Source organism: Siculibacillus lacustris (genome assembly GCF_004328075.1).
Classification (GTDB): Bacteria; Pseudomonadota; Alphaproteobacteria; order Rhizobiales; family Ancalomicrobiaceae; genus Siculibacillus; species Siculibacillus lacustris.
The window spans coordinates 1-55505 of the sequence record NZ_SJFN01000010.1; the positions used below are offsets into that span (position 1 = coordinate 1).

Here is a 55505-nt window from a genome sequence, read left to right on the forward strand (position 1 = left end):
GAACCGAGGTCGTCGGCATCTTCCCCAACGAAGATGCCATCGTCCGGTTGGTCGGGGCGATCCTGCTCGAACAGAACGACGAATGGGCCGTCCAACGCTCCCGCTACATGACGCTGGAAACGATCGCCGCCATCGACGATGATCCTGCCGTCCTCGGCCTGCCGAACATGGCGGCCTGAGGACGCCGCCCATATCGGCGCGCCCGCTGGCCACCGGTCAGCTACACCACCTCTCGGGACACGATCGCCGGCGCCTCACAGCGCCGCCGCCGAACTCAGTTCGGCGAAGAAGTCGATGAACATGCGGATCCCGGTGAGTGACGGCGACGCCAGCATCGACGGGATCACCGCTATGGCTAGTCATATGCGTGAAAATTCCTAGAATAAAATACGATCATATGCGGTTTTTCTCACGACTTGAGAGATATATGTTTGCCAGCCAGAAGAAATTCCTCGATTTTTGACTTTGACCGGCAGAGAAAATCTTCGATCTGTGCAGCAGTCAATCTACGTATCGGCGAGGGAAACACGGAGGGATCTACCACCTTCCCCCGAATACCGAGGAGACGGGCACCTTCCTTCGCGCCACAGTGAAGATAGACGAATTTCGGTTCAAACCCGTGATGGCGAGAAATCCGAGTCGCAGTATCATAGGTTAGAAGCGGCTTCGGCCCACCCATGGCCAAATTTTCGTTCTCTATAACTTTGTATAGTTCCTCAAATGAATTTACATCTTCAATAATTTTGACCATATTGAGCAAGCGCTGTTCAAGCTCAATGAGATCGATTTTCTTTATCCTAAACTGATGGGAATGCTTTGTTCCGTTGACGCAGATTGATCTGACGGCGAAGGAGATGCCTTCCGAGAGACATGTTCCCATCGGAATTTCACCGTCACACCAACAATTGGCGCAGGGATCGATGGTGCCTCCCGCGCCATACTGCGAAAGATAATCACTTACGAAACAATCGAGGGCGTCTTCCAACTCCTTAGGCATGTCTCCACCTCCTCCGCCGTCACCAACCGACAAAAATCCGCGGCCAGCGTCGCCATGTGCACGCGGTGGACCTCCTTGGCCGGGATGATCCCGTCGCCGAACGGATCGGGCAGGTCCGAACAGTCGCAGGCGTCGGCCACGCAGACCATGTCCCAGCCCATGTTGGCGCCGACCCGGATGGTCGTCGACACGCACATGTCGCTGGCCCAGCCGCAACAGACCACGGTCGTCGCGCCCAGCCGACGCAGGCGCAGGTCGAGGTCGGTGCCGATGAAGGCGGCGTTGACCGACTTGACCACCAGCCCCTCCCCCGGTCCGGGCGCGAAGCCGGGACGGAAGGCGTTGCCGGGATGGTCGGGCCGGAACCACGACTCGGCGTCGACCGAATCGTGGCGGACGTGAATGATCGGCCGGCCGGCGGCGCGGAAGGCGGCGATCACCCGCAGGGCGTTGGCGTCGAGGTCGGGGTTGCCACGGGCCGGCCGCCCCGGCAGATCGATCGCCCGCTGCATGTCGATCACCACCAACACCGGCATCGCGCCCAGATCCGTCGTCATCGCTTCGTCTCCTCTCGGCGCCACGCGCCCGATCTCCGCCGGCGGGGAAGCCGCGTGCGCCCCGCCTTTATCGCGCCGACGATCCGACGCACAGTAGCCCATGTCGCGAGCCGGCTGAATCGGCCCGATCGCCGAAACCTTGCGACATCGAGTTCCCCCAACGCCCGCGAGAGCCCATGCGCCGTCCGATCCGCCGCCTTCCCGCCGTCGCCCTCCTCGGCCTCCTCGCCGCGACTGCGCCCGCCTCTGCGGCGACCCGCCCGGCGGTCGAAGCCGAACACGGCATGGTGGTCTCGGCCAATGCCCTGGCGAGCGCGGTCGGCGCCGAGATCCTGCGGGCCGGCGGCAATGCCGTCGATGCCGCGGTGGCGGTCGGCTATGCCCTGGCCGTGGTCGATCCGTGCTGCGGCAACATCGGCGGCGGCGGCTTCCTGACCCTGCGGCTCGCCGACGGCACCGCCCGCTTCGTCGACTTCCGCGAGACCGCGCCTGCCGCCAGCGTCCGCGACATGTATCTCGACGCCGCCGGCCGGCCGAACACCGACGCCAGCCTCACCGGCTGGCGCGCCTCGGGCGTGCCCGGCACCGTCGCCGGCCTCGATCTGGCGCTCGCCCGCTGGGGCAGCAAGCCGCGCGCCGAGGTGATGGCCCCGGCGATCCGGCTGGCCCGCGACGGCTTCGTCCTCGCCCGCCCCGATACCGACATCCTCGCCCGCGGCACCGCCCGCCTCGCCGCCGATCCGGAAGCCGCGCGCCTGTTCCTCGCCCCCGGCGGCGGCACGCGGGCGCCCGGCGACCGGCTGATCCAGAGCGATCTCGCCGCCACCCTGGAGGCGATCGCCGCCGGCGGGGCGGAGGCCTTCTACCGCGGCCCGATCGCCGCCAAGGTCGCCGCGGCGATGCGCGCCCACGGCGGCACGCTGACCGAAGACGACTTCGCCGCCTATCGCGCCGTCGAGCGCGATCCGATCCGCTGCAGCTATCGGGGCCATCGGCTGATCACCGCGCCGCCGCCGTCGTCGGGCGGGGTGACGCTGTGCCTGATCCTCGGCGTGCTCGAGGGCTGGGACATGACCGCCGCCGGTTGGCACTCCGCCGCCGCCGTCCACCGCACGGTCGAGGCGATGCGCCACGCCTTCTATCTGCGCAACACCCTGCTCGGCGATCCCGACTTCGTCACCGTACCGGTCGAGCGCCTGCTGGCGCCCGCCCATCTCGCCGCCTTGCGCGCCCGCATCGAGCGCGACGGCGTGCTGCCCTCGGCCGCCCTGCCGGCGATGCCCTCGACCCTGGAAAAACCCGAGACCACCCACTATTCGGTGGTCGATGCGAGCGGCTCGGCAGTCGCCGTGACCTTCACCGTCAACGGCGCCTTCGGCGCGGCGGTGGTGGCGCCGGGCACCGGCTTCCTGCTCAACGACGAGATGGACGACTTCACCGTCAAACCGGGTACGCCCAATCTGTTCGGTCTGGTCCAGGGCGAGGCCAACGCCATCCAGCCGGCCAAGCGGCCGCTGTCGTCGATGACCCCGACCATCGTCGAAAAGGACGGGCGTCTGGAGATGGTGCTCGGCAGCCCCGGCGGCTCGCGCATCGTCTCGATCGTCGCCGAGACCCTGACCAACGTGATCGATCACGGCATGCGACCACAGGACGCGGTCGACGCGCCGCGCTTCCATCATCAATGGCTGCCCGACGAGATCGCCCACGAGCCCTTCGCCCTGTCGCCCGACACCGTCGCGCTGCTCAAGGCGATGGGCTATCGCCTGGTCGAACAGACCCCGTGGGGGGCCGCCGAACTGGTGCAGACCGGGCCGGCGGAGGCGAAATCGGCCGATCCCGCCTCCTCCGGCAACGATTCCGCGGCCTCCGGCCGGCTGCTGCCGGGTCGGCTCTACGGCGCCTCCGACGATCGCCGGCCGGCCGGCGCCGCGGTCGGGAACTGACGTTGCGGCAGGCGCTCGGGCGCCGCGCACGACGCGCCCGCTCCTCGCACCCTCTCCCGAGGGCAGCGAACCGGGTCTGACGCTTTGACAGGCGCTTTCCGCCCGTGCTTCATTCATCGCCACGAGCGCCGCGCCCGCCGGTGGCTCGCCCAGGGAGACCCCCATGAACACGAAGACCGTCACCCGTCTGGCCGCCGCCGCCGTCGGCGCCGCCACCCTTCTCGGAGCCACGTTCGCCGTCGGCCAGCAGATGGCCTTCTTCCGGATCGGCACAGGTGGCACCGCCGGCACCTATTTCCCGATCGGCGGCCTGCTCTCCAACGCCGTGTCGAACCCGCCGGGCAGCCGTGCCTGCGCCGACGGCGGCGCCTGCGGCGTGCCCGGCCTGATCGCCACCGCGGTCGCCACCAACGGCTCGGTCGCCAACATCAACGGCATCGAATCGGGTGCGCTGGAATCCGGCCTGACCCAGTCCGACGTGGCCTATTGGGCCTATTCCGGCACCGGCGTGTTCGAGGGCAAGGCCAAGATCGAGAACCTGCGCGGCATCGCCAATCTCTATCCCGAGACCATCCATCTGGTCGCCCGCAAGGGCGCCGGCATCAAGTCGCCGGCCGACCTCAAGGGCAAGCGCGTCTCCCTCGACGAGCCCGGCTCCGGCACCCTGATCGACGCCCGCATCGTTCTCTCCGCCTACGGCCTGACCGAGAAGGACGTCAAGGCCGAGTACCTCAAGCCCAACGCCTCGGGTGACCGGCTGCGCGACGGCGCGCTCGACGCCTTCTTCTTCGTCGGCGGCTATCCGACCGGCGCGATCTCCGAGCTCGCCACCTCCTCGGGCATCGAACTGGTGCCGATCGCCGGGCCGGAAGCCAAGAAGATCCTCGCCGACTTCAAGTTCTTCGGTCCCGACAAGGTCCCGGCCGGCACCTACAAGGACGTCGAGGGAGTCGAGACGGTCTCGGTCAACGCCCTGTGGGTGACCAGCGCCAAGCAGCCCGAGGACCTCGTCTACGGCGTCACCAAGGCGCTGTGGAACGACAACAGCCGCAAACTGATGGACGCCGGCCACGCCAAGGGCAAGCAGATCCGCAAGGAGACCGCGCTCGACGGCATCGGCATCCCGCTGCATCCCGGCGCCGAGAAGTTCTACCGCGAGGTCGGCCTGCTGAAGTGATCGTCGCTCCGGGGCGGCGTGCCCGGCGCGCCGCCCCTCCGTCGTCGCCCGTCCGCCGCTCCCGATCGACGCCCACGCCGCCGCCGATGGGCGCGGCCGCGCACGGGCGATCGCCGCCTCTCGAAAGCGTGGAATCCTCATGTCCCAATTCGAACTCGACGAGAGCAAAGCCCGTGAACTCGAGGAGAAGTTCGATCCGGAGATTCGATTCCGTCCGCTCGCGCCGCTCGGCGCCTGGGCGGTCGGGGCGGCGCTGGTCTGCCTGTCGCTGTTCCACTATTACACCGCCGGTTTCGGCCTGCTGCCGGAGCTGATGCACCGCGGCGTCCATCTGTCCTTCGTGCTCGGCCTGATCTTCCTGGTGTTTCCGCTGATCGGCTATCCGGACCACGCCGAATCCCGCTGGTATCGGCCGCTCGGCATCCCGCTCTACGACTGGCTGCTGTTCGTCCTGGCGCTGGTCAGCGTGATGCACGTGCCGCTGATCCCGCTCGACGACCTCGCCTTCCGTATCGGCAATCCCTCGACCACCGACGTGATTCTCGGCGCCACGCTGATCGTGCTGCTGCTCGAGGCGACGCGCCGCACCATCGGCTGGCCGCTGCCGGTGATCGCCATCGCCTTCATGGCCTATGCGATCTTCGGCCGCTCGATCCCCGGCATCCTGGTCCATCCCGGCGCCACCCCGGCGCAATTGGTCAACCACCTCTACCTGACCACCCAGGGCATCTACGGCGTCGCCATCGGCGTGGTCGCGACCTACGTCTTTCACTTCGTGCTGTTCGGCGTCTTCGCCACCCGCATCGGCCTCGGGCAATTGTTCCTCGACTGCGCAGCCTGGGTCGCCGGGCGCTACGCCGGCGGGCCGGCCAAGGTGTCGATCTTCGGCTCGGCGCTGTTCGGCATGATCTCGGGCTCGTCGGTGGCCAATGCGGTGACCGTCGGCTCGCTGACCATCCCGATGATGGTCCGCCTCGGCTACAAGAAGCACTTCGCGGCCGCCGTGGAATCGACCGCCTCGACCGGTGGCCAGATCACCCCGCCGATCATGGGCGCCGCCGCCTTCCTGATGATCGAATTCCTCAACCTGCCCTATACGACGATCATCATCGCGGCGATCGTCCCGGCCTTCATGCATTTCCTCGGGGTGTTCTGTCAGGTCCACTTCGAGGCCAAGCGCGACGGCATGCGCGGCCTGACCCCGGAGGAAATGCCGGACATCAAGGCCGCCTTCGCCCGTGACTGGCCGACGGTGATCCCGCTCCTCGGCCTGCTCTACATGCTGTTCGCCGGCTTCACGCCCTACCTCGCCGCCTTCACCGGCATCACCCTGTGCATCCTGGTCGGGCTCTTGAACCCCAAGCGGCGGATGAAGCCGCTCGAGATCTTCGAGGGCCTGCGCGACGGTGCGAAATACGCGCTGGCCGTCGGCGTCGCCTCGGCCACCGTCGGCATCGTCGTCGGCGTGGTGACCCTGACCGGCGTCGGGTTCAAGATCTCGTTCATCGTCACCTCCGCGGCGCTCGACTACGCCCAGATGGTCGCCTCATGGCTGCCGGCGGCGATCATGACCACCCAGACCCTGACGCTGATGTTCACCCTGATCCTCACCGCGATCGTCTGCGTCATCATGGGCTGCGGCATCCCGACCACCGCCACCTACATCATCATGGTCACCGTCGCCGCCCCTGCTCTGGGCCTGCTCGGGGTCGAACCGATCGTCGCCCATTTCTTCGTGTTCTATTACGGCGTGCTCGCCGACATCACGCCACCGGTGGCGATCGCCGCCTATGCCGCCGCGGCGATGGCCGGCGCCGACCCGTTCCGCACCGGCAACACCGCCTTCCGGCTGGCGCTCGGCAAGGCGCTGGTGCCCTTCGTCTTCGTGTTCTCGCCGTCGATGCTGCTGGTCGCCAAGGGCTTCACCTGGAGCGAGTTCGTGCTGGCCACCGGCGGCTGCATCCTCGGCATCGTGCTCCTGTCGGCGGCCTTCTCCGGCTACCTGCTGACCCGCACGCGGGTCTGGGAGCGCACCCTGCTCGCCGTCTCGTCGATCCTGCTGATCGCTCCGGAGATCTGGTCGTCGGTGATCGGTCTGGTCCTGGTCGCCCCGGTGATCGCCACCCAGTGGATCCGCCGCGACGGCCTCGCCGCCGCCCCCGCCTGACCCGCGACACCTCACACGATACGAAAAGGGCCGGCGATCCCGCGGATCTCCGGCCCTCGTCTGTTTCGGACGGCGGCGACGGCGTCAGTGGACGCCGAGCTTCTTCTGCAGCGCCGTCGACGAGGTGGTGTACTGGAACACGATGCGCTTGCCGGGATCGACGAGGCGCTTGGCCGCCTGGGCCATCAGCGCGCCCTCGTGGAAGCCGGAGAGGATCAGCTTGAGCTTGCCCGGATAGGTGTTGATGTCGCCGATGGCGAAGATCCCCGGTTCCGAGGTCTCGAACTTCTCGGTGTCGACCGGGATCAGGTTCTCGTGCAGATGCAGGCCCCAGCCGGCGATCGGCCCGAGCTTCATGGTCAGGCCGAAGAACGGCAGCATCCGCGTCGCCGCCACCGCGACCGTCGACCCGTCGCTCTTCTTGACGGTGAGGCTCGCGAGCGTGCCGTCCGTGCCCGCCAACTCGGTGACCTGACCGATCACCAGATCGATCGCCCCTTCGCCGACCAGCCGGCGCATCTGCTCGACCGAATGGGGCGCGCCGCGGAAGTCGTCGCGGCGATGGACCAGCGTCAGCCGGCGGGCGACCGGCTGCAGATTGAGCGTCCAGTCGAGCGCCGAATCGCCGCCGCCGACGATCACCACGTCGTGGCCGGCGAAGGATTCCATCTTGCGCACCGAATAGAACACCGAGGTCGCCTCGAAGGCTTCGATGCCCGGCACCGGCGGACGCTTCGGCTGGAACGAGCCGCCGCCGGCGGCGATCACCACCACCTTGGCGAAGAACTCCGTGCCCGCGTCGGTCACCAGCCGGAAGCCGCCCTCGGCGAGCCGCTCCAACTGTTCGACCTGCTGGGCGAAATGGAAGGTCGGCCCGAACGGCCGGATCTGCTCCATCAGCTTGTCGATCAGCTCCTGGGCGCCGACCACCGGATGGCCGGGAATGTCGTAGATCGGCTTTTCCGGATAGAGCTCGGTGCACTGCCCGCCGGGCCGATCGAGAATGTCGACGACATGGCACTTGAGGTCGAGCAGACCCAGCTCGAACACCGCGAACAGGCCGACCGGCCCGGCTCCGATGATGACGACGTCGGTGGTGATGGCTTCGGACATGACGGATCCCGATCGACGGATGGGGCGCAGGCGCGCAGGCGGGACGCGACACGGGGTCGCGCGATCTCGCGCTTCTCTACAAGCAAGACTTCTCGGACGAAAGCGGAGAATTGGGCGGACGCCGGAGGCGCCGGTCGGCGCGGCGCGCGCTCACGCCTGACGTTCGGGGATCTCCACCACCAGACCGTCGAGGGCCTCGGTGACCTTCATCTGGCACGACAGGCGCGAGGTCGCGCGCACGTCCCAGGCGAAGTCGAGCATGTCCTCTTCCATCGGCTGCGGCGCGCCGACCTTCTCGTACCAGGCCGGATCGACCCACACGTGACAGGTGGCGCAGGCGCAGGCACCGCCGCATTCGGCCTCGATGCCGGGCACGCCGTTGCGCACCGCCGTCTCCATCACCGTCGCGCCGATCTCGGCCTCGACGACGATTTCTTCCTGACGATAGGGAACGAAGGTGATCTTGGGCATCGGGCACTCGGACGGACGGGGGGGACGGGACGGACGACGCGATCTCGCGACCGCCACGGCGCCGCATCGCTCTGCCGCGCTGCACATGGGGCCGAACACCGTCCTCGTCAAGCGCGATTGCGCAGCCGACCCTCGTCCGCCGCCTTGGGGGCGAACAGGCGATCGACGAAACGCGCCACCTCCTCGACCGCCGCGGCGAGGTCGCCGATCAGAGCCGCGGCGTCCGGGGTCTCCGGCGCGGTCGCCTCCAGGAGCTCGACCAGAGCCGCCACGCGCCGCGCTCCGATGCCGCTCGCCGAGCCCTTGAGCCGATGGAGCGCCGCATCGCGCCGGGCGAGCGTCTCCGGCCGGGTCGCCTCGGCGACCAGCCCCGCCCCGTGCTCGACGAACAGCCGCAGCACTTCGCGCTCGAGCTCGATCGATCCGAAGGTCTGGCGCGCCAGATGGACCAGATCGATCGGCGCCCGCCGCTCCGGCCCCTCGTAGGCGACGGCTGCCGCCGTCGCGATCCGTCGTTCGCTGGTCTCCCCGATCATGGTCGTCACGCGCTCCCTCGCATCCCCGTTCGGCCGAGTTTGCGGCGGTGAAGCTGAGGAAGCGTTGCGGTTCGCCGCGCGCCCGCGCCTGCCGCTGCGTCGTTCGATCGGCATGGTGAGCGAAGGATGAACGGTGCAGGCTCGCGGCGGCGCAACCGGGCTCGCCCTGCCGGCCCGCGCGTCGCCCCGGAAACGTTGGGAATTCGCCTCCGCGGAGCGGCCGCCGTCCACAGTCGTTAACGATGATCGGCGAAAGGCGGGTCGCCCTGTTTCATCTTCGTTAATGTGCCGTTACCATTCGGCTGCGGCAATCTGTGGGGAGACGACCGTCCGGTTGCGTCCGGACGTCCCGTTTCCTCGAGCCCGGCCTTCGGGACTTCGTGTGAGCGAGCGGACGCTCCCACGCGGTCCGAGCCCCGGCACGGACCCGAGGTCTAGCCTGCTCGCGCGTTGCGGGCCGGCTCGCCCGGGCGGACCGGTTAGTACGGTGTACGGACGCGAGGCGACTACGACCATGGCGACCCATCCCACGAAGACTCTCGACCCCGTCGAAGCGGCCCTGACCGCGGTCGAAGAGGCCCTCAAGCTCGATCTCGAAAGCACGCCCGGACCGCTTCCCGATCCGGTCCCCGGCGTCAAGAGCGAGCCGCGGTTGGAGACGCCCTCCGAACGCATCGGTCGATCGATGGAGGCCGCCCTCGCCGAGCCGGCCGCGCCCCCCGCTCCGGTCCCGGGCGCGACCCCGCGCCCGCCGGCGCGCAGCGAAAGCCGCCGCCGCGCCGAACCGGCCGAAGCCGACCCGATCACCCAGCCGCGCGCCCCCGCCAACGACGATCGCCGCTCGACCGGTGGGCTCGCCCATTCGCTCGCCCAGGCCCGCTCCGGCGGCCCCTATTGGCTCGCCACCTTCGTTTCGCTGATCTGGATCGCCGGCGGCGGCTGGCTCGCCTGGACCGCCTTCGGGCGTGACCTCGGCCCGGCGCCGTCGCTGTCCACCCTCGTTCACGAGCCCCGCCTGGTCTGGGCGGCGCTGGCGATCCTGTTGCCGGTGGCGATGATCTACGCCTTCGCGGTGCTGCTGCGCCGGGCGCGCGAACTGCGCCTGACCGCCCGCACCATGACCGAGATCGCCCTGCGTCTCGCCGAACCCGAGAGCAACGCGCAGGAAGCCGTGGTCTCGGTCGGCCAGGCGATCCGCCGCGAGATGGCGGCGGTCGGCGACGGTCTCGAGCGGGTCGTCGCCCGCGCCGGCGAGATCGAGGTGATGGTCCACAACGAAGTGTCGTCGCTGGAACGCGCCTATGGCGAGAACGAGCTGCGCATCCGCTCGCTGATCGAGGAACTGGTCAACCAGCGCGAAGCCATCGTCAACAATTCCGAGCGCGTCCGTGCCTCGATCACCGGCGCCCACGAAGCCTTCGCCGGCGATCTGATGACCACCCGCGACCGCATCGCCGAGGCCACCGATCAGGCCACCCGGACGCTGGTGTCCTCGCTCTCCGACAAGGGCGAAGAGATCAACTCCCGCCTGACCAACACCGTCGAAGGCGTGGTGTCGCTGCTCGACACCCGCGCCGGCGACGTCGTCGAGAAGCTCGCCGACACCGGCCGCTCGGTCACCGACGGCCTCACCGCCGCCAGCCAGATCGCCGCCGAGACCCTGTCGATGAAGGGCTTCGAGCTCACCGACACGCTGAACCGCACCGGCGACCAGATCATCGTCAACCTGACGAGCCGCACCGAGTCCCTGACCGACACCGTCCGCACCCTCGGCGACAGCCTGTCGGTGACCTTGGCCGAGCGCACCGACACTCTGTTCTCGACCCTCTCCGAGCGCACCGACACGCTGTCGACCCGCCTCTCCGACGGCACCCGACTGCTGGTCGGCACCCTCGGCGACCGCACCGACGAGGTCACCCGCACCCTGTCGGAGACCGGCGAGCGCATCGTCGGCGACCTGACCCGCCACACCGGCGCCCTCACCGAGACCGTGCGCACCATGGGCGACACGCTCACCGAGCGCGCCGAGACCGTCACCCGGACGCTGGCCGAGACCGGCAACACCCTGATCGGCACCCTGTCGGAGACCGGCCATTCGCTGACCGACAGCCTGTCGACCACCGGCCAGCTGATCGCCGACACCATCCAGGACCGCGGTCGCGAGGTGAACACCGAGCTCAAGACCCGCGCCTCCGAGATCGACGCGACGCTGTCGCGCACCGGCACCGAGGTGGTCGAGATGATCTCCTCGCGCGGCCACGAGGTCGCCACCACCCTGGCCACCGCCGGGCGCGAGATCAATCAGGTGTTCGGCGACCGCTCCCGCGAAGTCACCGAGACCCTCACCCGCACCGGCGGCGAAGTCGTCGACGCCATCGCCGAACGCGCCAACGAGGTCGCCGAAGCGCTCAAGGGCACCGGCCAGTCGCTGGTCGTCGACCTGTCGCTGCGCGGCGCCGAGATCACCGAACGCCTCGACGAGACCGGCACCAAGATCGCCGAGACCATCTCCTCGCGCGGCGGCGAGTTGGCCGACCGCCTCGGCTCGACCGGCGAGAAGATCTACCAGTCGATCGTCGTCCACGGCGCCGAACTGGAGAAGCGCCTCGGCGAGACCGGCCGCAGCCTCGACGACCTGCTCGAGAACCGCGCCGTCGGCTTCCGCGCCAGCCTCGACCAGTCGCTCGCCGGCGTCGGCGACGAACTCCTGCGCCGCACCACCGACCTCGCCGAGCGGCTCGGCCGCGCCGGCTCCGAGGTCGCCCGTCTGGTCGCCACCCAGGGCGAATCGGTCACCGAACGCATGACCGAGACCGGCGCCCGCATCGCCGACACCCTCACCGAGCGTGGCGCCGGCGTCACCGCCGCCCTGTCGGGCCACCTCGACACCCTCCACCAGATCGTCGACGTCCGCGCCGCCGGCCTCGTTTCCGAACTCGACGGCCGCACCGCAGCGATGCGCGACCTGCTCGACCATCGCTTCGTCGCCGTCACCGACACTCTGGCGGCGCGCACCGCCGCCCTCGCCGACAGCCTCGACGACCGCACCGCCACCCTCGGCCGGGTCATCGACGAGCGCACCGGCGTCATGTCGACCGCCCTCGAAGAGAAGCTGTCCGGCTTCGGCCGCTCGCTGGAAGGCAAGGTCGAAGAGATCGGCGGCGCCCTGGACGCCCGCGCCGTGACCTTCGCCGACACCGTGGTCCGCCGCGCCGGCGAACTCACCGAGAACCTCGACGCCCGCACCGCCGCCTTCGCCGAGACCGTCGACGTGCGCGTCCGCAAGATCGACGAGGTCCTCGACCTGCGCGGTCGGGTGATCTCCGAGACTCTGATGGAGCGCACCCGCGACATCGCCGCGACCCTGGCCAACGGCCGGACCCAGGTCACCGATGCCTTCGACGCCCGCATGGACGAGGTCGGCCGCGTGCTCACCGCCCGCACCGACGAGGTCAGCGAACACCTCGCCGACCGCGTCGCCGAGATCAACGGCACCCTCGGCGCCCGCATGATGGAGGTCGCCGACACCCTCGATCAGCGCACCGCCGCCCTCGACCGGATGGTCGGCGACCGCACCACCTCGATGGTCGACACCCTCGCCCGCACCGTCGCCGAGGCCACCGGCTCGCTCGATCAGCGCACCGCCATCCTCGACCGGATCCTCGACGAGCGCCTCGGCGCGATCACCGAGACCCTCGGCTCGCGGCTCAACGCCGCTACCGGTGCCCTCGACGAGCGTACCGGCACCCTCGACCGGGTCCTCGCCGAACGCCTCGGCGCCATCACCGAAACCCTCGGCACCCGCCTCGACGCCGCCACCGGCGCCATCGACGAGCGCACCGGCACCCTCGACCGCCTGCTCGGCGAGCGCCTCGGCGCGATCAACGAGACGCTCGGCGCCCGTCTCGAGGAGGCCTCCGGCACCCTCGAGGCCCGCACCGCCGCCTTCGACCGCGTCCTCCAGGAACGCACCGCGGCGATCACCACCACCATCGGCCGCACCGCCGCCGCCGCCGCCGGCACCCTCGACGAGCGCACCGCCACCCTCGACCGGGTGATGGGCGACCGTGTCGCGGCGATCGCCACGACCCTCGGCGCCGAGGCCGAACGCGCCGCCCAGATGGTCTCCGGTTCGCTGGAGACCGCCGCCCAGCGCATCGGCACCACCACCGAAGCCCTGGAGCGCACCATCACCGGCCACACCGGCGCGGTGGTCGACGAACTCGACCGGCGCACCCGCGAACTCGACGAGATCCTCGGCGGCCGCGGCGCCGCCCTGGTCGCCGCCCTCGCCGCCCGCTCCGACGAATTCGCCGCCCGCGCCGGCGAGGTCTCGCGCTCGCTCACCGAGACCGTCGACGGCCGCGTGCTGGAGATCACCGACAAGATCGGCACCGCTCGCGACATCCTGGTCGAGAGCCTCGACCGCAAGGGCCGCGACCTCACCGAGGCCGTCGCCCGCCAGGGCCTCGACGCCACCCGCATGGTCACCGAGGCGCGCGAGCGTCTGGTGTCGGCGATCGACGAGAAGAGCCGCGACGCCGTCGGCGCCGTGGCCGACGCCAGCGATCGCCTGCGCGACGACATGGGCACGCTGCTCGAACGCCTGACCAACGCCAACCTGACCCTGCATGCGGTGCTCAACCGCGCCGGCGAGAACCTCGACCTGATCGAGAAGAACCTCGGCGGCCGCACGGAAGAGGTCCGCGGCGTGGTCGAAGGCGCCCTCGCCGAGACCCGCGGCGTCACCGAGGCGGTCTCCGCCCAGGTCGCCTCGCTCAAGGACACCTCGCGCACCGTCCTGCGCGAAGTCGCCGACCTCACCGAACGCTTCGACGGTCAGGCCCGCACCCTCACCGCCGCCGCCTCCCTGGTCGGCGACGCCAACCGCGTGCTCGAGACCACGGTGGAAGAACGCCGCCGCAGCCTCGAAGATCTCGCCGCCGGGCTGGTCGACAAGACCCAGTCGGTCGAGACCATGATGCACGCCTTCGCCGGCCTGATCGGCGACACGCTGAACACCGCCGAGACCCGCGCCCGCGACGTCGGCGCGGCGCTGACCACCGGGGCCGAACAGGCGATGCGCGCCGTGCTCGGCCAGCTCGACACCCTGCGCTCGACCGCCGGCGTCGAGGGCCAGCGCTCGGCCGAAGCCCTGCGCGCCGCCCAGAACGCGATGATCGCCGAGATGACCCGCGCGGTCGGCGAGACCACCGCGCGCTTCGGCGAAGCCACCGAGAAGATGCGCGAGGCCGCCCGGATGATGCAGGGCGAGCTCGCCGCGACCCGCGACGAGCTGCGCCGCGGCGTCCTCGAGCTCCCCAAGGAGACCGAGGAATCGACCGCCCAGCTGCGCCGCGTCGTCTCCGACCAGTTGAAGGCGCTGGCCGAACTGTCGAGCCTGGTCGGCCGTCAGTCGGCGACCTTCGACGTGGCACGCAGCGCCGGCTCCGGCCGGGCCGCCGCGGTCGCCGCGCCGGTCGCCGAGAGCCCGCGCTGGGAGGCCCCGCGCCGCCCGGTCGCCCCGCCGGCGCCCGTCGCCCTCGACGTCGCGCCGCCCGCCCCCGAGCCGCGTCGCCCGGCGCCGATCGCCCCCTTCGCGAGCCTCGCGCGCGAACCGGTGGCGCCGCCGCCGCCCGCCCGTGACGACGGTGGCCGCGGCGGCTGGGTCTCCGACCTGCTGCGTCGCGCCTCGCGGGACGAGGAGCCGGTGCCCCCGCCCCCGGTGCTGCGCCCGACGGCGATCGTCGACAGCCTCAATTCGCTCTCCGGCGACATCGCCCGGGCGATCGACGACGAGGCCTTCGTCGACCTGTGGGACCGCTACCGCCAGGGCGAGCGCAACGTCTTCACCCGTCGCCTCTACACCCTGAACGGCCAGCAGACCTTCGAGGAGATCCGTCGCAAGTATCAGCGCGACGGCGAGTTCCGCAGCGCCGTCGACCGTTACGTCGCCGACTTCGAGACCCTGCTCGGCGAGGCCACCCGCTCGACCCGCGATCCGGAAGCTGCCCGCTCGTACCTCGGCTCCGACACCGGCAAGGTCTATACCCTGCTCGCCCATGCCAGCGGCCGCCTCGACTGAGGCGCCCGCGGCAAGGCCCGAAAACCGAACGGCCGCCCCGAGGGGCGGCCGTCGTCGTATCGAGAGGTGAGGATCGGGCGCGCAGGAAGCGGATCAGCGCGTGATGGTCGGCACCGCTTCGGCGAGCAGGCGCGCCAGCAGCCGGTCGAAGGCGGCGGTGACCGCGACCGCGGTGTCGGCGCCCACCGGCTCCGTACCGCGCAGATCGGCAGCGGCGAGGATGCGGCCGCTGCGGTCGTCCATGACCTTCAGCGCCAGCGCCGCCACCACCACCTTCTCGGCCGAGCGGTATTCGAAGCTGCGGATTTCCAGCAGCGCCTGCCGGTCGGAGGCGACCCCGAGGCCCGGCCGCATCGCCGCCCGCACCCGCCCGGAGGCGTCGAGCGTCGCCACCAGCCGCGACTGGATCAACCGCGGCAGCCGGTCGGCCCACTGGGCGCCGGCGTAGTTGGCGATCTCGTTGTCCGCCGAGCGCACCACGATGCGGTCGCCGTCGAGCGCCTTGTCGGCGATCGGATCGGGCACCAGCACCTGCAGTTGGCGACCCGCGGCGGCCCGCGCGCTCGCCGCCGGCGGCGAGAAGTCGAAGGTTTCGAGCGGCGTCGAACCGCCCAGCATCGAACAGGCCGAGAGCCCGGTCGCGAGGCCGATCACCGCCACCCCGCGTAGCATCGCCGATCGGCCGATCATCGCCGTCCTCCCTGATATTCCGGCGTCGATCCGCCCTGGCCGCCGAAGATCACCCGATTCGGGGCGCGATCGAAATTGCCGACCGCCCGATCGATGGTACCGAGCGTGCGCCGCCCTTCGGTCACGAAGTCCTTGAGATCGCGCATGCCCGATCCCGACAGCCGGGTCACGCCCGCGGTGATCTCGCCGAACTGAACCTGGAGCGAATTCGCCGTTTCCTTGATGCTCTTCGCCGCCGCGGTCGCCTCGTCGAGGAAGCCCCCGGCCTTGAGGATCACGCCGCGGCCCTCGTCGGAGCCGGCGATGCCGTCGATCTTGGCGAGGATGCCGTCGACCCGCTTCGAGGCCTCGTCGAGGCGCGCCACCATCGCGTCGGCATGATCGACGATCGAAGTGATCTTGGTCCGGTCGACCGACCGCACCAACTCGTCGACGTCCGCCGTGAGCGTCTCGATCCGGCCGCCGACCTTGGTCAGGGCGTCGCCGGTCGAGCTCATCGAGGCGAGGAAGCGATCGACGCCGTCGGAATTGCGGGCCAGCGCATCGGAGAAGGTCTTGACGTTGCGCACCGTGTCGCCGACCGCCGCCGAATTGTCCTTGATCAGCTGTTCGACGTTGCCGACCGCCCCGTCGACCTTGCCCAGCACCCGCTGGGCACTCTCGATGATGTCCTGGACCGAGGAGCGCTCCGCCCACATCAGCCGGTCCTTGTCGTCGAGGGTCAGGATCCGCTCGGCCCCTTGCGAGCCGCCCCAGATCTGCACCGTGGCCAGCCCCGTCAGGCCCTGGTAGCCGAGCGAGACGTGGGCGTCGCGCTTGATCGGCGTCTCACCGTCGACCATCACCTGGGCGATCACCTGGCTCGGATCGTCGGGCGCGAAGGACAGCTTGGTCACTTGGCCCACCTTGATGCCGTTGAAGGTGACGCTGGCGCCGGTCACCAGACCGGACACCGAGCCGGGGAAGAGCACCGTGAGGTGGGCCTGCCGGTCGCTCTCGTTGCCGCGCAGGAGCCAGAACGCCGCGACGAACCCGGCGGCGATCACCAGGAGCACGAACAGTCCGACCGTGACGAGATTGGCGCGCGTTTCCATCAATTTCCCCGTGCAGTCGCGCCGCGGGCCCGGGCGCCGCGGAAATAGGCCTTCACCCAGGGGTGGTCGAAGGTGAGCATGGTCGACATCGGGCCGATCACCAGGACCTTTCGATCACCCAGCACGGCGATGCGGTCGCACACCGACCGCAGGCTGTCGAGGTCGTGGGTCACCATGAACACCGTCAGGCCGAGGGTGTCACGCAGTTTGGCGATGAGATCGTCGAATTCGCCGGCGCCGATCGGATCGAGGCCGGACGTCGGCTCGTCGAGGAAGACGATCGCCGGATCGAGCGCCAGCGCGCGGGCGAGACTGGCCCGTTTGATCATGCCGCCGGAGAGTTCGGACGGGAACTTCGCCCCGGCATCGGGCGGCAGACCGACCAGCGCCAGTTTGATTCGGGCGAGATCGTCCATCAGCCCCTGCGACAGCTTCATGTGCTCGCGCATCGGCACCTGGATGTTCTGCAACACGGTCAGCGACGAGAACAGCGCGCCGTGCTGGAACAGCACTCCCCACGACCGTTCGATGCCGGTACGGGTGGCCGCGTCGATGGCGTCGAGGTCGTGGCCGAACACTTCCACGGTGCCGCCGCGGCGCGGGTTGAGCCCGAGGATGGTGCGCATCAGCACCGACTTGCCGGTGCCCGAACCGCCGACGAAGCCGAGGATCTCGCCGCGCTTCACGTCGAGGTCGAGCCCTTCGAGGATCAGTTTGTCGCCGAAGCCGACGGTGATGTCGCGCACCCGCAGGATCGGTTCGTCGGCGGCGAGATCGCCGGCCGGATCGTCGGTGGTCATGTCACACCCCCACCGCGGCGTAGAAGATCGCGAAGATGCCGTCGACGACGATCACCATGAAGATCGACTTGACCACCGAGACGGTGGTGCGGGCGCCGAGCGACTCGGCGCTGCCGGCCACCTGCAGCCCTTCCGAACAGGCGACCAGACCGATGATCATCGCCATGAACGGCGCCTTGGCGATGCCGACCAGGAAGGTCCGCAGTTCCACCGCCGCGGCGAGGCGCTGCAGGAAGGTCTCGGTCGGGATGCCGCCGTAGACTTGGCACACCACCGCCGCCCCGAAGATCGAGGCGAGATCGGCGAGGAAGGTCAGGATCGGCAACGCCACCATCAGGGCGATCAACCGCGGCACCACCAGCACCTCGACCGGATCGAGGCCGATCACCTGCAGGGCGTCGACTTCCTCGCGCATCTTCATCGATCCGAGCTCGGCGGTGAAGGAACTGCCCGAGCGGCCGGCGACCATCACTGCGGTGAGCAGCACCGCGATCTCGCGCAGGGTCAGCACCCCGACCATGTCGACGACATAGAGATCGGCGCCGAAGCGGCGGAAATAGAACGCTCCCTGCTGGGCGATGATCGCCCCGATCAGGAACGACATCAGCAGCACGATCGGTGCGGCGTTGACGCAGGTCCGCTCCAACTGATGGATGAAGGGAATGAAGCGGACCCGCGAGGGATGACGGATCGCCGTCACCAGCACCAGCGCGACGCCGCCGAGCAGTTGCACCACCAGCGCCGATTCCGCGGCGAGCGACACACCGTAACGGCCGAGCGCTGTGAGGAAGCCGACGATCGGCGACAGCTTCGGGGGCAACACCTCGGGCGCCTGCACCGCGGCCCGGATCTCGTCGAGCAACACCCGCTGCGGCTCGGCGAGGCCGATCCGGCCGATCCGCTCCTCCGGCACCGTCGCGGTCAGGCGGTCGAGCAGCAGCGCTCCGGCGGTGTCGATCTGGCCGACGTCGGTGAAGTCGAAGTCGATGCGCGCCAGAGCGGTCGCGGCCGGCGCCTCGAGCGTGGTCACCATCTCGGCGACCCGCTGTTCGAGCCGGCCGGCGGTCCGGATCGTCCAGTCGCCACCGAGCACCAGCCGGGCACCGCCCTCGGTCGGATCGAACGACCATCCCGGTTCCGTCGGCGACCAGCGTACGCGACGCGATCCGAATCCCATGTCCACTCCCGTCCGACCGATGCCGGAGCATCAGTGAAACCATTTGGCGCGACGATCGTTCCATCGATTCGGATTCGAGCGTCCCGTATGTCGCGCCCGTCGCCCGGAACGACACGGCGCGGCGGACCGCCCTGCCCGAAACGCAGGCGAGCCATCGCCTTATGCATGGGGCTCGGCTAAGGTTCGCCCTTGTCGGCCGCAGCCCGCGCCCCGTATGAATCCGAGCCCGGAGTGTGACGCCGCCGGGCATCCGCCACAAGCGGGCCTCGAGCTTTCGTCGTACCCTGTGACATCCGAACGACAGACCTCCCCTCGGCCGCATCCGGAGACCCGCCATGGAACTCGCCCGCCCCTATCTGCTGTTTCTCGGCGACGTCCCCGATGCGCTCGCGGCCAAGACCGCGCTCGGCATCGTCGACTGGCGCCCCGAGTGGTGCCTCGGCCAGCATCGCCTTCCCGGCTGCGCCGCCGACGCCAAGATCCCCGACCTGACCATCGCGGAGGCCGCGAAGGCCGGCGCCAAGACCATGGTGGTCGGCGTGGTCAATGCCGGCGGGGTGCTGCCCGAACATTGGATCGCCTCGATCGTCGCCGCCCTCGAGGCCGGCCTGGACGTCGCGACCGGCCTCCACGTCCGCCTCGCCTCGATCCCGGCGATCGCCGAAGCCGCCGCCAAGCACGGCCGCAAGCTGCATGACGTACGCCACACCTCCGAGCGTTTCGCCACCGGCAAGGGCACCCCGCGCAGCGGTCTCCGGCTGCTCACCGTCGGCACCGACTGCTCGGTCGGCAAGAAGTACACCGCGCTGGCGCTGGAGAAGGAGATGCGGGCCCGCGGCTTCGATGCCGACTTCCGCGCCACCGGCCAGACCGGCGTGTTCATCTCCGGCCGCGGCGCGGCGATCGACGCAGTGGTCGCCGACTTCATCTCCGGTGCCGTCGAATGGCTGTCGCCGGCCGCCGCTCCCGGCCACTGGGACGTGGTCGAAGGCCAGGGCTCGCTGTTCCATCCCTCCTTCGCCGGCGTCAGCCTCGGCCTCCTGCACGGCGCCCAGCCCGATGCCTTCGTGGTCTGCCACGAGCCGACCCGCACTCGCATGCGCGGCGTCCCCCACGCCCTGCCGACCATCCGCGAGGTGATCGACCTGACCGTCGCCTGCGGCCGTCTGACCAATCCGGCGATCGCCCCGGTCGGCATCGCCATCAACACCCAGGCCCTCGACGAGACCGAAGCCCGCCGCGTCTGTGCCGAGGCCGAGGCCTTCCACGGCCTGCCGGCCTCCGATCCGGTGCGCTTCGGCGTCGCCCCGATCGTCGACCGGCTCCAGGCCCTGTTCCCGGCGGGACGGCGGAAATGACCCTCGCCCTCGACGTCGCGATCGAAACCTTCCCGATCGCCGGCAGTTTCACCATCGCCCGCGGCAGCCGCACCGAAGCGGTGGTGGTGACCGCCACCATCACCGACGGGCGCGTTCGCGGTCGCGGCGAATGCGTGCCCTATGCTCGCTACGGCGAGACCGTGGAGGGGGTCGCGGCGACCATCCGCGACATCGGCGCGGCGCTGGCCGAGCCCGGCTTCGACCGCGCCAAGCTCGCTCGCCTGCTGCCGGCCGGCGCCGCCCGCAACGCCCTCGACTGCGCCCTGTGGGACTTCGAGGCCAAGCGCAGCGGCGTCGCCGCCCGCATCAAGGCCGGCGTCGTCGAGCTGCAGCCGCTGGTCACCGCCTATACCCTGAGCCTCGGCAGCCCCGAGAGCATGGCCGCCGCGGCCGCCGTCGCCGCGTCCCGCCCGCTGCTCAAGGTCAAGCTCGGCGGCGAGGGCGACCCCGAACGCATCGCCGCGGTGCGCGAAGCCGCCCCCGAGGCGCGGATGATCGTCGACGCCAACGAGGCCTGGCGGGAATCGACGCTGGCCGCCAATCTCGCCGCCTGCGAGGAGGCCGGCGTCGAGCTGATCGAACAGCCGCTGCCGGCCGGCGAAGACGATGCGCTGATCGGGCTCGCGACCCGCATCGCCGTCTGCGCCGACGAGAGCCTGCACGAGGCCGGCGATCTCGCGGGCCTCCGCAACCGCTATACGGCGATCAACATCAAGCTCGACAAGGCCGGCGGCCTGACCGAGGCCTTGCACATCGCCACCGAAGCCCGGCGCCTGCGCTACCGGGTGATGGTCGGCTGCATGGTCGGCACTTCGCTGGCCATGGCGCCGGCCCTGCTGGTCGCCCAGGGCGCCGACTTCGTCGATCTCGACGGCCCGCTGCTGCTCGCCCGCGACCGCCATCCCGGCCTCGTCTACGACGGCTCCCTGGTGGCGCCGCCGCTCCCCGCCCTGTGGGGCTGAGATCCGAGGGGCCGGCAACCGGCCCTTCGGCTGACGCTCGCCGGCCGATGCCTCATCGGCCCGGGCGTGGAACCGGCCGCGCGAGACCGATCGTCACCATCGCCGTACCGGCCGCCGCCACCACCGCCATCGCCCAGAACGCCCGCCCGCCCCAGGCCGCGTAGAGCGGCCCGGAGGCGACCATCGCCGTGGCCATGGCGAGGCCGTTGAGCGAGGCCAACATGCCCTGGACGGTCGCCGCCCGGCGATCGTCGACGGTCGCGGTGATCAACTGGATGGTGGCCAGATGAACCGCCGCGAAGGTCAGGGCGTGCAGCCCCTGGAAGGCCACCCACAGCGGCATCGAGGCGCCGATCAGCGGGAACAGCAGCCAGCGCGCCACCGCCCCGGCCGCTCCGAGCGCCATCAGGCCGCGGGCGCCGACCGCCCGCAGCGCCAGCCCGGAGAAGGCGAACAGCAGGATCTCGCCGATCACCCCGGTCGACCACAAGACCCCGACCTGCGATCCGGAGAAGCCGAGCGTGCCCCAGTAGAGGCTGGCGAAGGTGTAGAGCATGGCGTGGGTCGCCTGCAGCAGCGCCGAGCCGATCGCCAGGGCCGCCAGCCGCCGGTCGGCGACGAGGTCGCACAGAATCTCGCGGGTCGGGGTCGCCGGCGCGCGCGCAGGCTCGCCCGCCGTCCGGTCGCTCGGCACCAGGAATGCGGCGGCGAACTGCATCAGCATGCCGATGGTCAACAGCCGCAACACCACCTCCGACCCCGAGGCCGCGACGATGCCGCCGACCCAAAGGTTGGTGACCACGAAGCTGATCGACCCCCACACCCGCATCCGCCCGTAGACGCCCTCGCCGCGTCGCGCCACCGACACCGCCACCGCGTCGCTGACCGGGGTGATGCCGTTCCAGAACGCCCAGGTCGCCAGGGTCGCCAAGAGCAGCGTGCCGAAGCCGGTCGCCGGCCACAGCGCCGCGACTCCGGCCAGCGACAGGAAGGCATAGAGCACCAGCGCCCGCCGGCGATCGCCGAGTCGGTCGGCGAACAACCCGAGCAGGGAGGCGGTGGTCACCCGCAGAATCATCGGCAGCGCCGTGAGGATGCCGATTTCCGCGCCGCTCAACCCCCGTCCGGCCAGAAAGACCGGGAAATAGGCGAGTGCGACCGACGACGGGACGAACGAAGCGGCGAAAAAGCCGGCGACGCGCGCGGCCGTGGACGAAATCAGCATGTCGATTGCTCTGATTTTTACGAACTCCTAAACTTTCCCTAGGAGATTCGTTTCATATAACACCGTGCCGGCAGCGTCCCTCGGTGTCGATACGCGTTCCGTCCGTTTCTTCGAAGGCGATCACACCCATGACGACCTCTCAGGCGGTCACCCCGCTGGCCATCGAAGACTACGACGCGATCGAATCGGCGGTCATGGAGACGTCCCGCGGGCGCTGGTTCCTGGCGGAATATGCCCGGCGCAACCGCAACGCCGACACCGGCGCGATCCTCGGCACGCTGGAGCGCCTGGAACGCACCATCCGCCGCGACCGCGCGGTGCCCGACATCGACCGCATCCGGTTGGACCTCGCCGACATGGCCGAGGCCATCTCCCGCACCAAGCAGGAGATCGCCCAGATGAAGATCGAGACCGAGCACGGCGGCCGCTTCGCCGACGCCAGTCACGAGCTCGACGCCATCGTCAGCCAGACCGAGAACGCCACCAACGAGATCCTGCTCGCCGCCGAAGGCATCCAGGAGGCGGCCTGGACGCTGCGCGAGGCCGGTGGCCTCGACGAGCTCTGCGACAAGCTCGACACCCACGCCACCGACATCTACACCGCCTGCTCGTTCCAGGACCTGACCGGCCAGCGCACCCGCAAGGTGGTGACCGTGCTGCGCTATCTGGAGAGCCGCATCACCTCGATGATGAGCATCTGGGGCCTCGGCGAGGCCGACGTGCCCGAGGCCGCCTCCGGCGCCGCCCCGGTCGGCCCGACCGACGCGCGCCCCGACGCCCATCTCCTCAACGGTCCGCAGTTGCACGGCCAGGGCATCGAGCAGGACCACGTCGACGATCTCCTGGCAACCGAGCCGTCCGCCGCCGACACCACCGACTTCGACCGCATCGACGACGGCGGCTTCGACGCCATCGAGCGCGACCCCGTCGCCGAGGCCGAGCTCGACGACGACCGCGAGCCCGACATCTTCGCCGACGACGACGCGTTCGATCTCGCCGCCGCGGACGTCTTCTCCGCCGAGGACGCCTCGCGCGTCGTCGCCACCCTGGAAGACCAGGCCGATGCCGACGACGACGTCGAGAGCGGCGGCCGCACCCTGACCATCACAGTCGGCAACACCCTGCGCACCGTCGAGACGGTCGCGGCGGTCGCCACCGCCGCCGAGACCGCCCCGGAACTGGCGGTGGTCGCCAGCGAGGACCCCCTCGCCGCCCTCGAACCGCGCCGCCGCATCGTCACCTTCGGCTGACGCGGGCGCGCCGCCCCCTTCCCTTCGTGATCTGCGCGGAGCAGAGCGCCCGGAGGCGCGACCGCCGACGGTCGCCACCGCGTCGGTGCCCTGGACATCGCGACCCGATTGCGCCCCCACCGGGCCATTTCGGCACGATCAAACCAATCAGTCTTGACTTATCGATTAGTCGCCACTAACGTTTCCTCATGATCCACGATGCCTCGCTCGATGCCGTCATGCGCACTCTCGCCGATCCGACCCGACGGGCGGTGTTCGAACACATCGTGCGGGCGCCGGAGATCAGCGTCGTCGAATTGACCAAGGGCAGCGGCGTCACCCAGTCGGCCGTCTCGCAGCACCTCCGGGCGCTGAAACTGGCCGGATTGGTCAGCGACCGCGCCCAGGGACGCAACGTCTTCTATCGCGCCGCGCCGCAAGGGCTCGAGCCGCTGGTCGACTGGATGAGCCATTACGGCGTGTTCTGGCGCCAGCGCTTCGCCGATCTCCGCACTCTGCTGAAGGACATCGATCATGACCAGCGTCCCACCGATCCCTGAGACGCACGACATCGTCGTCGACGAGGTCTTTGCGCACACGCCGGCGGCCATCTGGAAGGCGCTGACCTCCGGCGCTCTGATGGCCCGGTGGATGATGGCCCCGTCGGGGTTCGAACCGGTCGTCGGTTGCCGGTTCACCTTCCAGACCACCCCCGCCGGCGCCTGGGACGGCGTCATCCGCTGCGAGATCCTCGAAATTCGCCCCTGTGAGCGCTTCGTCTATCGCTGGTGCGGCGGCCACGAGGACAACGTCGGCTACGGCTCGAAACTCGACACGGTGGTGACCTGGACGCTCGCCGAGGTGGCCGGCGGAACCCGCCTGCGTCTGGTCCACTCCGGCTTCGTGCTGCCGACCAACCAGACCGCCTTCCAGAGCATCGGCGGCGGCTGGAAGACGGTCGTGGCGCGCCTGATCGCCACCCTCGACCCGCCCGATGATCCGACGGGCCCGCAGCCCTGACCGACGAAAGGACCGTCGCCATGACCCGACCCTTCACCGGCGGCTGCGCCTGCGGCGCGCTGCGTTACGAAATCACCGCCGAACCGTCGATGGCCTTCGCCTGTCAGTGCCGCCAGTGTCAGCACGACAGCGGCACCGGTCATGCCTCGATCCTGAACTTCCCGCGCGCCGAAGCCGTGGTCCACGGCGACGCGACGCGCTGGAGCGAGGTCGGCGACCTGGGCACGGTCAAGACCCACGCCTTCTGCCCGACCTGCGGATCGAAGGTCTTCACCACCTTTCCCGATCTGCCGGATTTCTTCGCGGTGCGCGCCGCGAGCCTCGACGATCCGAGCCGTTTCCAGCCCACCATGGTCCTGTGGACGGCGAGCGCCCAGCCCTGGGATCGCATCGACCCCGAGCTCACGGCCTTCGAGAAGATGCCGCCGCGCTGAAACCGCAGCACGGGCGTCGCGCGCAGCGGCGCCCGCGCCTAGTCTTCGAAGCGGCTGGAGGGATCGCGATCGCGCTCGTAGTGGCGTGCGAGCGGGAACGGCGGCAGCCACGATTCGCGGCGCACCGTCCAGTTCTCGTAGGTCGGGGTCAGTTGGTCGGGCGCGTCGAGCGATCCGAGGTTCACCTCGACCTCGTCGCCGCTGCAGGCGAACACCGACGAGCCGCAGCGCGGACAGAAATGCCGCCCGCCATAGGCGCGGGTCTCGCCTTCGATCGTCACCGCCGCTTGCGCGAAGATCGCCGAGGCGTGGAACAGCGCGCCGTGGAACTTGCGGCAATCGAGACAGTGGCAGAGCCCCACCCGATAGGGCCGCCCCGTCGCCACGAGGCGGACGTCGCCGCACAGACATCCGCCGGTGAACGGGCCCATCGCCATCGCCTCCGCGCCGAGGGTTCGAGATCACCGGAGTCTAGCGCGCCGCAACGCTCGCGCAACCGCCGGCAACCGACGCGGGGGGACTTCGCGGCCGCGTCGCCGCCGAGGCGGCCGACGGCCCCTCCCCGCCTCAGGCCGCCGCCTGCATCGCCCGGCGCCGGGCTTGCGCCGCCTCGATGTTGTCGAGGAACTGGCGGGTCGAGTGTTCCCAGGTATAGGCCGACGCCACCTCGACTGCGTCGCGACGGTTCAGGGTCAGCGCCCCGCGCACCGCTTCGCCGAGATCGGTCGAGAGCGCCCCGCCGCGCGTGCCGCCGACGATGTCGATCGGCCCCATCACCGGATAGCCGGCGACCGGCACGCCCGAGGACAGCGCCTCGACGATGACGTTGCCGAAGGTGTCGGTCCGCGACGGGAATACGAAGACGTCGGCCGCGGCGTAGTGGCGGGCGAGATCGTCGCCGACCTTGGGGCCGAGGAAATGCGCCTGCGGATAGCGCCGGCGCAGGGACTCGAGCTGCGGCCCGTCGCCGATCACCACCTTGGAGCCGGGCATGTCGAGATCGAGGAAGGCCTCGAGGTTCTTCTCCACCGAGATCCGGCCGACGTTGAGGGCGATCGGCCGCGGCAGGTCGCGGTAGACGTCGGCGACGTCGTCGCGCGGATGGAACTGGCCGATGTCGACACCGCGCGACCAGATCGCCAAATTGGTGAAGCCGCGCGCCGTGAGATCGGCCCGCAGCGTCTCGGTCGCCACCATGCAGGTCAGCCCGGTGTTGTGGAACCGGCGGAGCATCGCATAGGTGAAGCGCTGCGGGATCGGCAGCCGCGCCGAGACATATTCGGGAAAGCGGGTGTGGTAGCTGGTGGTGTAGCCGGGCGAGCGGATGTCGAGCGCCGCCCGCCGCGCCATCAGTCCGAGCGGCCCTTCGGTGGCGATGTGGATGTAGTCCGGCCGCATCGTCTCGATCCGCCGCCGCACCGCCCAACCGTGGGTCAAGGACAGCCGGATCTCCGGATAGGTCGGGCACGGCAGAGTGCGATATTCGAGCGGCGTCAGGAAGTCGACGTGGATGTCGAGCTTCACCAACTCTTCCGCCAGACGTTCCAGGGATCGAACCACGCCGTTGATCTGGGGATGCCAGGCATCCGTCACGATGAGAAGTCGCTTCATGCCGCCGCGAGTGCCTCGGGTTCCGCTTCGGTCGCCGTGGCTCCCTGCGCCGGTTGCTGCCAGGTGATGAGTTCGAAGGTGCCGTCGTGGTTCTCCACCACCGCCGTGCAGCTCTCCACCCAGTCTCCGGTGTTGATGTAGGTCAGGCCGTCGTCGGTGCGCATCACCGCGTGGTGGATGTGGCCACACACCACCCCGTCGGCGCCGATCCGCGCCGCTTCAGCGCTGAGCGTCGACTCGAAGTCGCCGATGAAGTTGACGGCGTTCTTGACCTTGAGCTTGGCCCAGGCCGACAGCGACCAATAGGGAAAGCCCATCCGCCGCCGCGCCGCGTTGAGCCAAGTGTTGATCCCGAGCGCCGCGGTATAGGCCCAGTCGCCGAGATAGGCGAGCCACTTGGCGTGGCGCACCACCACGTCGAACTGGTCGCCGTGGATGATCAGGAAGCGCCGCCCGTCGATCGCCTCGTGCAGGCAATGGTCGGCGACTTCGATCATGCCGAAGTGCGAGCCGACATAGTCGCGCAGGAACTCGTCGTGGTTGCCGGGTACGTAGACGATCCGCGCGCCCTTGCGGCCTTTGCGCAGGATCTTCTGGACCACGTCGTTGTGGGCCTGCGGCCAGTACCACGACCGCTTCAGGCGCCAGCCGTCGACGATGTCGCCGACGAGGTAGATCGTCTCGGCGTCGTGGTACTTCAGGAAGTCGATCAGCAGTTCCGCCTGACAGCCGCGTGTCCCGAGATGGATGTCGGACAGGAACAGTGCATGGAAGTGCCGCATCTCTGCTCGTGCCGTCATGACCGCGACCCCGGAGTTCCGAAATTCTTCGATGTCCGAAGAACACGAGTCCGATCACGGTTTCATGACGGTAACGGCCGTCACGATCGCTTCAGCCGAAGCGCGCCGGCAGGAACGGCGCCAGGCTGGCCTGCGCCCAGGCCGCCGTCCGGGTCCGCGCCGCCCGCCACGAGGCGACGATCCGGCCCGACAGCGCGTCGCGCGCCGCCACTTCCGAGAGGATCTCGTCGGCGACCCCGCGCGCCCGGACCAGCACGTCGCCGGGCAGGCCGAGCACACGCACCCCGTGCACCCCGACCAAGGTCTCGAGCGCCGTGGCGTTGTTCCACTCCGCCTGTCCCAGCGCCGTGGCGTGCTCGTCGCGACAGGCCGCCGCGACGATCGCCGCGAGGTCGTCGGGCAGGGCCGACAGCGCCCGCAGCGACACCAGCGCCTCGCCGGTGCCGTTGGGCTTGTCGAAGCCGGGGCCGTAGTAGAATTTGGTCAGGCGGTGGAGGCCGACCGCCAGATCCGAATGCGGCGCCAGCAGTTCGGCGGCGTCGACCACCCCCGACTGGAAGGCCGAGAACACCTCGCCCGGCGGCAGCGCCACCGGCGTCGCCCCCATCCGGCGAAACACTTCGCCGCCCAGGCCGACGATGCGGATCTTCAGCCCCTTGAGGTCGTCGAGCCCGGTCACCTCGCGGCGGAACCAGCCGGCCATCGACAGGCCGGTGTTGCCGGCCATGAACGGCTTGATGCCGTGGCCGCCGTAGAGCTCGTCCCACAGCGCCTGACCGCCGCCGTGATCGATCCAGGCGAGGTGTTCGAGCGGCGTCAGGCCGAACGGCGCCGAGGTGAAGATCGGCGCCGCCGCCATCTTGCCGGCCCAGTAGAGCGAGGCGGTGTGCGCCATCTCGGCCGTGCCGCCGGCCACCGCGTCGAAACATTCGAGCGCCGGCACCAGTTCGCCCGCCGCATAGACCTTGACCGTCAGCCGTCCGCCCGACAGCCGGCCGATCGCCTGGGCCAGCCGCTCGGCCGAGACCCCGGGCCCCGGCAGGTTCTTCGGCCACGACGTGACCATCTTCCATTCGATCGCCCCGGCGGCGATCGCCGGGCTGGCGAGGCCGGTCGCCGCAACCCCGGCGACGGCGCCGGCACCCGCGGCGAGGATCCGGCGGCGGGTGGTGGATTCGGTCATGAGCGTCGTCCTCGTCGTCGCGGTCGCGTTCGCGGTCAGGATTGCCACCAGGCGTGGAAATGGTCGACCGGGCCGTGGCCGTGGCCGATCGCCAGCCGGTCGGCGCCGCGAATCGCCATGGTGAGATAGGCCTTGGCGGCGCGCACCGCGCGCACCAGGTCGAGTTCGCGGGCGAGCCCGGCGGCGATCGCCGCCGACAGGGTGCAGCCGGTGCCGTGAGTGTTTTCGGTCGCATGGCGCGGCGCCGTCAGCCAGATCGCCTGGCCGCCGGCGAGCAGCAGATCCTCGGCCTCGGTGCCGGTGCCGTGGCCGCCCTTGAGCAGCACCGCCTGGGCGCCGAGCTTGAGCAGCGCCTCCGCCTGCACCAGCATCTCGGCGCGATCGCCGGCCGGCGAACGCTCGGTCAGCCGCGCCGCCTCGTGCAGATTGGGGGTGATCAGCGTGGCGCGCGGCATCAGGACCTCGCGCAGCGTCGCCACCGCCTCGGGCACCAGCAGCAGGTCGCCGCTGGTCGCCACCATCACCGGATCGAGAATCACCTGGGCGACCCGCCAGCGATCGAGCCCTTCGCGCACCGCCCGAATCACCTCGGGCTGCGACAGCATGCCGATCTTCACCGCATCGACCGCGATGTCGGAGAACACCGCGTCGATCTGCGCCGTGACGAAGCTCGCCGGCACGTCGAACACGCCGGAGACCCCGAGGGTGTTCTGGGCGGTCAGCGCGGTGATCACGCTCGCACCGTAGACGCCGAGCGCCGAGAAGGTCTTGAGGTCCGCCTGGATGCCGGCGCCGCCGCCCGAATCGGAGCCGGCGATGGTCAGAGCGATCGCCGTCATCGCCGCTCCTCCTCGGCGCGCCGGGCGATCAGCGCCGCATCGACCACCCGGCGCAGACGCAGGGTCGCGGCGCGCGGGTCGTCGGCGAGGAAGATCTCGCCGATCGCCGCGATGCCGTCGGCCCCGACCGCCACCACTTCCGCCGCATTGGCCGCGGTGATCCCGGCGATCGCCCCGACCGGCAGATCCGGCCGCAGCGCCCGCACCCGCACCGCCAGTCGCGCCAGACCGACGAGGCCGAGCGGCGGCTCGGGATTGACCTTCGACAGGGTCTCGAACACCCCGCCGATGCAGACGTAGGACAAGAGGCCGAGCGGCGCCGCGTCGACGTGTTCGGGGCTCTTGATGGTGAGCCCGAGGATCGCGTCGGGACCGAGCAGGCGGCGCACGTCCTGGGCCGTCATGTCGTCCTGGCCGACGTGCACGCCGTCGGCATGGGCGACCATCGCCACGTCGACCCGATCGTTGACGATCAGCGGCACCTTTGCCCCGGCGATCGCCTTGAGGATGTCGCGCGCCCGCTGGACCATCAGCCGGGTCGACGCCTCCTTGTCGCGATATTGCAGGAGGGTCGCGCCCCCTTCGATCGCCGCGGCGGCGAGAGCGGCGAGCGATCGTCCGCGCGAACGCGACGGGTCGAGGATGGCATGGCAACGGATGTCAGGAATCATCGGATTTTCGCCCGTTCGATGAGGGATTGCCCGTCGAGCGCATGGAGCGCATCGAGAATGTCGACGGCGAAGGATCCCGGCCCCTTGGCCGTGGTCGCCGCCACTTCGCCGGCCACGCCGACCACCACCAGCGCCACCGCGGCGGCCAGCACCGCATCGGGCTCGACCGCCCGGAACGCCGCCGCCACCGCCGTCGCGGCGCAGCCCATCGCCGTCACCCGGTCCATCAGCGGATGGCCGTTGGCGATGCGGATCAGCCGCCGCCCGTCGGTGACGATGTCGACCTCGCCGGTCACCGCCAGGGTCGTCACGTCGTGGACCGCATGGTCGCGCACCGCCCCGTCCTCGGCGTCGGTACCGGCCAGCGCCCGGAATTCCGCGCGATTGGCATGGACCAGGGCGGGTTCCATCTCGATCAGCCGGCGCGCGAAGGCCAGCCGCCCGGTGGAGATCTCGACCTTGACCGGATCGAGGATCCACGGCACGCCGGCCTCCTTGGCGACCTCGATCGCCGTCAGCCCGGCGTCGCGCCGCACCCGGTCGAGCATGCCGAGATTGATCAGCAGCGCGTCGGCGCTGGCCACGAAGTCGGGGATCTCTTCCGGCGACTGGGTCATCGACGGTTCGGCGCCGGCCGCCAGCAGCATGTTGGCGGTGAAGGTCAGCGCCACCGGCGAGGTCAGCACGTGGACCCGCGGGCGCCGGGCGCGCAGCCGCTCGACGATCGCCACCACCCCGGCCGCGGTGAGCAGGGGGCGGGCGCCGAGGCCGGCATCGGGCACGGGGGAACCATCGTCGCTCATCTCAATCCCTCCGCCGGCACGACCCGGATCAGGTTCGAGGGGTTGGCCGCGCCTCTCAGCCCGGGTCTGCCGGGCACCCCCATGAGATTTCGATGAGTTAATCCGCCGGGCGGGGCTTGGCAAGGGCCGGCCGCCGCGGAGATCTCCCCGCCCGATGCCGGTCTCCTCCGCAACCCTCCCCTCTTGCCCTCGCCCCCCGCATCTGATGGACTGGACACGTCATCGAAAGGCCCTGCCGATGAAACCCTTCTTCGTCCTCGTCAAGTGCAGTCTCGGACGCTCCTACGAAGTCGCGACCGCGCTCGCCGATGCCGAGATCGCTTCGGAGATCTATTCGATCGCCGGCGATCACGACCTGATCGTCAAGTTCTACGTCGACGACGCGACCGATATCGGCCACTTCGTCAACGAGAAGGTGCATCCGATCCCCGGCATCGTCGACACCAAGACGCTGATCACCTTCAAGGCCTTCTGAAACCGTCGGAAAGCCCGCCCCGGCGTCGGCTCGCGGCGCCGAACCCCCGCGTGGCGCCCCCGCCCGCCCAGAGCCAGCGGAAGATCTGACCATGACCGATTCGCGCTATTACGCTTTCCAGGGTCTGCGCAACCACGCGCGCCTGATCCAGTCGGTCCACATGCGGGATCTGTTCGCCGCCGACCGTCACCGCTTCGCGCGATTCTCGGTCACCCACGACGATCTCCTGCTCGACTATTCCAAGAATCTGATTACCGACGAGACCCTCGATCTCCTGCTGCAGCTCGCCCGGGCCAGCGACGTCGAGGGCTGGCGCGCCCGCATGTTCGCCGGCGAGGCGATCAACGCCACCGAGAAGCGCGCGGTGCTCCACGTCGCGCTGCGCAATCCCGGCCAGCGGCCGCATTTCGTCGACGGTCGCGACGTCTCCGGCGACGTCGAGGACGTGCTGGTCAAGATGGGCGTGTTCGCCGAGGGCGTGCGCGCCGGCCGGCTGGTCGGCGCCACCGGCAAGCCCTTCACCGACGTGGTCAACATCGGAATCGGCGGCTCCGACCTCGGCCCGGCGATGGTCACCCTGGCGCTCGCCCCCTATCACGACGGCCCCAAGGTGCATTTCGTCTCCAACGTCGACGGCGCCCACATCGCCGACACGCTGAAGCCGCTCGATCCCCAGACCACCCTGTTCCTGATCGCCTCCAAGACCTTCACCACCCTCGAGACCATGACCAACGCCGCGACCGCCCGCGCCTGGATCGCCGATTCGCTCGGCGAGGCGGCGGTCGGCGCGCATTTCGCCGCGCTCTCGACGGCGATCCCCAAGGTCAAGGCCTTCGGCATCGCCGAAGACCGCATCTTCGGCTTCTGGGACTGGGTCGGCGGGCGCTATTCGGTGTGGTCGGCGATCGGCCTGCCGGTGATGATCGCCGTCGGCGAGGCCGACTTCCGCGCCTTCCTCGACGGCGGTGCCGCCATGGACGAGCATTTCCTGGCTGCGCCGCTCTACGCCAACATGCCGGTGCTGCTCGCCCTGATCGGCGTGTGGTACCGCGACCAGATGGGCTTCGCCACCCAGGCGGTGATCCCCTACGACCAGCGCCTGTCGCGCTTCGCCGCCCATCTGCAGCAGCTCGACATGGAATCGAACGGCAAGCGGGTGAGCAAGAACGGCGAGCCGGTGCTCCGTCCGACCGGCCCGGTGGTGTGGGGCGAGCCCGGCACCAACGGCCAGCACGCCTTCTTCCAGCTGATCCACCAGGGCACCGACGTGGTGCCGGTCGACTTCCTGCTCGCCGCCGAGCCGCACGAGAACCTGTCGGACCACCACGCCAAGCTGGTCGCCAACTGCCTCGCCCAGTCCGAGGCGCTGATGGTCGGCAAGAACGAGCGCACCGTCCACGCCGAGCTGGAGGCCTCCGGCCTGCCCAGGCCGGAGATCGACAAGCTGCTGCCGCACAAGGTGTTCCCCGGCAATCGCCCGTCCAACACCATCCTCTACCGCAAGCTCGACCCCTTCACTCTCGGCCGCCTGCTCGCCCTCTACGAGCACAAGGTGTTCGTCCAGGGGGTGATCTTCGACGTCAATTCCTTCGACCAGTGGGGTGTGGAACTCGGCAAGCAACTCGCGGTCGACCTCTTGCCGATGGTCAAGGGCGACGTCGAGACCGAGGGCAAGGACCCCTCGACCACCGGCCTGCTCGCCCACTTCCACGCCCTGCGCGGCAGCGGCGGCGCCTGACCGCCGCGCCTCCCGCGTCGCGCGCCGCGGCGATCGCCGACGCGTCGCCGCCGGCGCCGCGTCCCGTCTTCGCCCGCGTCGAGAGGATGAAGCCATGACCCTGTCCGCCCGCCCGACCCGTCGCGCCGTGCTCGGCGCCCTCGCCGCCGCCCCGCTCGCGGCCTGCGCGACCGGGGCGCCGGCCCCGGCGGTGCGCCGCTTCCGCGCCGTCACCATCGACGCCGGCCCCTTCGCCGCCAAGGGCGTGCCGAACTACGCCGCCCGCGTCGCCGAGGCCGCGCGCGCGGCGATTCCGTCAGCCTTCGCCGGGCGCCTCGATCCCTCCGACCGCAACGCCCCGACCCTGGTGATCGAGATCGCCGGCGTGTCGCTCGCCGCGTGGACCGGCAGCGGCCGCAGCCCGTTCACCATGGGCGTGGGAGCGGGCGACGCCACCGACTGGATGGACGGCGCCCTGGTGGTCCGCGCGCCCTCCGGCGCGGTGATCGACCGCCGTCCGCACATCTCGTCGCGCGCGGCGGCGTCCTCGGGCGCCTGGTACGACCCGGAGAACGAAACTCGCCGCATGCGCGACCTCGCGGCCCTCTACGTCGCCTGGGCGGCGAAGGAATACGGGGACTGAGGCCGGCGCCTTCGGGGACGAAGCTGTGCCGAAAATGCGAAGAGCCGGGCATCGCTGCCCGGCTCTCGTGTCTTCTCGCGTCGCGGCAATCAGGGCTGCCGCGGTCGCGCGTCGGTTCTTCGCCTCGTCGACCAGCTCGTTCTTGCCGATCCCCCGCTCGGGCCACCGGCCCGAGCAGAGCAGCAATCGTGGAGCGGCTCAGTTCTTCGCCTTGTCGACCAGCTTGCTCTTGCCGATCCACGGCATCATGCCGCGCAGCTTGGAGCCGACCGCTTCGATCTGATGCTCGTCGTTGAGGCGGCGGATGCCCTTGAAGCGGGCCGAGCCGGCCTTGTATTCCTGCATCCATTCCGAGGTGAACTTGCCGGTCTGGATGTCCTTCAACACGTTCTTCATCTCGGCCTTGGTCTCAGGCGTTATGATGCGCGGACCGGAGACGTATTCGCCCCATTCCGCGGTGTTGGAGATCGAGTAGTTCATGTTGGCGATGCCGCCCTCGTAGATCAGGTCGACGATCAGCTTGACCTCGTGCAGGCACTCGAAATAGGCCATCTCGGGGGCGTAGCCGGCTTCCACCAGCGTCTCGAAGCCGGCGCGGATCAGCTCGACCAGACCGCCGCACAGCACCACCTGCTCGCCGAACAGGTCGGTCTCGCACTCTTCGCGGAAGTTGGTCTCGATCACGCCCGACCGGCCGCCGCCGATGCCGCAGGCATAGCTCAGCGCCAGATCATGGGCATTGCCCGAGGCGTCCTGATGGACGGCGATCAGGCACGGCACGCCGCCGCCCTTCTGATATTCGCCGCGCACCGTGTGGCCGGGCCCCTTCGGCGCCATCATGATCACGTCGAGGGTCGCCTTCGGCTCGATCAGCCCGAAATGGACGTTGAGGCCGTGAGCGAAGGCGATCGCCGCGCCGTCGCGAATGTAGGGAGCGATCTCGGTCTTGTAGATCTCGGCCTGCAGCTCGTCCGGGGTGGCCATCATCATCAGGTCGGCCCACTTGGCCGCCTCGACGACGGTCATCACCTGGAGGCCGTCGGCCTCGACCTTCTTGGCGGTGGTCGAACCGGCCTTCAGCGCGATGCGGACGTCCTTGGCGCCCGAATCCTTGAGGTTCAGAGCGTGGGCCCGACCCTGGCTGCCGTAGCCGACGATGACCACCTTCTTGCCCTTGATCAGATTGATGTCGGCATCGGAGTCGTAATAGACGCGCATTTTGGTTTTCCTTCCCTGGGTGAAGTCCGTGGACCGGCGACGCCGGCCCGGAAATCGCGACCGGTTTCACCGGTCGGTCATGGCGCCCCGTGGAGCACGAGGAACTGTCGGGTCGCGCGGACCGCATCCGCGCGGATCGTCTCGGGGTCGAGGGTCATCCGGTCGCCGAGCAGCAGCCGGATCTGGACGTCGCGGGAGATCAGCCCGAAGAAGGTGCGGAACGCCGTCTCGACGTCGTCGAAGGCCAGCAGCCCCGCCGCTCTTCCTGCCACCAGCACCGGCTCGAGCCGCCGGCCCATGGCGAAGCGGCCGTTGGCGAGAACGATCGCCCCGAGCGTCGCTTCCGCCGCCGCCTGGCCGATCGCCACCCGGTTGAGGGCGATCGAGGTGTCCGAGGCGATCACCGTCAACCAGTTGACGGCGAATTCCTCGAGCCGCGCGGTCAGCGTCGCCCGGTCGAGGCGTTCGCCGTCGATCGGGCCGACCCGCACCCGCGCCGCCTGCCAGCGCACCGTCGCGGCGAGCAGGCCGTCGCGATCGCCGAACCACTTGTAGAGCGTCTCCTTCGAGCAGGCGGCGCGGCGCGCCACCGCCGTCATGGTCAGCCGGTCGCCCGCCTCGACGAGCAGCCGCAACACGGCCTCGAGAACGCCCATCTGGCGCTCCGTCAACCCCGTGTCCTCGCCCGCCGTCGTCCGCATCGTGTCTCCTCGGGTCCGACCGCGCCGGAGGGTCTCGCTCGCTCGTCGGCGCCGCCTCGCGCCGCCCGCGCCGTCCGTTTCCGGTCCGAACGCCGCCGAGATCCGCCCCGTCTGGGCCCCGCCGCGTCTCCGTACCGTACGTTACGGTTCCCGTGTAACCGAAGCCGGCGGCCGCGGCAAGGGCGCGTCGTGAAATTCGACCGGGGACGGGAAAGCGGGGTGCGCGCACGGCGCCGGACGGGGCGGATCGGCGGATCGGACACGGGGACGACCGAAGCGCCGGCGGGACCGGCGCGGGGACGACTGCAGCGCCGGCGGGAGCGGGCGGGTTCCCTTTCGCCGGATATGCCCCATATTGGGAAGACGACCCCCTTCGACGCCCGCCCGGCCGAACGCCGTTCGCCCACCTGCGGCTTCGCCCGCGACAGCTCTTGGAGGCTCCCCATGGCCGGATCGCCGCCGCACCGAGGCTCCGACGAGACCGGCGTCCTGGCGTCGCGCCAAGCGATCCCGGAAGCGCAGCACCCGCGCGTCACCGAACCCACCGCGCGGTCGGTGGCGGCACGATCGAACGCGCAAGACGTCGCGATCGTCGACGCCGACGCCACCGTCCTCGATGCGCTGAAGGTGATGGCCGAGCGCGACACCGGCGCCGTCGCGGTGATGTCGCCGGTCGGCCTCGTCGGCATCTTCACCGAGCGCGACCACGCCCGCAACGCCCTGCTCGGCAACCGCACCGCGGCCAACACGCCGGTGGTCGACCTCGTGCCCGGGCCGCCGGCGACCGTCGCGCCGGGCGATGGCCTCGGCCGCTGTCTGGCGGAGCTCGCCGAACGGCGGGCGACCCATCTGGCGGTGGTCGACGCCGGTCGCGTGGTCGGCCTCCTCGCCGAGGCCGATCTCCTGGCGGCGCGGGTCGCCCATCACCAGCGGATCTTCCACGAGACCGAGATGGATCAGAAGCTGTTGTTCCTGCGCGGCACCTACAGCTGCTGATCCGCGGCCGCGCCGCGGTCGTCCCGGCCCGGTGCGATCCTCAGTGTTTGATCTTGTAGAGCTGGAAGCCCTTGCCGTCGTGCACCAGATCGAGATTGCTGGGGTCGGGATTGTCGGCCTCGCGCTCGGTGTAGAGCACGAAGACGAAATCGTCCTCGTCGGTCCACTTGTCCCAGAAGTGGTCGCGCGGCGCCTCGTCGTCGTGGACGTAGGAGGTCGCGACCAGCTGCGAGATGGTCGGCGGCACCCCGTCCTCGGTGTCGACCTGCGCCCGGAAGGCGCGGCGCACCGTCATGATCTGCTTGCCCTTGACCGTGAAGGCGGTCGAGACCAGCGCCGAGCGCTCGATCATCGCCACGCAGGGCGCATGACTGATCGCGTCCTGCTCGGCCTGGGTGCCCTTGGGCTCGTCGGCATAGGCCACCAGGATCTTGGCACCGCGCGGCACGTCGACCAGCGAAGCGCGGAAATCGTCGTAGATCGCCCCGATCCGCGACCACTGCAGCGCCACGTCGCCGACCCGGAGCAGCGCGAAGCCGATCACCAGCACCAGGAAGCCGGCACGGCTCCACTTGTCTTCCGGATCGAGGCGGACGAAGCCGACCAGCATCACCAGGAGCGCCACCGGCAGGCGCTGGTCGGCCATGTCCGAGCCGAACAGCGTATAGGGCATCGCCAGGAACACCGCCGCGCCGAAGGCGGCGAGCGGCACCACCGCCCCGTGCGCCGACAACAGCCGCTTGTGGATCGCCCAGCCGAAGGCCGCGGCGGCGAGCCACAGCACGGTCAGGTCGTAGGCGTCGGTATAGGTGCGGAACACCATCGACAGCCCGTCCATCTTGCTCTGCGAGAACCAGGCGTATTCGCCGGCGAGCGTCCAGGTCGAACTCGACAGCAGAACCGGCACCAACGGCAGCACCGGCACGATCAGCACCACCAGCGACCGCACCAGCCGCCGATCGAAGGCGAAGCGCCGGCTGGCCCAGGCCCAGGTCTCGAAGGCGCCGATCGTCACCCCATAGAGGCCGACCGCATAGAGATGGCAGACGTAGAGGACTACGCAGAACACCGCCGAGACCGCCATGCGGACGATCGGCCGGCTATTCTGCAGGGCGATCCAGAAGGCCAGGCCCCAGGTCGCGACGCCGACACCGATCAGGTAGTTCATCAACCCGATCAGGAAGACGCCGTTGTAGAGGATCACGAAGGCGGTCAGCGGGAACGGATTGAACCGGCCGTAGAGCGCCCGATGCACCGCCATCGGCCCGGTCACCAGCGACAGGATGGTCAGCATGGTGAAGACCTGCCCGGCCCGGTAGATGTCGACCACCCGCGCCAGGATCGGCACGACGATGTCCATCGCCAGATTGGGGATCGGCTGCCATTCGATCTTGTAGAACTGGTCGAGATGGACGTCCTTGCCCTGCACCGCGATCACGTACATGCGGGCGAGGTGGTTGACGTAGTCCGACAGCGGCGGCACCGCCACCTGGAACACCGGCACCAGGACGATCGCCGTCAGGACGACGAAGGCGATCGAAAATTCGTGGGCGAGCAGGAACTCGACGACGGCATTCCGCCGGCGTGCACGGTCGGACGTCGGCGAGGGTTCGCGAGCACTGAGTTCGGTCATGGCACCGGGAAGGTCACGGGAGGAAACGACGGCGAGTGCGGGACTGACCGCATCCGCACGGCGCATTTACGACGAATCGCCGCAGCTTTCCGCACGTTTCCGTGATTCTACCCGAGAATGTTTCCAATCGTGGCACCGGCGACGCAGTCCGCCCGGTCGGACCGCGCCGCCGTCCCGCCTCACATCGCGTCCGGCCCGCGGGCGATCGCCGCCACGCCGGTGCGGCTGTATTCGACCAGACCGAGCGGCCGCATCAGAGCGACGAATTCGTCGATCTTGTCGCCCTTGCCGGTCAGTTCGAACACGAAGCTCTCGGTGTTGGCGTCGACCACGCGAGCGCGGAAGGCGTCGGCGAGCCGCAGCGCCTCGACCCGCGCCTCGCCCTTGCCCTTGACCTTGATCAGCGCCAGCTCGCGCGCCAGCACCTTGGCCGACACCGTGAGGTCGACCACCCGGTGCACCGGCACCAGACGGGCCAACTGGTTCTTGATCTGCTCGATCACCATCGGCGTGCCGGTGGTGACGATGGTGATGCGCGACACGTGGGCCTCGTGCTCGGTCTCGGAGACCGTGAGGCTCTCGATGTTGTAGCCGCGGCCGGAGAACAGGCCGACGACGCGCGCCAGCACGCCGGGTTCGTTGTCGACGATCACCGAAAGGGTGTGCGTCTCGGGGGCCTGGTGAATGTAGGCGGAGGGATAGTGGGAGGTGTTCATGAGATGGTCGCCGTTTCAACTGGAGAGAAGGGAAGAAGGAGAGACCGCCGGGCCGGCGCGATCGTCGAGGAGCGCCGCGCGGCGCCCCCCGTCGCGCCCGCTCACACCAGCATCTTGCCCTTCTCGTCGATCACCGAGCCGATGTCCTCGACCGCCTCGCCGAACAGCATCTCGTTGTGCGCCTTGCCCGACGGGATCATCGGGAAGCAGTTCTCCGCCGGATCGACGATGCAGTCGAAGATCACCGGCTTGTCGACCGCGATCATCTCGGCGATCGCCGCGTCGAGATCATTCGGCTTCTCGCAGCGGATGCCGACCCCGCCGAAGGCGTCGGCGAGCTTGACGAAGTCCGGCAGCGCCTCCGAATAGCTCTCCGAATAGCGCCCGCCGTGCAGCAGCTCCTGCCACTGCCGGACCATGCCCATGTAGTGGTTGTTGAGGATGAAGATCTTGATCGGCAGCCGGTACTGCACCGCCGTCGAGATCTCCTGCATGGTCATCATCACCGAGGCCTCGCCGGCGATGTCGACCACCAGCGACTTCGGATGGGCCATCTGCACCCCGACCGCCGCCGGGATGCCGTAGCCCATGGTGCCGAGCCCGCCGGAGGTCATCCAGCGGTTGGGCTCGTCGAAGCGGAAGAACTGCGCCGCCCACATCTGGTGCTGGCCGACCTCGGTGGTGATGTAGGTGTCGCGGCCGCGGGTCGCCTCGTAGAGGCGCTGGATCGCATATTGCGGCTTGATCACCGTGTCCGAGGCGCGATAGGCGAGGCACTTGCGCGCCCGCCACGCCTCGATCTTGCCCCACCACGCCTTCAGCGCCTTCTTGTCGACCTCCGGCTGGGTCGACTTCCACAGCCGCAACATGTCCTCGAGGACATGGGCGACGTCGCCGACGATCGGGCAGTCGACCTTGATGATCTTGTTGATCGACGAGGGATCGATGTCGATGTGGATCTTCTTGGCGTGCGGCGCGAAGGCGTCGAGCCGCCCGGTGATGCGGTCGTCGAAGCGCGCGCCGACGCAGACGATCAGGTCGGCGTCGTGCATCGCCATGTTGGCTTCGAGCGTGCCGTGCATGCCGAGCATGCCCAGGAACATGTCGTCGTTGGCCGGATAGGCGCCGAGCCCCATCAACGTCGAGGTGATCGGGAAGCCGGTGGTCCGGACCAGTTCGCGCAGCAACTGGCTGGCGATCGGCCCGGAGTTGATGACGCCGCCGCCGGTGTAGAACACCGGCCGGTGGGCCTTGCCCATCATCGTCACGGCGTGGCGGATCGCCTCGAGATCGCCCTTGATCTTCGGCCGATAGGTCTTGTGCTGGATGTTCTTCGGTCCGACGTAGGTGCCGACCGCAAACTGGACGTCCTTCGGGATGTCGACCACCACCGGGCCGGGCCGGCCCGAGCGGGCGACATGGAAGGCCTCGTGCAGGATCCGCGACAGGTCCTCGATGCGCTTGACCAGCCAGTTGTGCTTGGTGCAGGGCCGGGTGATGCCGACCGTGTCGCATTCCTGGAAGGCGTCGTTGCCGATCAGATGGGTCGGCACCTGACCGGTGATGCAGACCAGCGGAATCGAATCCATCATCGCGTCGGCGAGCCCGGTGACCGCGTTGGTGGCACCCGGACCGGAGGTGACCAGCACCGCCCCGACCTTGCCGGTCGAGCGCGCGTAGCCTTCCGCGGCATGGACCGCGCCCTGCTCGTGGCGGACGAGGACGTGGCGGATCTTCTCCTGCTTGAAGATCTCGTCGTAGATCGGCAGCACCGATCCGCCGGGATATCCGAACAGGACGTCCACACCCTGATCGCGCAGGGCGGTGATCACCATTTCCGCTCCGGTCATCTGCCGTGACATGGGGGTCTTCTCCGGTCTCGTCTGGGCCCCGCGGGGCTTCGCTTCTGGCTTCGGGATGGTCGGTATCGCAGGCAATAAAAAAGGCCCCGATGGGGGGCCTGGATCCGCGCGCTCGCTCTCGTACCGGAAACCTCAAGGGCTCCCAGCGGCGGCGCGCGGCAGAATTACGAGGACGGTGGTGCGCGACATGGGTCGGCGTTTCCTTGAGCGAACGTTACGGCGCGACGGTAGACGCAGAGCCGCGAAGGGTCAAGGCCTCCCCGCCCGCTCGAGCGCGGCGAGGCTCGGACTTTGGTCGAAGGCCGCATCCACCCGCGTCCAGTCCCCCATCCGTCCGCGCAGCCAGGTCGACTGGCGTTTGGCGTATTGGCGGGTCTCGAAGATCGCCAACTCGAGGCCGCGCGCCGCATCGATCTCGCCGGCCGCCACCCGCGCCAGGGCAGAGACCCCGATCGCCCGGGTCGCCGGCAGGGCGGGGTCGAGGCCGAGGGCGGCGAAGCGCGCCGCCTCCTCGATCGCCCCCTCCCCCATCATCTGCCGCAGCCGCGCTTCGATGCGGGCGTGCAGCACCGCCCGTTCCGGCTCGACGATCAGCCGCAGCGCCGTCTCGGGCCGCACCAGCGGCGCCGGCCGCGGCCCCGCCTGCCAGGCGGCGAGCGGCCGGCCGGTGGCGTCGATCACCTCGAGCGCCCGGGTGATGCGCTGGCTGTCGCCCGGCTCCAGCCGCGCCGCGCCGACCGGATCGCGCCGGGCGAGCTCGCCGTGCAGCGCCGGCGCGCCTTCGGCTGCCGCCCGCGCCCGCCAATGGGCACGGATTTCGTCCGGGATCGCCGGAACTTCCGCCAGACCGCGGGTCAGCGCCTCGAAATAGAGCCCGGTGCCGCCGACCACGATCGCCGGTCGCCCCGCCGCCCGCAACTCCGCCAGCACCGGCGCGACGTCGGCCAGCCACTCGGCGACCGAATGGGCCCGCGCCGCCGGCACGTGGCCGTAGAGCCGGTGGGGCACCCGCGCCTCGTCGGCCGCGCTCGGGCGCGCAGTCAAAATCGTCAGTTCGGCGTAGACCTGCATCGAATCGGCATTGACCACCACGCCGCCCAGGCGTTCGGCCAGCCGCACCGCCAGTGCCGACTTGCCGCTCGCCGTCGGTCCTGCGATAAGCACCGCGCCCGCACCTTCACCGCCCGTGGTCATCGGCCGTCGGCCCTCGCCTCTCTCCTCGCACGCCGTGCGGCGCCGGCCGCGCGCCCGGCGGCAGATCATGAGCTTGTTCTCGATCATGACCCATGTTGCAACCCTGATCTCGAGCCCCGCCGCCCCGGCCGTCGATGCGAACGTGATCGCCGCGGCGCGCGCCCGGCTCGGCGCCGGTGAGACCCGGATCCTGGCGGACGGCATCGCCGCCGATCTCGAATTCATCGCGGAAGCGGGCGCCGAGCGGGTGATCGCCGAGGACCTGCGCGCGCGGCTTTCCGCGCCGATCGACGTGGTGGTCCAGCCGGTCGCGGCGCGACGCAAGCGCCTGCTGCTCGCCGACATGGATTCGACCATGATCGGCCAGGAATGCATCGACGAACTCGCCGATGAACTCGGCCTCAAGCCGCGCATCGCGGCGATCACCGAACGCGCCATGCGCGGCGAGATCGCCTTCGAGCCGGCCCTGCGCGAACGCGTCGGTCTGCTCGCCGGACTGCCGGCGAACGTCGTCGAGAGGGTCATCGCCACCCGCATCCACATCACCCCCGGGGCGATCGAACTGGTCGCCACCATGAAGGCCGCCGGCGCCTATACCGCCCTGGTCTCGGGCGGCTTCACGGTGTTCACCGGCCCGATCTCGCGGGCGATCGGTTTCCACGAGCATCGCTCCAACACCCTGGTCGAAGAGGACGGCCGCCTCGCCGGCCGGGTGCTGGAGCCGATCGTCGGCCAGGACGCCAAGCGCGCGGCGCTGCACGAGTTGTCGGCATCGAAGGGCGTGCCGCTGGCCTGGACGCTGGCGGTCGGCGACGGTGCCAACGATCTGGCGATGATCCGCGACTCCGGCCTCGGCGTGGCCTTTCACGCCAAGCCCAAGGTCGCGGCGGAAGCCCACGCCCGCATCGACCACGGCGACCTGACGGCGCTGCTGTACCTCCAGGGGTATGCGCGGGACGAGTTCGTCGGCACCCCATGACCCCGTCGCGCCCGTAGGGTGCATGGAGCGCAAGCGACTTGCACCGGCTGCGTCGGCGTGGAACCGCCGCGGGGCACACTCGACCGCGCCCAGACGCGGTGCAACGCGCTCCGCTCGATGCCCCCCCGCCCCCGAAACGCGAACGGCGCCGGATCGCACCGGCGCCGCTCGAAACGTCCGCCCGCCGGCTCACTCCACCGACAGCGTCACGAAGCGCATTTCGCCTTCGGCGTTGGCGAGCAGCAGCAGCGCCCGCTTGCGGCCGTCCTTCTTGGCGGCGGCGAGGCGCGTGGTCACGTCGGCCACCGACTTGACCTCCTCCTGACCGACCTCGAGGATCACGTCGCCGGCGACGATGCGCTTCTCGGCGGCCGGCGAGTTCGGCTCGACCTCGGTCACCACCACGCCCTTGGCGACGCCGTCCTTGATCTTGAAGCGCGCCCGCGTGGTGCCGTCGAGATCGGCGAGGCCGAGGCCCGCGACCTTGATCTCGGGCGGCGCCGCCGGGCCCTTGCCGGTCTTGTCGGCGGCCTGTTTCTCGCCCTCTTCCAGGCGTCCGAGCTTCACCTTGACGGTGATCTCCTTGCCCTTGCGCAGCACCGTGACGTCGACGTCCTTGGCGATCGAGGTGTCGGCGACCATCCGCGGCAGCTCGCGCACGTTGGGCACGTCGCGGCCGTCGAACTTGACGATCACGTCGCCCGCCTGGATGCCGGCGGCGTCGGCCGGGCCCTTCTCGGTGACCCCAGCGACCAGCGCCCCCTTGGGCTCCTTGAGGCCGAGGCTCTCGGCGATGTCGTCGCTGACCCCCTGGATGCGCACCCCGAGCCAGCCGCGACGGGTCTCGCCGAACTGCTTCAACTGGTCGATCACCGCCGCCGCGGTCTTCGACGGCACCGCGAAGCCGATGCCGATCGAGCCGCCCGACGGCGACACGATCGCCGTGTTGATGCCGATGACGTCGCCGTACATGTCGAACAGCGGGCCGCCGGAATTGCCCTTGTTGATCGCCGCGTCGGTCTGGATGAAGTTGTCGTAGGGTCCGGCATTGAGCTCGCGGTTGCGCGCCGACACGATGCCGACCGTCACCGAGCCGCCGAAACCGAACGGATTGCCGATCGCCATCACCCAGTCGCCGACCCGCGCCTTGTCGCTGTCGCCGAACTTGACCGCCTTCAGCGTCTTGGTCGGCTTGACCCGGAGCAGCGCCAGATCGGTCTTCTGGTCGCGCCCGACCAACTCGGCCTTAAGCTTGGTGCCATCGGGGAAGTTGGCGATGATCTCGTCGGCGGAATCGATGACGTGATTGTTGGTGACGATCAGCCCGCTCGGATCGATCACGAAGCCCGAACCGAGCGACTGGACCTTGCGCGGACCCGAGCCGCCGCGGCCCTGGTTCTTGAAGAACTCGTCGAAGAACTCCTGGAACGGCGAGCCGTCCGGGGCCTTTGGCAGCGGGATCTGTTTCTCGGCCGGCAGGGTCTGGGTGGTCGAGATGTTGACCACCGCATCGACCAGCGTCTCGGCGAGGTCGGCGACCGAAGCCGGGCCGGCGGCGGTCGGGGCCCCGGCCCAGGCGACCGGAGCCGCGACGACGGCGACCAGCGCCGCCACCGCCACACCGCGCAGGCTCCGCGCCCACGGCGACGAAGATCCGAAGGGAAGGAAGATCTGGGTCACGAGCGACGTCCTTTCAGCACGGGGAAGACACCGGAACGGCGGGACCGGGCGAGGCCCGGGAACCTTCGCCGTCCCGAAGGCAGCCATGGTTCGGCGGATCGGCGGCGCCACATGTCGCCGCCGCTCCTCGTCTCAGCCGCGCGCCGCCCAGACGATCGCCACGCCGGCCACCAGGGCCACGAGGCCACCGATCCGGAAGGCGTTGTCCGGCAGCATCCGCATCTGCGCCAACAGGCGCTTCATCGGACCCGGGGCGGCCGCATAGACCGCCCCTTCGATCGCCAGCACCAGACCGACGGCGACGATCAGGTCGCGAGTTCCCGGACCGAGCGTCATGGCGTCACGGCGCCGGTGCGAGCACGACCGCCGGCGGTCCCGCCGTCGGCGGCAGCGTCGGGGCCGCGGTCTTCGGCGTGATCACCGCCCCACCCTTGGAATCGGTGAGGAAGCGCAGGAAGGCCGAGGATTGCGGCGACATCAGCAGGCGGGTGTCGGAGCCCTTCATCGACGTTTCATAGGCCTGCATCGACCGGTAGAACTGGAAGAACTCCGGATCGCGGTTGTAGGCCTCGGCGAAGATCTTGATCCGGTCGGCGTCGCCCGAACCGCGCACCCGCTCGGCGTCGCGCGACGCCTCGGCGAGCAGGATCTCCTTGTCGGCATCGGCCCGCGCCTTGATCCGCTGGCTCTCCTCCGAACCCTTGGCGCGCAGCTCGGTCGCTTCGCGCTGACGCTCGGTCTGCATCCGCTGGAACACCGCTTCCGAGTTCTTCTGCGGCAGATCGGCCCGGCGGATCTTGACGTCGATGACGTCGACGCCGATGCCCTTGGCTTCCAGATCGACCTGGGCCTTGATCTTCTCCATCAGCCCGGCGCGATCGTCCCGGACCACCGCGAAGAACGACGCGTCGGCGAGAACCGCACGCACCGCCGACGACACGAAGGTGTTGAGGCGCAGGTTGCCGCCCTGGACGGTGCGCACACCCTGATAGAACTGGACCGGATCGACGATCTTGTAACGGGCGAAGGCATCGACGACGAGACGCTTCTTGTCCGAGGCGATCAGTTCCTGCGGTTCCAGGTCGATGTCGAGGATGCGCTTGTCGAGGTACTCGACGTTCTGGATGAACGGCACCTTGAAGTAGAGGCCGGGGGTGACCACGGCGCGGCGCACCTGGCCGAACTGCAGCACCAGGGCCTGGGTGGTGGGCGACACGACGAAGGCCGAGCTCACCGCCGCGATGAGCACGACGACGACGAGAATGCCGACGATTCCGAAGAATCCGGTCTTCATGGCTGGCCTCCGGTGCGCGGTTGCGCCTTGCGGGTGAGTTGATCGAGCGGCAGGTAGGGCTGGATCGCCCCCTCGCCCTTGCCCTGGTCGACGATCACCTTGTCCATGCCGGCGAAGACCCGTTCCATGGTCTCGATGTAGAGGCGTTCACGCGTCACGTCGGGCGCCTGCCGATATTCGGTCAGGACCTTGGTGAAGCGATCGGCCTGGCCGCGCGCCTCTTCGACGATGCGCTGGCGATAGGCCTGGGCCTGGGCGGTCACCGCCGCCGCCTGGCCGCGCGCTTCCGGGACGATCCGGTTGGCGTAGGTCTGCGCTTCGTTCGACAACCGTTCGGCGTCGATGCGCGCCGCCTGGACGTCGCGGAACGAGTCGATGACCTGCACCGGCGGATTGACCTTGTGCATGTTCACGAGCCGGATCTCGACGCCCGACTTGTAGGCGTCGAGGGTGTGCTGCATCAGATTCTTCACGTCGGTCTCGATGCGGCGCTGGTTCTCGGTGAGGATCAGCTCGATCGAGTTCTTGCCGACGATCTCGCGCATCGCGCTCTCGGCGATCGCCTTGACCGTGGCTTCCGGGTTCTGGATGTTGAACAGGAAGGCGCGGGCGTCCTTGACGTTCCACTGCACCTTGAACGAGACGTCGATCATGTTCTCGTCGCCGGTCAGCATCAGGCTCTCGTCGGGGAGATCCTTGCCGGGGATGTTGCGGACCGTGTCCCAGTCGCGCTGGCCGACCGAGATCTCGCGGACCGCCAGGACCTTCGGCGTGAACACCTGACCGAACGGCGCCGGAACGTTGTAGTTCAGGCCCGGCGTGGTCTGGGCGGTCACCCGTCCGAGGATCAACTCGACCCCGAGCTCGTCGGGCTCGACCCGATAGAAGCCGGTCGCCGCCCACAGGGCCACCGCCGCCACCGCGGCGAGCGCCACGCCCTTGACGCCGAAGCCACCGAGACCGCCGCCCGACCCACCGCCACCCGGCAGCCAGTCCCGCAGCTTCTCCTGGCTGCGCCGCAGCAGTTCCTCGAGATCCGGCGGCTGATTGCCACCGGAGGGGCCGCGTGGTGGTTGACCCCAGGGCCCGCCGCCCTTCCATCCACCACCACCGTTCTGGTTGCTCCAGGGCATGTCGCTTCCTCTGCCGGATCGTCCTCGGGCGGTCCTCGCCCCGCATCGTCCGCCGGCGGATACACATCCCCCGTCGGTCGTCGCGGTCGGCGGCGCCGAAGCTCGGGAAGGGTTATAGGTATCCGCCGGGTCGGTTTCAACGGAGCGACACGACTTCCCCGCCCGCGAACGTCGCAAGAACGCGGAAATCGTGAAGATCACGCGATGTTCACCGGCGTCGCAGTGTGACGAAGGCGAAGTCGGCCTCGTCGCGCTCGGTCCGCACCCCCGCCACCCGCGCCGTCTCCCGCCACTCGGCCGGGTCGAGGACGGGGAACAGCGCCGCCCCGCGCGGATAGGGTTCGAGCGCCACTTCGGTCAGTTCGATGCGGGTGGCGAAGGGCAGCGCCGCGGCATAGATCTCGCCGCCGCCGACCACCGCGATCGCGCCCGCCCCGCTCGCCTCGGCCACGCGACGGCCGATCGCGAAGGCCGCATCCAGCGAATCCGCGATCTCGACCCCGTCGAGCACCAGATCCGGATCGCGCGACACCACGATGGTCGTGCGTCCCGGCAGCGGCCGGCCGATCGAGGCATGGGTGCGCCGCCCCATCACCATCGGCAGGCCGAAGGTCAGTTCCTTGAAGTGCTTGAGGTCCGACGACAGGTGCCAGGGCAGCTTCCCGTCGCGGCCGATCACCCGGTTGGTGGCGGCGGCGACCACGAAGAAGATCTCCGGCGCGCTCATTCGCCCCTCCCCTCGCCGTCCTCGAAGTCGGAGAGCCCGAGCGACACCGCCTCGTTGCCGCGCCGTCCCTCGGCGAGTTCGACCAGCGCCGCGTCGGTGACCCGGAACACCGTCCATTCGTCCATCGAGATCGAGCCGAGCGACTTGTAGAAGGCGATCGATGGTTCGTTCCAATCGAGCACCCACCATTCGAAGCGCCCGAGGCCCTCGTCGACGCAGCGCTTGGCGAGATGGCGCAGCAGCGCCTTGCCGATGCCGTGGCCCTGGTGCTCCGGCTCGACGAACAGGTCCTCGAGGTAGATGCCGTGGCGACCGCGGAAGGTCGAGAAATTGTAGAACCACATGGCGAAACCGACCGGCACGCCGTCGAGTTCGGCGAATTCGCAGAACACCCGCGGGTTGTCGCAGAACAGCGCGTCGTCGAGCATCGCCTCGGTGGCGACCAACTCGTGGTCGAGCTTCTCGTAGGCCGAGAGTTTCTGGACGAAATTCAGGATCAGGCCGGCTTCCCCCGGCCGGGCGGAACGGATGGTCACGGTCATGTCGGGGCCTCGCTCACACCGCAACCGGTGCCTTGATGTGGGGATGCGGATCGTAGTCGATCAGCGTGAAGTGCTCGAAGCGGAAATCGGAAAGCCGCGTGACGCTCGGATCGAGCCGCATCCGCGGCAGCGGCCGCGGCGTGCGGGCCAGCTGCAGCTCGGTCTGCTCCAGATGGTTCAGATAGAGATGGGTGTCGCCGAGCACATGGACGAAGTCGCCGGGCTCCAACCCGGTCACCTGCGCCATCATCATCGTCAGGAGCGCGTAAGAAGCGATGTTGAACGGCACGCCGAGGAACACGTCGGCGGAACGCTGATAGAGCTGGCACGACAGCCGCCCGTCGGCGACGTAGAACTGGAACAGCGCGTGGCAGGGCGGCAGCTTCATCTTCGGGATGTCGGCCGGGTTCCAGGCCGAGACGATCAGCCGCCGGCTGTCGGGATTGCGCCGGATCTCCGCCTCGACCCAGGCGATCTGGTCGATGGTGCCGCCGTCCGGGGTCGGCCACGACCGCCACTGGTGGCCGTAGACCGGACCGAGATCGCCGGCTTCGTCGGCCCACTCGTCCCAGATCGACACGCCGTTGGCCTTCAGATAGGCGATGTTGGTGTCGCCCTTGAGGAACCACAGCAGTTCGTGGACGATCGACTTCAGATGCAGCTTCTTGGTGGTCACCAGCGGAAACCCGTCGGCGAGATCGAAACGCATCTGATGGCCGAACACCGAGCGGGTGCCGGTGCCGGTGCGGTCGGTCTTGACGGCGCCCTCGGCGAGGACACGGCGCATCAGGTCGAGATACTGTTTCATCGGACCCCACCTCGAACCTCGAATCGCCGCTCGGGCGACCTTCGACACTTGAAGCCTCGCGACCCGTCCGGCAAGCACCCGGGCGTCGCATCGCCACCTGCCCGGCCACCGCTGCCGGAACCGAGGACCCGCCCATGGCCATCGCCCACGTCGCCCTGTGGACACCCGATCTCGACGCTTCCGCCCGCTTCTGGGCCGACTGGTTCGGCGCCGAGGTCGGCGACGTCTACGAGAGCCGCCGCCGTCCCGGATTCCGCTCGCGCTTCGTCCGGTTCGCCGACGGACCGGCGATCGAACTGATGACCGGCCCCTGGCTCGCCGGACCGGCGCCGACCGAAGAGCAGGTCGGTTGGGCCCATGTCGCGATCACGCTCGGCTCCGAACCGGCGGTGCGCGATCTCGCCGAGCGTCTGGCGCTCGAAGGCTGTCTGGTCTCGCCGCCGCGCACCACCGGCGACGGCTTCTATGAGGCGGTGATCCGTTCGCCCGAAGGCGCATTGATCGAGATCACCGCCTGAGCGCATCCGCCTCATTCCGCCGCGACCCGGACGCCGCCCGCCGCCAACTCCGCCTGGAAGCTCTGGATGATGTGGCCCATCAGCGCCTCGACCGCCGGGCCGGTGGCTCGCGAGGCCCGGATCATCTGAATTTCGTAGGATCCGATGGGCGGCAGCAGGTGGTCGTCGATCGGCACGATCTCGCCCTCGATGACGCTGCGCGGGATCGGCGCCACCGCGAGATCGGCGAGCACCGCCGCGACCTGGCCCACGTAGTGCTGGCTCGAATAGGCCACCCGGTAGGGGATGCCGGCATTGTCGAGCGTCTCCATCGCCTTCGACCGCCAGGAACAGGTGGTGCCGGAGACGGCGAGCGGCAGCGGCCGCTTCAGATGCGCCTCGCCCCACCGCGCCCCCGCCCACACCAGCCGCTCGCGATGGACCACCGTCCCGGTGATCGGGATCGGACAACCGAGCCCCGAACTGATCAGGACGATGTCCACCAGCCCCGCTTCGAGCCGCCCGGCCAGTTCGGTGCTGGGCCGGCAGTCGACGTCGACCTGGACATGGGGGTGACTGGCCGCGAATCGCGCCAGGATCGGCGGCAGGAAGCGCGTCGCATAGTCGTCGGGCGTGCCGAGCCGCACCATGCCGGCGGTGTCGGCGCAGCGGAAGCGCGCCAGCACCTCGTCGTTCAGCCGCAGGATCCGCCGGGCGTAGCCGAGCAGGTCGTCGCCGGCCTCGGTGAAGGCGACGTTGCGGCCGTCCTTGGCGAAGATCGGCCGCCCGACGATCTCTTCGAGCCGCTTCATCTGCATCGACACCGCCGACGGCGTGCGGAACACCGCCTGCGCCGCGCGGGTGAACGAGCCGGTGCGCTGGACCGCCACCAGGGTCTTCAGGAGATCGATCTCGAGCATCGGCGCTCCGCTCGGTGCGACTTCGGCCACCGGTCTCTCGATGTCCTGCACGATCTCGTTCATGACGACGTCCCCTCGCCTTGTGGTCAATATTTCTGACGAGAATGATTAGTCCTTTTCGTTTGATTGATCAATCACCCGATGCGATCGTCCGAACGTCGGCCGGACGATTTCCGGCTTCCCCCAGCCCCCCTGTTCCCCGGCGCGCGCCTCGGCCGCACCGAACGAGGAGTCGTGCCATGCGCGATGCCGCTCTCGAGATCGCCCTCCGCGGCGACGACTTCGCCCTCTCCTACGGCGATCGGCTGGGCCGGGCGCTGGTCCGCCTGTGGCGCGACGTCACCGCCGCCGGCGGTCGCCGACCGGACCGACTCGACGGCCACGATCCTCGCCGCCTCGCCGATCTCGGCCTGTCGCCGGCCGATCTGCCGGTCGCGTCCGATCCCTTCGCGGCGGCGGGGCGCGGCTGGCCGGCCGGCGAGGACCGCTGGCGGCGACTGTGACCGAAGTGGGGACGGCGGTGCGGCGGAGCGGTCACGCCGCGGGTCTTTTTCGTCAGGCCCTTTCCCCGCCGCGACGGCTCACCTATATTGGGAGTGCCGTCGCAAGACGGCTATGGCGATAAACGAGCGGTGTAATACGCCTTTCGGACCCGGGGGCAGTACCCGGCGCCTCCACCCGAGCCCATCGGACGGTCCCAGGACGGATCGGCGGCGGTGGGTTCCGGCGGGGGCGAACTAGGATCGACGAGGGTCTAAAAACCGATCTTTTGCCCGGCATGATACCGCCGTTATCGGGTCAAACTATAGTTGCCAACGACAACTATGCTCCGGTTGCAGTGGCCGCGTGAGCGGTTTCTGACTCCGGTTACAAGTCCTGACGTGTAGCAGCGATCAGGCGGGGTTCGGAGGCACCCGGCAACAGAAGCCTCCACTTTCTCGTCCGTGAGGCGCGCCTGCGGTCTCCTTCGACCCGGCGGGCCGAAACGGAGCGACGATGGTCGCGGACTCATCCGAGCCTTTCGGTGGGGCCGAGATCGTGGATCGTGCCCGACCCCCGGCCGCCGTCCGGTGGCTTCCTCATCGAGTTCGAGACGCATGACTCAGGATCTCATCCGCTACGACGTTCTGGTGCAGGAAGCCTTGCGCGGCGTCGTCCGCAAGGTGATCGGCGAAATCGCCAAGACCGGCCTGCCCGGCGATCACCATTTCTACATCTCCTTCGACACCGGCCACCCCGGCGTGCGCCTGTCGGGTCGTCTCCGGCAACGCTACCCGAGCGAGATGACGATCATTCTGCAGCACCAGTATTGGGAGCTGGTGGTCAACGAATCCTGGTTCGAGGTCGGCCTGTCCTTCTCCGGAATCCCCGAGAAGCTGCACGTGCCCTTCGCCGCGGTGAAGGGCTTCGTCGATCCGTCGGTCGAATTCGGCCTGCAGTTCGAGGTGCTGCACGAGGACGCCGTCGCCGAGGCGCCGGCGGCCGAACCCGAGGGCCCGCGTCTGGTGCCGGTCGAGGCCTCGACCATTCCGTCGATCGCCGCCGCACCACCGGCACCGACGCCCGCCGCCGCCGCCGAGCCGGTCGCCGAAGCCGTACCGGACGTGCCGGCGACCGCGACGGTGTTGTCGCTCGACAAGTTCCGCAAGAAGCCCTGAGGACGCGCTCGCCGGAGGCCGCGATGGTCGAGATTCTGAGCCTCGCCAAGGCCCGCAAGGCGCGCGACCGCGCCGCCGAGCGTCGCACCGCCGAGGAGAATCGCGTCCGCTTCGGCCGTACCCGCGCCGAGCGCGACACGGCCGAGCGTGAATCCGCAGATGCCGCCCGCCGCCTCGACGGCCACCGCCGCGACGACGCCGGCGACGATCCGTCCGCCTGATCCGCCGCGGGAGACTCCCGATGGAAAAGCGCTCCATGACGATCGCCGGCCACCGCACCTCGGTGGCCCTCGAGCCGGAATATTGGCAGGTTCTCGAACGCATCGCCGCGGCCCGCGGCCGCACGCTGGCCACTCTGGTCGCCGAGATCGACGGCGCCCGCGCCCCCACCCGCAACCTCGCCTCGGCGATCCGCGTCGCGATCCTCACCGCCCCCGAACGCTGACGCATCGGTCGGCGCGTCGCCGTCAGCCGCCCCACAGGGCGAACAGCGGCGTCGAGACGAACGCCAGGACGACGATCAGGCCCCGACGCGCGCCCTTTGCGAACGGCGCCGGCAGGCGATCGAGGCCGATCACCACGGCGAAGGCGAAGACCGGCCAGACCCCTAGAAAATAGCGCGGCTGGGCCTCCGACAGGATTCCGGCGGCCCGGAAGTTCGACCAGCCGTGTAGGCCCACCAACGCCAGCACCACCGCGGTGGCGATCACCCCGGCGCGCGCGAGGTCACGGGTCCCGTCGTCCGCCCCACGCCCGCCGGGCAGCGCCGCGAGCGCCGACACGGCGAGGAGACCGAGCAGCGGCAGCACGTCGAGGCGGTGTTGGACGAAGGGGAAACGGGCGCCGAGCTCGTGGAAGAACCAGGCCGCGTAAATCCCGGGCGTGATCGCCGCCCGGGTGGCGTCGTCGGCGCGCAGGAACCAGTCGGGAAACGGATCGGGCAGCCACACCGGCGTGCCGAACTGCAACCACACCGCGGCGGTCGGCACCGCGCCGAGCACCGCGCCGGCGACGAGCCACGCCCCGGTGCGACCGAAGAAGGGCGCGTCACCGCGCCGGACCTCGAAGAGATGGGCGACGGCAAGGAAAGTGCCGGCCGCGACGAAGCCGTTGAGCTTGGTCCAGCCGATCGCCGCCAGCACCAGACCCGCGAGCAGCGGCCGGCGTCGCGACCCCGCCCAGGCCCACAGCAGCAGCCCGACTTCGGCGACCAGCAGATCGTCGTTGTTGACCAGAGCGCCCATCTTGGTGGTCTCCGACAGGCCGAAGACCAGGATCACCAGCAGGACCTTGGCCTCGCCGCCGACGAGCCGGGCGGCGAGCGTCCGGGCGGTCAGCGTCAGCCCGCCGATCACCAGGGCGACGTCGACGAGGCGCAGCGGCAGCGGATCTCGCGGGAAGGCGCGGGTCAGCGGCGTCATCAGCAGGTGATAGAGCGGCGGGTGGGCGAGATGGTTGGTCGCGGTCGTCCACGTGACGAGATCGGGCGCCAGCACCCGGTAGCTGCCATAGAGCGGGAACAGGGTCGGATGCTCGGCCAGCGCCACGGCGAAGGAATAGTGCTGGATCTCGTCGAAGAGATTGCCGATCGGCAACCGCCAAGCCCCGGCCAGCAGATGGACCGTGAACAGCGCCGCCCACACCGGCAGCACCATCGCGGCGGGATCGAAGGGCGCGGACGCCGGCGATCGATCGGCGACCATCGCGCGCCCTCGCCTCAGATCGGGGTGACGAAGGCGTCGACGACGCGTTTGCGCCCCGCCCGATCGAAGTCGATCGACAGTTTCTCGCCGTCGACCTCGGCGACCGTTCCGTTGCCGAACTTCTGATGGAAGATCCGGTCGCCGACCACGAACTTGGGCTCGGCGGTGGCGTGGCTCTTGGCGATCAGCGTGCCCTCGATCACCTTGGCGCGGCGATCGTGCAGCGGATTGCCCCAACGGTCGCGCGTCGGCGCCCGCTCCAACCGATCGTCGGCAAACCGCGGGCGGGCCGAATCGTCGAAACCGGAGCCGCGGCCGGGGGTGTCGCCGCCGAAGCCGGAGCCGCCGAGGCGTCCGTCCTTCTGCGATTGGGCGCGCTTCCAACCGGGCGTCGCATAGGTCGACCCGAAGGGTTCGGCCTGATCGAAGCGCGATCGCCCGTAGCCGCCGTAGCTCGACCCGCTCTGGCGGATCTCGACATGGGGCTCGGGCAGTTCGTCGAGGAAGCGCGAGGGGATCGACGACTGCCAGGTGCCGTGGATGCGGCGGTTGGTGGCGAACCACAGGGTGACGCGCTTCTTGGCTCGGGTCAGGCCGACATAGGCGAGGCGGCGCTCCTCCTCGAGGCCGGCGCGGCCGCCTTCGTCGAGCGAGCGCTGGTGGGGGAACAGCCCCTCTTCCCAGCCGGGCAGGAACACGCTGTCGAACTCCAGACCTTTTGCCGCGTGCAGCGTCATCAGATTGACCGCATCGAGGCTGGCGTCGGCCTCGGTGTCCATCACCAGGGAGACGTGTTCGAGGAACGCCGGCAGGCTGTCGTAGGCCTCCATCGAGCGCAGCAGTTCCTTGAGGTTCTCCAGCCGCCCCGGGGCATCGGCCGATTTGTCGTTCTGCCACATCTCGGTGTAGCCGGACTCGTCGAGGATGATCCCGGCGAGTTCGGTGTGCGACATCGCGTCGAGCTGGTCGCGCCAGCGCGCGAAGTTCTGTACCAGGGTCTTGAGCGCGCCGCGGGCCTTGGGCTTCAGTTCCTCGGTCTCGACCATGCGGCCGGCGGCGGCGAGCATCGGCACGCCCTGGAGGCGCGAGAAGGCGTGGATCTGCTGGAGGGTGGCGTCGCCGAGCCCCCGCTTCGGGGTGTTGACGATGCGCTCGAAGGCGAGGTCGTCGGCGACCTGGCAGGTCACCCGGAAATAGGCCAGCGCATCGCGGATCTCGGCGCGCTCGTAGAAGCGCGGGCCGCCGATCACCCGATAGGGCAGACCGAGGGTGACGAAACGGTCTTCGAACTCGCGCATCTGGAACGAGGCGCGCACCAGGATGGCGATCTCGTCGAGGCGGTGGCCCTGCCGCTGCAGCGCCTCGATCTCGTCGCCGATCGAGCGGGCCTCTTCCTCCGAATCCCAGGCATTGGCCACCACCACCTTGGCGGCGTCGGGGTCG

Annotated in this window: 54 protein-coding genes, 1 other RNA gene and 1 riboswitch (1 of these 56 running past the window's edge); of the genes, 22 read left to right on the forward strand and 33 right to left on the reverse strand. The window is 69.6% G+C overall.

Features of this window, described 5'->3' with window-relative positions:
* The coding region (locus tag EYW49_RS08005) for a transposase (RefSeq protein ID WP_206365425.1) at positions 1–179 on the forward strand (179 nt) is incomplete at its 5' end.
* A 230-nt stretch (positions 180–409) separates the two neighbouring features.
* Here EYW49_RS08005 and EYW49_RS08010 read toward each other — a convergent pair.
* Together EYW49_RS08010 and EYW49_RS08015 are read right to left on the reverse strand one after the other, a co-directional pair.
* On the reverse strand, positions 410–997 hold the full coding sequence (locus EYW49_RS08010; protein WP_131308009.1) for a hypothetical protein: 588 nt from the start codon (positions 995–997) through the stop codon (positions 410–412).
* Positions 958–1554: a cysteine hydrolase family protein gene (locus tag EYW49_RS08015; RefSeq protein ID WP_131308011.1), complete on the reverse strand. Its 597-nt coding sequence runs from the start codon at positions 1552–1554 to the stop codon at positions 958–960. The genes EYW49_RS08010 and EYW49_RS08015 overlap by 40 nt, the downstream gene beginning before the upstream one ends.
* Positions 1555–1730: 176 nt before the next feature.
* On the opposite strand from EYW49_RS08015, the gene ggt reads away from it, so the two are divergent.
* From ggt to EYW49_RS08030, 3 genes are all read left to right on the forward strand, one after another.
* A complete protein-coding gene (gene ggt / locus EYW49_RS08020; protein ID WP_131308013.1) occupies positions 1731–3500 on the forward strand; it encodes a gamma-glutamyltransferase in 1770 nt (589 codons plus the stop codon).
* Positions 3501–3663: 163 nt separating this feature from the next.
* Positions 3664–4677, forward strand: a complete 1014-nt coding sequence (locus EYW49_RS08025) for a TAXI family TRAP transporter solute-binding subunit (protein ID WP_131308015.1) — start codon at positions 3664–3666, stop codon at positions 4675–4677.
* 139 nt (positions 4678–4816) lie between these two features.
* Complete coding sequence (locus tag EYW49_RS08030; RefSeq protein ID WP_131308017.1) at positions 4817–6844, forward strand: TRAP transporter permease; 2028 nt, start codon at positions 4817–4819, stop codon at positions 6842–6844.
* Positions 6845–6928: 84 nt separating this feature from the next.
* Here EYW49_RS08030 and EYW49_RS08035 read toward each other — a convergent pair whose 3' ends face one another.
* The 3 genes from EYW49_RS08035 to EYW49_RS08045 all read right to left on the reverse strand — a co-directional run bounded on the left by EYW49_RS08035 (position 6929) and on the right by EYW49_RS08045 (position 8964).
* Positions 6929–7957 carry an NAD(P)/FAD-dependent oxidoreductase gene (locus EYW49_RS08035; RefSeq protein WP_131308019.1) on the reverse strand — a complete coding sequence of 343 codons (1029 nt, stop codon included), beginning with the start codon at positions 7955–7957 and terminating at the stop codon, positions 6929–6931.
* 150 nt (positions 7958–8107) lie between these two features.
* Positions 8108–8428 (reverse strand): 2Fe-2S iron-sulfur cluster-binding protein, encoded by a 321-nt coding sequence (locus EYW49_RS08040; protein ID WP_131308021.1) that lies wholly within the window; start codon positions 8426–8428, stop codon positions 8108–8110.
* 107 nt (positions 8429–8535) lie between these two features.
* Entirely contained in the window at positions 8536–8964 is a 429-nt protein-coding gene (locus EYW49_RS08045; RefSeq protein ID WP_228259546.1) for an Hpt domain-containing protein, read from the reverse strand.
* Positions 8965–9478: 514 nt separating this feature from the next.
* On the opposite strand from EYW49_RS08045, the gene EYW49_RS08050 reads away from it, so the two are divergent.
* Positions 9479–15049: an apolipoprotein A-IV repeat region-like domain-containing protein gene (locus tag EYW49_RS08050; protein WP_131308025.1), complete on the forward strand. Its 5571-nt coding sequence runs from the start codon at positions 9479–9481 to the stop codon at positions 15047–15049.
* 93 nt (positions 15050–15142) lie between these two features.
* Here the strand turns inward: EYW49_RS08050 and EYW49_RS08055 are convergent, their stop codons facing one another.
* Genes EYW49_RS08055 through EYW49_RS08070 form a run of 4 tightly spaced genes read right to left on the reverse strand, consistent with a single transcriptional unit; the run spans position 15143 to position 18810 of the window.
* Complete coding sequence (locus EYW49_RS08055) at positions 15143–15739, reverse strand: ABC-type transport auxiliary lipoprotein family protein (RefSeq protein WP_131308027.1); 597 nt, start codon at positions 15737–15739, stop codon at positions 15143–15145.
* The gene (locus EYW49_RS08060; protein ID WP_131308029.1) at positions 15736–16833 is read right to left on the reverse strand and encodes an MlaD family protein; all 1098 of its coding nucleotides are present in this window, start codon (positions 16831–16833) and stop codon (positions 15736–15738) included. The genes EYW49_RS08055 and EYW49_RS08060 overlap by 4 nt, the downstream gene beginning before the upstream one ends.
* On the reverse strand, positions 16833–17633 hold the full coding sequence (locus EYW49_RS08065) for an ABC transporter ATP-binding protein (RefSeq protein WP_131308031.1): 801 nt from the start codon (positions 17631–17633) through the stop codon (positions 16833–16835). Before EYW49_RS08065 ends, EYW49_RS08060 begins: the two co-directional genes overlap by 1 nt.
* A gap of 1 nt (position 17634) precedes the next feature.
* Positions 17635–18810, reverse strand: coding sequence for an ABC transporter permease (locus EYW49_RS08070; protein WP_206365421.1), 1176 nt, complete (start codon positions 18808–18810; stop codon positions 17635–17637).
* A gap of 335 nt (positions 18811–19145) precedes the next feature.
* On the opposite strand from EYW49_RS08070, the gene dgcN reads away from it, so the two are divergent.
* Positions 19146–20168 carry an N-acetyltransferase DgcN gene (dgcN, locus tag EYW49_RS08075; protein WP_131308033.1) on the forward strand — a complete coding sequence of 341 codons (1023 nt, stop codon included), beginning with the start codon at positions 19146–19148 and terminating at the stop codon, positions 20166–20168.
* A complete protein-coding gene (gene dgcA, locus EYW49_RS08080) occupies positions 20165–21151 on the forward strand; it encodes an N-acetyl-D-Glu racemase DgcA (RefSeq protein ID WP_131308035.1) in 987 nt (328 codons plus the stop codon). The genes dgcN and dgcA overlap by 4 nt, the downstream gene beginning before the upstream one ends.
* Positions 21152–21203: 52 nt before the next feature.
* On the opposite strand, the gene EYW49_RS08085 is transcribed toward dgcA, so the two are convergent.
* On the reverse strand, positions 21204–22376 hold the full coding sequence (locus EYW49_RS08085) for an MFS transporter (RefSeq protein ID WP_131308037.1): 1173 nt from the start codon (positions 22374–22376) through the stop codon (positions 21204–21206).
* Between the two features lie 128 nt (positions 22377–22504).
* Between EYW49_RS08085 and EYW49_RS08090 the strand changes: the two genes are divergently transcribed.
* The 4 genes from EYW49_RS08090 to EYW49_RS08105 all read left to right on the forward strand — a co-directional run bounded on the left by EYW49_RS08090 (position 22505) and on the right by EYW49_RS08105 (position 25059).
* Positions 22505–23626 carry a protein phosphatase CheZ gene (locus EYW49_RS08090; RefSeq protein ID WP_131308040.1) on the forward strand — a complete coding sequence of 374 codons (1122 nt, stop codon included), beginning with the start codon at positions 22505–22507 and terminating at the stop codon, positions 23624–23626.
* A gap of 188 nt (positions 23627–23814) precedes the next feature.
* The gene (locus EYW49_RS08095) at positions 23815–24165 is read left to right on the forward strand and encodes an ArsR/SmtB family transcription factor (RefSeq protein WP_131308042.1); all 351 of its coding nucleotides are present in this window, start codon (positions 23815–23817) and stop codon (positions 24163–24165) included.
* A complete protein-coding gene (locus EYW49_RS08100) occupies positions 24140–24625 on the forward strand; it encodes an SRPBCC family protein (protein ID WP_131308044.1) in 486 nt (161 codons plus the stop codon). Before EYW49_RS08095 ends, EYW49_RS08100 begins: the two co-directional genes overlap by 26 nt.
* Before the next feature lie 20 nt (positions 24626–24645).
* Entirely contained in the window at positions 24646–25059 is a 414-nt protein-coding gene (locus EYW49_RS08105) for a GFA family protein (RefSeq protein WP_131308046.1), read from the forward strand.
* A gap of 38 nt (positions 25060–25097) precedes the next feature.
* On the opposite strand, the gene EYW49_RS08110 is transcribed toward EYW49_RS08105, so the two are convergent.
* The 7 genes from EYW49_RS08110 to thiM all read right to left on the reverse strand — a co-directional run bounded on the left by EYW49_RS08110 (position 25098) and on the right by thiM (position 30966).
* Positions 25098–25490 carry a GFA family protein gene (locus EYW49_RS08110; protein ID WP_131308048.1) on the reverse strand — a complete coding sequence of 131 codons (393 nt, stop codon included), beginning with the start codon at positions 25488–25490 and terminating at the stop codon, positions 25098–25100.
* Between the two features lie 136 nt (positions 25491–25626).
* Complete coding sequence (locus tag EYW49_RS08115; RefSeq protein ID WP_131308050.1) at positions 25627–26670, reverse strand: glycosyltransferase family 4 protein; 1044 nt, start codon at positions 26668–26670, stop codon at positions 25627–25629.
* Positions 26667–27470, reverse strand: a complete 804-nt coding sequence (locus EYW49_RS08120; RefSeq protein ID WP_131308052.1) for a UDP-2,3-diacylglucosamine diphosphatase — start codon at positions 27468–27470, stop codon at positions 26667–26669. The genes EYW49_RS08115 and EYW49_RS08120 overlap by 4 nt, the downstream gene beginning before the upstream one ends.
* A 91-nt stretch (positions 27471–27561) precedes the next feature.
* Positions 27562–28653 (reverse strand): TRAP transporter substrate-binding protein, encoded by a 1092-nt coding sequence (locus EYW49_RS08125; RefSeq protein ID WP_131308054.1) that lies wholly within the window; start codon positions 28651–28653, stop codon positions 27562–27564.
* A 35-nt stretch (positions 28654–28688) separates the two neighbouring features.
* The gene (gene thiD / locus EYW49_RS08130; RefSeq protein WP_131308056.1) at positions 28689–29492 is read right to left on the reverse strand and encodes a bifunctional hydroxymethylpyrimidine kinase/phosphomethylpyrimidine kinase; all 804 of its coding nucleotides are present in this window, start codon (positions 29490–29492) and stop codon (positions 28689–28691) included.
* Positions 29489–30163: a thiamine phosphate synthase gene (thiE, locus tag EYW49_RS08135; RefSeq protein ID WP_131308058.1), complete on the reverse strand. Its 675-nt coding sequence runs from the start codon at positions 30161–30163 to the stop codon at positions 29489–29491. Before thiE ends, thiD begins: the two co-directional genes overlap by 4 nt.
* Positions 30160–30966, reverse strand: a complete 807-nt coding sequence (gene thiM / locus EYW49_RS08140) for a hydroxyethylthiazole kinase (protein ID WP_131308060.1) — start codon at positions 30964–30966, stop codon at positions 30160–30162. The genes thiE and thiM overlap by 4 nt, the downstream gene beginning before the upstream one ends.
* Positions 30955–31057, reverse strand: a riboswitch (TPP riboswitch). It overlaps the preceding gene by 12 nt.
* Before the next feature lie 147 nt (positions 31058–31204).
* On the opposite strand from thiM, the gene EYW49_RS08145 reads away from it, so the two are divergent.
* The 3 genes from EYW49_RS08145 to EYW49_RS08155 all read left to right on the forward strand — a co-directional run bounded on the left by EYW49_RS08145 (position 31205) and on the right by EYW49_RS08155 (position 33801).
* Positions 31205–31441, forward strand: a complete 237-nt coding sequence (locus EYW49_RS08145; RefSeq protein ID WP_131308062.1) for an Lrp/AsnC ligand binding domain-containing protein — start codon at positions 31205–31207, stop codon at positions 31439–31441.
* Between the two features lie 91 nt (positions 31442–31532).
* Positions 31533–33179: a glucose-6-phosphate isomerase gene (gene pgi / locus EYW49_RS08150; protein ID WP_131308064.1), complete on the forward strand. Its 1647-nt coding sequence runs from the start codon at positions 31533–31535 to the stop codon at positions 33177–33179.
* A gap of 94 nt (positions 33180–33273) precedes the next feature.
* Positions 33274–33801 carry a hypothetical protein gene (locus EYW49_RS08155; RefSeq protein WP_131308066.1) on the forward strand — a complete coding sequence of 176 codons (528 nt, stop codon included), beginning with the start codon at positions 33274–33276 and terminating at the stop codon, positions 33799–33801.
* Positions 33802–33999: 198 nt separating this feature from the next.
* Here the strand turns inward: EYW49_RS08155 and ilvC are convergent, their stop codons facing one another.
* Together ilvC and EYW49_RS08165 are read right to left on the reverse strand one after the other, a co-directional pair.
* The gene (ilvC, locus tag EYW49_RS08160) at positions 34000–35019 is read right to left on the reverse strand and encodes a ketol-acid reductoisomerase (RefSeq protein WP_131308068.1); all 1020 of its coding nucleotides are present in this window, start codon (positions 35017–35019) and stop codon (positions 34000–34002) included.
* A 77-nt stretch (positions 35020–35096) separates the two neighbouring features.
* A complete protein-coding gene (locus EYW49_RS08165) occupies positions 35097–35720 on the reverse strand; it encodes a TetR/AcrR family transcriptional regulator C-terminal domain-containing protein (protein WP_131308069.1) in 624 nt (207 codons plus the stop codon).
* A gap of 444 nt (positions 35721–36164) precedes the next feature.
* On the opposite strand from EYW49_RS08165, the gene EYW49_RS08170 reads away from it, so the two are divergent.
* A complete protein-coding gene (locus EYW49_RS08170) occupies positions 36165–36716 on the forward strand; it encodes a CBS domain-containing protein (RefSeq protein ID WP_165498178.1) in 552 nt (183 codons plus the stop codon).
* Positions 36717–36756: 40 nt separating this feature from the next.
* On the opposite strand, the gene EYW49_RS08175 is transcribed toward EYW49_RS08170, so the two are convergent.
* The 4 genes from EYW49_RS08175 to miaA all read right to left on the reverse strand — a co-directional run bounded on the left by EYW49_RS08175 (position 36757) and on the right by miaA (position 42091).
* Positions 36757–38349 (reverse strand): hypothetical protein, encoded by a 1593-nt coding sequence (locus tag EYW49_RS08175; protein ID WP_131308074.1) that lies wholly within the window; start codon positions 38347–38349, stop codon positions 36757–36759.
* Between the two features lie 179 nt (positions 38350–38528).
* On the reverse strand, positions 38529–39065 hold the full coding sequence (gene ilvN / locus EYW49_RS08180) for an acetolactate synthase small subunit (RefSeq protein WP_131308076.1): 537 nt from the start codon (positions 39063–39065) through the stop codon (positions 38529–38531).
* A gap of 101 nt (positions 39066–39166) precedes the next feature.
* Positions 39167–40927, reverse strand: a complete 1761-nt coding sequence (locus EYW49_RS08185) for an acetolactate synthase 3 large subunit (RefSeq protein WP_131308078.1) — start codon at positions 40925–40927, stop codon at positions 39167–39169.
* Positions 40928–41176: 249 nt separating this feature from the next.
* Positions 41177–42091 (reverse strand): tRNA (adenosine(37)-N6)-dimethylallyltransferase MiaA, encoded by a 915-nt coding sequence (miaA, locus tag EYW49_RS08190; protein ID WP_228259540.1) that lies wholly within the window; start codon positions 42089–42091, stop codon positions 41177–41179.
* Between the two features lie 97 nt (positions 42092–42188).
* Between miaA and serB the strand changes: the two genes are divergently transcribed.
* Entirely contained in the window at positions 42189–43100 is a 912-nt protein-coding gene (gene serB, locus EYW49_RS08195; RefSeq protein ID WP_228259541.1) for a phosphoserine phosphatase SerB, read from the forward strand.
* A 189-nt stretch (positions 43101–43289) separates the two neighbouring features.
* On the opposite strand, the gene EYW49_RS08200 is transcribed toward serB, so the two are convergent.
* The 7 genes from EYW49_RS08200 to EYW49_RS08230 all read right to left on the reverse strand — a co-directional run bounded on the left by EYW49_RS08200 (position 43290) and on the right by EYW49_RS08230 (position 49284).
* Positions 43290–44867, reverse strand: coding sequence for a DegQ family serine endoprotease (locus tag EYW49_RS08200; protein WP_131308083.1), 1578 nt, complete (start codon positions 44865–44867; stop codon positions 43290–43292).
* 45 nt (positions 44868–44912) lie between these two features.
* Positions 44913–45116: a DUF2065 domain-containing protein gene (locus EYW49_RS08205; RefSeq protein WP_131308085.1), complete on the reverse strand. Its 204-nt coding sequence runs from the start codon at positions 45114–45116 to the stop codon at positions 44913–44915.
* A 4-nt stretch (positions 45117–45120) separates the two neighbouring features.
* Positions 45121–46074 (reverse strand): protease modulator HflC, encoded by a 954-nt coding sequence (gene hflC, locus EYW49_RS08210; RefSeq protein ID WP_131308087.1) that lies wholly within the window; start codon positions 46072–46074, stop codon positions 45121–45123.
* Complete coding sequence (gene hflK, locus EYW49_RS08215; RefSeq protein ID WP_131308089.1) at positions 46071–47207, reverse strand: FtsH protease activity modulator HflK; 1137 nt, start codon at positions 47205–47207, stop codon at positions 46071–46073. The genes hflC and hflK overlap by 4 nt, the downstream gene beginning before the upstream one ends.
* Before the next feature lie 208 nt (positions 47208–47415).
* Positions 47416–47934, reverse strand: a complete 519-nt coding sequence (locus EYW49_RS08220; protein WP_131308091.1) for a dihydrofolate reductase — start codon at positions 47932–47934, stop codon at positions 47416–47418.
* A complete protein-coding gene (locus EYW49_RS08225) occupies positions 47931–48476 on the reverse strand; it encodes a GNAT family N-acetyltransferase (RefSeq protein WP_131308093.1) in 546 nt (181 codons plus the stop codon). The genes EYW49_RS08220 and EYW49_RS08225 overlap by 4 nt, the downstream gene beginning before the upstream one ends.
* Positions 48477–48489: 13 nt before the next feature.
* Positions 48490–49284, reverse strand: a complete 795-nt coding sequence (locus EYW49_RS08230) for a thymidylate synthase (RefSeq protein ID WP_131308095.1) — start codon at positions 49282–49284, stop codon at positions 48490–48492.
* Positions 49285–49418: 134 nt separating this feature from the next.
* On the opposite strand from EYW49_RS08230, the gene EYW49_RS08235 reads away from it, so the two are divergent.
* Positions 49419–49802 carry a VOC family protein gene (locus tag EYW49_RS08235; protein WP_131308097.1) on the forward strand — a complete coding sequence of 128 codons (384 nt, stop codon included), beginning with the start codon at positions 49419–49421 and terminating at the stop codon, positions 49800–49802.
* 11 nt (positions 49803–49813) lie between these two features.
* Here the strand turns inward: EYW49_RS08235 and EYW49_RS08240 are convergent, their stop codons facing one another.
* Positions 49814–50764 carry a LysR substrate-binding domain-containing protein gene (locus tag EYW49_RS08240; protein WP_131308099.1) on the reverse strand — a complete coding sequence of 317 codons (951 nt, stop codon included), beginning with the start codon at positions 50762–50764 and terminating at the stop codon, positions 49814–49816.
* Between the two features lie 176 nt (positions 50765–50940).
* Between EYW49_RS08240 and EYW49_RS08245 the strand changes: the two genes are divergently transcribed.
* The 5 genes from EYW49_RS08245 (at position 50941) to EYW49_RS08265 (ending at position 52804) form a co-directional block, all read left to right on the forward strand.
* Entirely contained in the window at positions 50941–51204 is a 264-nt protein-coding gene (locus tag EYW49_RS08245; RefSeq protein ID WP_131308101.1) for a hypothetical protein, read from the forward strand.
* 56 nt (positions 51205–51260) lie between these two features.
* Positions 51261–51636: a transfer-messenger RNA gene (ssrA, locus tag EYW49_RS08250) on the forward strand.
* Positions 51637–51798: 162 nt separating this feature from the next.
* Positions 51799–52359: an SspB family protein gene (locus EYW49_RS08255; protein WP_131308103.1), complete on the forward strand. Its 561-nt coding sequence runs from the start codon at positions 51799–51801 to the stop codon at positions 52357–52359.
* A gap of 23 nt (positions 52360–52382) precedes the next feature.
* Entirely contained in the window at positions 52383–52580 is a 198-nt protein-coding gene (locus EYW49_RS08260) for a DUF4169 family protein (protein WP_131308105.1), read from the forward strand.
* A 20-nt stretch (positions 52581–52600) separates the two neighbouring features.
* Positions 52601–52804, forward strand: a complete 204-nt coding sequence (locus EYW49_RS08265) for a ribbon-helix-helix domain-containing protein (protein WP_131308107.1) — start codon at positions 52601–52603, stop codon at positions 52802–52804.
* Positions 52805–52826: 22 nt separating this feature from the next.
* On the opposite strand, the gene EYW49_RS08270 is transcribed toward EYW49_RS08265, so the two are convergent.
* Positions 52827–54062, reverse strand: coding sequence for a hypothetical protein (locus EYW49_RS08270; RefSeq protein ID WP_131308110.1), 1236 nt, complete (start codon positions 54060–54062; stop codon positions 52827–52829).
* A 14-nt stretch (positions 54063–54076) separates the two neighbouring features.
* Positions 54077–55505, reverse strand: the 3' portion of a protein-coding gene (locus EYW49_RS08275; RefSeq protein ID WP_131308112.1) for an ATP-dependent helicase. It continues 1070 nt past the right edge of the window; the window shows 1429 of its 2499 coding nt (coding positions 1071–2499); the start codon falls outside the window, past its right edge; it ends in the stop codon at positions 54077–54079.

Coding starts and splice junctions, on each gene's coding strand:
- EYW49_RS08010 (WP_131308009.1), bottom strand. CDS start 997: ATGCCTAAGGAGTTGGAAGACGCCCTCGATTGTTTCGTAAGTGATTAT.
- EYW49_RS08015 (WP_131308011.1), bottom strand. CDS start 1,554: ATGACGACGGATCTGGGCGCGATGCCGGTGTTGGTGGTGATCGACATG.
- ggt (WP_131308013.1), top strand. CDS start 1,731: ATGCGCCGTCCGATCCGCCGCCTTCCCGCCGTCGCCCTCCTCGGCCTC.
- EYW49_RS08025 (WP_131308015.1), top strand. CDS start 3,664: ATGAACACGAAGACCGTCACCCGTCTGGCCGCCGCCGCCGTCGGCGCC.
- EYW49_RS08030 (WP_131308017.1), top strand. CDS start 4,817: ATGTCCCAATTCGAACTCGACGAGAGCAAAGCCCGTGAACTCGAGGAG.
- EYW49_RS08035 (WP_131308019.1), bottom strand. CDS start 7,957: ATGTCCGAAGCCATCACCACCGACGTCGTCATCATCGGAGCCGGGCCG.
- EYW49_RS08040 (WP_131308021.1), bottom strand. CDS start 8,428: ATGCCCAAGATCACCTTCGTTCCCTATCGTCAGGAAGAAATCGTCGTC.
- EYW49_RS08045 (WP_228259546.1), bottom strand. CDS start 8,964: ATGATCGGGGAGACCAGCGAACGACGGATCGCGACGGCGGCAGCCGTC.
- EYW49_RS08050 (WP_131308025.1), top strand. CDS start 9,479: ATGGCGACCCATCCCACGAAGACTCTCGACCCCGTCGAAGCGGCCCTG.
- EYW49_RS08055 (WP_131308027.1), bottom strand. CDS start 15,739: ATGATCGGCCGATCGGCGATGCTACGCGGGGTGGCGGTGATCGGCCTC.
- EYW49_RS08060 (WP_131308029.1), bottom strand. CDS start 16,833: ATGGAAACGCGCGCCAATCTCGTCACGGTCGGACTGTTCGTGCTCCTG.
- EYW49_RS08065 (WP_131308031.1), bottom strand. CDS start 17,633: ATGACCACCGACGATCCGGCCGGCGATCTCGCCGCCGACGAACCGATC.
- EYW49_RS08070 (WP_206365421.1), bottom strand. CDS start 18,810: ATGGGATTCGGATCGCGTCGCGTACGCTGGTCGCCGACGGAACCGGGA.
- dgcN (WP_131308033.1), top strand. CDS start 19,146: ATGGAACTCGCCCGCCCCTATCTGCTGTTTCTCGGCGACGTCCCCGAT.
- dgcA (WP_131308035.1), top strand. CDS start 20,165: ATGACCCTCGCCCTCGACGTCGCGATCGAAACCTTCCCGATCGCCGGC.
- EYW49_RS08085 (WP_131308037.1), bottom strand. CDS start 22,376: ATGCTGATTTCGTCCACGGCCGCGCGCGTCGCCGGCTTTTTCGCCGCT.
- EYW49_RS08090 (WP_131308040.1), top strand. CDS start 22,505: ATGACGACCTCTCAGGCGGTCACCCCGCTGGCCATCGAAGACTACGAC.
- EYW49_RS08095 (WP_131308042.1), top strand. CDS start 23,815: ATGATCCACGATGCCTCGCTCGATGCCGTCATGCGCACTCTCGCCGAT.
- EYW49_RS08100 (WP_131308044.1), top strand. CDS start 24,140: ATGACCAGCGTCCCACCGATCCCTGAGACGCACGACATCGTCGTCGAC.
- EYW49_RS08105 (WP_131308046.1), top strand. CDS start 24,646: ATGACCCGACCCTTCACCGGCGGCTGCGCCTGCGGCGCGCTGCGTTAC.
- EYW49_RS08110 (WP_131308048.1), bottom strand. CDS start 25,490: ATGGGCCCGTTCACCGGCGGATGTCTGTGCGGCGACGTCCGCCTCGTG.
- EYW49_RS08115 (WP_131308050.1), bottom strand. CDS start 26,670: ATGAAGCGACTTCTCATCGTGACGGATGCCTGGCATCCCCAGATCAAC.
- EYW49_RS08120 (WP_131308052.1), bottom strand. CDS start 27,470: ATGACGGCACGAGCAGAGATGCGGCACTTCCATGCACTGTTCCTGTCC.
- EYW49_RS08125 (WP_131308054.1), bottom strand. CDS start 28,653: ATGACCGAATCCACCACCCGCCGCCGGATCCTCGCCGCGGGTGCCGGC.
- thiD (WP_131308056.1), bottom strand. CDS start 29,492: ATGACGGCGATCGCTCTGACCATCGCCGGCTCCGATTCGGGCGGCGGC.
- thiE (WP_131308058.1), bottom strand. CDS start 30,163: ATGATTCCTGACATCCGTTGCCATGCCATCCTCGACCCGTCGCGTTCG.
- thiM (WP_131308060.1), bottom strand. CDS start 30,966: ATGAGCGACGATGGTTCCCCCGTGCCCGATGCCGGCCTCGGCGCCCGC.
- EYW49_RS08145 (WP_131308062.1), top strand. CDS start 31,205: ATGAAACCCTTCTTCGTCCTCGTCAAGTGCAGTCTCGGACGCTCCTAC.
- pgi (WP_131308064.1), top strand. CDS start 31,533: ATGACCGATTCGCGCTATTACGCTTTCCAGGGTCTGCGCAACCACGCG.
- EYW49_RS08155 (WP_131308066.1), top strand. CDS start 33,274: ATGACCCTGTCCGCCCGCCCGACCCGTCGCGCCGTGCTCGGCGCCCTC.
- ilvC (WP_131308068.1), bottom strand. CDS start 35,019: ATGCGCGTCTATTACGACTCCGATGCCGACATCAATCTGATCAAGGGC.
- EYW49_RS08165 (WP_131308069.1), bottom strand. CDS start 35,720: ATGCGGACGACGGCGGGCGAGGACACGGGGTTGACGGAGCGCCAGATG.
- EYW49_RS08170 (WP_165498178.1), top strand. CDS start 36,165: ATGGCCGGATCGCCGCCGCACCGAGGCTCCGACGAGACCGGCGTCCTG.
- EYW49_RS08175 (WP_131308074.1), bottom strand. CDS start 38,349: ATGACCGAACTCAGTGCTCGCGAACCCTCGCCGACGTCCGACCGTGCA.
- ilvN (WP_131308076.1), bottom strand. CDS start 39,065: ATGAACACCTCCCACTATCCCTCCGCCTACATTCACCAGGCCCCCGAG.
- EYW49_RS08185 (WP_131308078.1), bottom strand. CDS start 40,927: ATGTCACGGCAGATGACCGGAGCGGAAATGGTGATCACCGCCCTGCGC.
- serB (WP_228259541.1), top strand. CDS start 42,189: ATGAGCTTGTTCTCGATCATGACCCATGTTGCAACCCTGATCTCGAGC.
- EYW49_RS08200 (WP_131308083.1), bottom strand. CDS start 44,867: ATGGCTGCCTTCGGGACGGCGAAGGTTCCCGGGCCTCGCCCGGTCCCG.
- EYW49_RS08205 (WP_131308085.1), bottom strand. CDS start 45,116: ATGACGCTCGGTCCGGGAACTCGCGACCTGATCGTCGCCGTCGGTCTG.
- hflC (WP_131308087.1), bottom strand. CDS start 46,074: ATGAAGACCGGATTCTTCGGAATCGTCGGCATTCTCGTCGTCGTCGTG.
- hflK (WP_131308089.1), bottom strand. CDS start 47,207: ATGCCCTGGAGCAACCAGAACGGTGGTGGTGGATGGAAGGGCGGCGGG.
- EYW49_RS08220 (WP_131308091.1), bottom strand. CDS start 47,934: ATGAGCGCGCCGGAGATCTTCTTCGTGGTCGCCGCCGCCACCAACCGG.
- EYW49_RS08225 (WP_131308093.1), bottom strand. CDS start 48,476: ATGACCGTGACCATCCGTTCCGCCCGGCCGGGGGAAGCCGGCCTGATC.
- EYW49_RS08230 (WP_131308095.1), bottom strand. CDS start 49,284: ATGAAACAGTATCTCGACCTGATGCGCCGTGTCCTCGCCGAGGGCGCC.
- EYW49_RS08235 (WP_131308097.1), top strand. CDS start 49,419: ATGGCCATCGCCCACGTCGCCCTGTGGACACCCGATCTCGACGCTTCC.
- EYW49_RS08240 (WP_131308099.1), bottom strand. CDS start 50,764: ATGAACGAGATCGTGCAGGACATCGAGAGACCGGTGGCCGAAGTCGCA.
- EYW49_RS08245 (WP_131308101.1), top strand. CDS start 50,941: ATGCGCGATGCCGCTCTCGAGATCGCCCTCCGCGGCGACGACTTCGCC.
- EYW49_RS08255 (WP_131308103.1), top strand. CDS start 51,799: ATGACTCAGGATCTCATCCGCTACGACGTTCTGGTGCAGGAAGCCTTG.
- EYW49_RS08260 (WP_131308105.1), top strand. CDS start 52,383: ATGGTCGAGATTCTGAGCCTCGCCAAGGCCCGCAAGGCGCGCGACCGC.
- EYW49_RS08265 (WP_131308107.1), top strand. CDS start 52,601: ATGGAAAAGCGCTCCATGACGATCGCCGGCCACCGCACCTCGGTGGCC.
- EYW49_RS08270 (WP_131308110.1), bottom strand. CDS start 54,062: ATGGTCGCCGATCGATCGCCGGCGTCCGCGCCCTTCGATCCCGCCGCG.